This window comes from Ruegeria sp. HKCCA5839 (assembly GCF_013035585.1).
Classification (GTDB): Bacteria; Pseudomonadota; Alphaproteobacteria; order Rhodobacterales; family Rhodobacteraceae; genus Ruegeria.
The window spans coordinates 1-57,119 of record NZ_WQIE01000013.1 but is presented as its reverse complement, the minus strand read 5'-3'; the positions used below and the strand labels follow the sequence as shown (position 1 = coordinate 57,119).

52 protein-coding genes, 1 other RNA gene and 1 riboswitch (1 of these 54 running past the window's edge) are annotated in these 57,119 nt (G+C 57.7%); of the genes, 35 read left to right on the top strand and 18 right to left on the bottom strand.

All coding sequences use genetic code 11. The features are described 5' to 3' along the window. From recR to GOV38_RS20935, 3 genes are all read right to left on the bottom strand, one after another. On the bottom strand, nt 1-335 hold the 5' portion of the coding sequence (gene recR, locus GOV38_RS20945) for a recombination mediator RecR (RefSeq protein WP_171210177.1). Its footprint begins 259 nt before the window's first position; only the first 335 of its 594 coding nucleotides appear in the window; the start codon lies at nt 333-335; its stop codon lies off the left edge, out of view. A 61-nt stretch (nt 336-396) separates the two neighbouring features. Continuing rightward, on the bottom strand, nt 397-750 hold the full coding sequence (locus GOV38_RS20940) for a YbaB/EbfC family nucleoid-associated protein (RefSeq protein ID WP_171103721.1): 354 nt from the start codon (nt 748-750) through the stop codon (nt 397-399). Nucleotides 751-970: 220 nt separating this feature from the next. After that, on the bottom strand, nt 971-2,725 hold the full coding sequence (locus tag GOV38_RS20935; RefSeq protein ID WP_171210178.1) for a DNA polymerase III subunit gamma/tau: 1,755 nt from the start codon (nt 2,723-2,725) through the stop codon (nt 971-973). A 141-nt stretch (nt 2,726-2,866) separates the two neighbouring features. Here GOV38_RS20935 and GOV38_RS20930 point away from each other — a divergent pair, with 141 nt between their 5' ends. Then, the gene (locus GOV38_RS20930) at nt 2,867-3,355 is read left to right on the top strand and encodes a protein-tyrosine phosphatase family protein (RefSeq protein ID WP_171210179.1); all 489 of its coding nucleotides are present in this window, start codon (nt 2,867-2,869) and stop codon (nt 3,353-3,355) included. Nucleotide 3,356: 1 nt separating this feature from the next. Here GOV38_RS20930 and GOV38_RS20925 read toward each other — a convergent pair whose 3' ends face one another. Further along, nucleotides 3,357-3,764: a hypothetical protein gene (locus GOV38_RS20925; RefSeq protein ID WP_171210180.1), complete on the bottom strand. Its 408-nt coding sequence runs from the start codon at nt 3,762-3,764 to the stop codon at nt 3,357-3,359. An 88-nt stretch (nt 3,765-3,852) separates the two neighbouring features. Further along, nucleotides 3,853-4,075: riboswitch (cobalamin riboswitch) on the bottom strand. Between the two features lie 119 nt (nt 4,076-4,194). On the opposite strand from GOV38_RS20925, the gene GOV38_RS20920 reads away from it, so the two are divergent. Next, complete coding sequence (locus tag GOV38_RS20920; RefSeq protein ID WP_171210181.1) at nt 4,195-5,064, top strand: alpha/beta fold hydrolase; 870 nt, start codon at nt 4,195-4,197, stop codon at nt 5,062-5,064. 15 nt (nt 5,065-5,079) lie between these two features. Here GOV38_RS20920 and ffs read toward each other — a convergent pair. Beyond that, an RNA gene (gene ffs / locus GOV38_RS20915) (signal recognition particle sRNA small type) lies at nt 5,080-5,178 on the bottom strand. Between the two features lie 39 nt (nt 5,179-5,217). Continuing rightward, entirely contained in the window at nt 5,218-7,092 is a 1,875-nt protein-coding gene (locus tag GOV38_RS20910; protein WP_171210182.1) for a bifunctional 2',3'-cyclic-nucleotide 2'-phosphodiesterase/3'-nucleotidase, read from the bottom strand. A gap of 173 nt (nt 7,093-7,265) precedes the next feature. Between GOV38_RS20910 and nudC the strand changes: the two genes are divergently transcribed. After that, a complete protein-coding gene (nudC, locus tag GOV38_RS20905) occupies nt 7,266-8,249 on the top strand; it encodes an NAD(+) diphosphatase (protein WP_171210183.1) in 984 nt (327 codons plus the stop codon). Nucleotides 8,250-8,292: 43 nt separating this feature from the next. Continuing rightward, entirely contained in the window at nt 8,293-8,760 is a 468-nt protein-coding gene (locus GOV38_RS20900) for an SRPBCC family protein (RefSeq protein WP_171133716.1), read from the top strand. 295 nt (nt 8,761-9,055) lie between these two features. Here GOV38_RS20900 and GOV38_RS20895 read toward each other — a convergent pair whose 3' ends face one another. Beyond that, nucleotides 9,056-9,697 (bottom strand): MSMEG_1061 family FMN-dependent PPOX-type flavoprotein, encoded by a 642-nt coding sequence (locus GOV38_RS20895; RefSeq protein ID WP_171210184.1) that lies wholly within the window; start codon nt 9,695-9,697, stop codon nt 9,056-9,058. A gap of 286 nt (nt 9,698-9,983) precedes the next feature. Then, nucleotides 9,984-10,439 carry a hypothetical protein gene (locus GOV38_RS20890; protein ID WP_171210185.1) on the bottom strand — a complete coding sequence of 152 codons (456 nt, stop codon included), beginning with the start codon at nt 10,437-10,439 and terminating at the stop codon, nt 9,984-9,986. 154 nt (nt 10,440-10,593) lie between these two features. Between GOV38_RS20890 and GOV38_RS20885 the strand changes: the two genes are divergently transcribed. Continuing rightward, complete coding sequence (locus tag GOV38_RS20885; RefSeq protein ID WP_254430668.1) at nt 10,594-11,235, top strand: chloramphenicol phosphotransferase CPT family protein; 642 nt, start codon at nt 10,594-10,596, stop codon at nt 11,233-11,235. A gap of 18 nt (nt 11,236-11,253) precedes the next feature. On the opposite strand, the gene GOV38_RS20880 is transcribed toward GOV38_RS20885, so the two are convergent. Continuing rightward, nucleotides 11,254-12,087 carry a prephenate dehydratase gene (locus GOV38_RS20880; RefSeq protein WP_171103702.1) on the bottom strand — a complete coding sequence of 278 codons (834 nt, stop codon included), beginning with the start codon at nt 12,085-12,087 and terminating at the stop codon, nt 11,254-11,256. A gap of 119 nt (nt 12,088-12,206) precedes the next feature. On the opposite strand from GOV38_RS20880, the gene GOV38_RS20875 reads away from it, so the two are divergent. The 5 genes from GOV38_RS20875 to GOV38_RS20855 all read left to right on the top strand — a co-directional run bounded on the left by GOV38_RS20875 (nt 12,207) and on the right by GOV38_RS20855 (nt 18,578). Next, nucleotides 12,207-12,716, top strand: a complete 510-nt coding sequence (locus GOV38_RS20875) for a cytochrome c family protein (protein ID WP_171103743.1) — start codon at nt 12,207-12,209, stop codon at nt 12,714-12,716. Nucleotides 12,717-12,890: 174 nt separating this feature from the next. Beyond that, the gene (locus GOV38_RS20870) at nt 12,891-14,795 is read left to right on the top strand and encodes an extracellular solute-binding protein (RefSeq protein ID WP_171210186.1); all 1,905 of its coding nucleotides are present in this window, start codon (nt 12,891-12,893) and stop codon (nt 14,793-14,795) included. A 1-nt stretch (nt 14,796) separates the two neighbouring features. Then, a complete protein-coding gene (locus GOV38_RS20865) occupies nt 14,797-15,897 on the top strand; it encodes a microcin C ABC transporter permease YejB (RefSeq protein ID WP_171210187.1) in 1,101 nt (366 codons plus the stop codon). After that, nucleotides 15,898-17,004, top strand: a complete 1,107-nt coding sequence (locus tag GOV38_RS20860; protein ID WP_171210188.1) for an ABC transporter permease — start codon at nt 15,898-15,900, stop codon at nt 17,002-17,004. Further along, the gene (locus GOV38_RS20855; RefSeq protein ID WP_171210189.1) at nt 17,001-18,578 is read left to right on the top strand and encodes an ABC transporter ATP-binding protein; all 1,578 of its coding nucleotides are present in this window, start codon (nt 17,001-17,003) and stop codon (nt 18,576-18,578) included. Before GOV38_RS20860 ends, GOV38_RS20855 begins: the two co-directional genes overlap by 4 nt. 18 nt (nt 18,579-18,596) lie before the next feature. Here GOV38_RS20855 and GOV38_RS20850 read toward each other — a convergent pair whose 3' ends face one another. Together GOV38_RS20850 and hemN are read right to left on the bottom strand one after the other, a co-directional pair. Further along, nucleotides 18,597-20,522, bottom strand: coding sequence for an elongation factor G (locus GOV38_RS20850; protein ID WP_171210190.1), 1,926 nt, complete (start codon nt 20,520-20,522; stop codon nt 18,597-18,599). Between the two features lie 180 nt (nt 20,523-20,702). After that, nucleotides 20,703-22,058, bottom strand: a complete 1,356-nt coding sequence (hemN, locus tag GOV38_RS20845) for an oxygen-independent coproporphyrinogen III oxidase (protein ID WP_171210191.1) — start codon at nt 22,056-22,058, stop codon at nt 20,703-20,705. Nucleotides 22,059-22,119: 61 nt separating this feature from the next. Here hemN and fnrL point away from each other — a divergent pair, with 61 nt between their 5' ends. Together fnrL and GOV38_RS20835 are read left to right on the top strand one after the other, a co-directional pair. After that, a complete protein-coding gene (gene fnrL, locus GOV38_RS20840; RefSeq protein WP_171213035.1) occupies nt 22,120-22,863 on the top strand; it encodes a transcriptional regulator FnrL in 744 nt (247 codons plus the stop codon). Nucleotides 22,864-22,880: 17 nt separating this feature from the next. After that, nucleotides 22,881-23,135, top strand: a complete 255-nt coding sequence (locus GOV38_RS20835; protein ID WP_171103685.1) for a GlsB/YeaQ/YmgE family stress response membrane protein — start codon at nt 22,881-22,883, stop codon at nt 23,133-23,135. A 55-nt stretch (nt 23,136-23,190) separates the two neighbouring features. On the opposite strand, the gene GOV38_RS20830 is transcribed toward GOV38_RS20835, so the two are convergent. After that, complete coding sequence (locus GOV38_RS20830) at nt 23,191-24,030, bottom strand: universal stress protein (RefSeq protein WP_171133704.1); 840 nt, start codon at nt 24,028-24,030, stop codon at nt 23,191-23,193. A 207-nt stretch (nt 24,031-24,237) separates the two neighbouring features. Between GOV38_RS20830 and ccoN the strand changes: the two genes are divergently transcribed. From ccoN to nusG, 11 genes are all read left to right on the top strand, one after another. Next, nucleotides 24,238-25,845 (top strand): cytochrome-c oxidase, cbb3-type subunit I, encoded by a 1,608-nt coding sequence (gene ccoN, locus GOV38_RS20825; protein WP_171210192.1) that lies wholly within the window; start codon nt 24,238-24,240, stop codon nt 25,843-25,845. 14 nt (nt 25,846-25,859) lie between these two features. Continuing rightward, on the top strand, nt 25,860-26,588 hold the full coding sequence (gene ccoO, locus GOV38_RS20820) for a cytochrome-c oxidase, cbb3-type subunit II (protein WP_171210193.1): 729 nt from the start codon (nt 25,860-25,862) through the stop codon (nt 26,586-26,588). Between the two features lie 11 nt (nt 26,589-26,599). Next, nucleotides 26,600-26,806, top strand: a complete 207-nt coding sequence (locus GOV38_RS20815; RefSeq protein ID WP_171133702.1) for a cbb3-type cytochrome c oxidase subunit 3 — start codon at nt 26,600-26,602, stop codon at nt 26,804-26,806. Further along, nucleotides 26,803-27,666, top strand: coding sequence for a cytochrome-c oxidase, cbb3-type subunit III (ccoP, locus tag GOV38_RS20810; RefSeq protein WP_171210194.1), 864 nt, complete (start codon nt 26,803-26,805; stop codon nt 27,664-27,666). The genes GOV38_RS20815 and ccoP overlap by 4 nt, the downstream gene beginning before the upstream one ends. A 407-nt stretch (nt 27,667-28,073) precedes the next feature. After that, nucleotides 28,074-28,952 carry a LysR family transcriptional regulator gene (locus GOV38_RS20805; protein ID WP_171210195.1) on the top strand — a complete coding sequence of 293 codons (879 nt, stop codon included), beginning with the start codon at nt 28,074-28,076 and terminating at the stop codon, nt 28,950-28,952. 111 nt (nt 28,953-29,063) lie between these two features. After that, nucleotides 29,064-30,491, top strand: coding sequence for a cytochrome c oxidase accessory protein CcoG (gene ccoG, locus GOV38_RS20800; protein WP_171210196.1), 1,428 nt, complete (start codon nt 29,064-29,066; stop codon nt 30,489-30,491). A 2-nt stretch (nt 30,492-30,493) separates the two neighbouring features. Continuing rightward, nucleotides 30,494-30,952 carry a FixH family protein gene (locus GOV38_RS20795; protein WP_171210197.1) on the top strand — a complete coding sequence of 153 codons (459 nt, stop codon included), beginning with the start codon at nt 30,494-30,496 and terminating at the stop codon, nt 30,950-30,952. A 16-nt stretch (nt 30,953-30,968) separates the two neighbouring features. Next, entirely contained in the window at nt 30,969-33,134 is a 2,166-nt protein-coding gene (locus GOV38_RS20790; protein WP_171210198.1) for a heavy metal translocating P-type ATPase, read from the top strand. Nucleotides 33,135-33,138: 4 nt separating this feature from the next. Continuing rightward, nucleotides 33,139-33,297: a cbb3-type cytochrome oxidase assembly protein CcoS gene (gene ccoS / locus GOV38_RS20785; protein ID WP_171103665.1), complete on the top strand. Its 159-nt coding sequence runs from the start codon at nt 33,139-33,141 to the stop codon at nt 33,295-33,297. An 81-nt stretch (nt 33,298-33,378) separates the two neighbouring features. Beyond that, the gene (gene secE / locus GOV38_RS20780; RefSeq protein ID WP_170460241.1) at nt 33,379-33,576 is read left to right on the top strand and encodes a preprotein translocase subunit SecE; all 198 of its coding nucleotides are present in this window, start codon (nt 33,379-33,381) and stop codon (nt 33,574-33,576) included. Nucleotides 33,577-33,765: 189 nt separating this feature from the next. Next, nucleotides 33,766-34,299: a transcription termination/antitermination protein NusG gene (nusG, locus tag GOV38_RS20775; protein ID WP_170533167.1), complete on the top strand. Its 534-nt coding sequence runs from the start codon at nt 33,766-33,768 to the stop codon at nt 34,297-34,299. Between the two features lie 41 nt (nt 34,300-34,340). Here nusG and GOV38_RS20770 read toward each other — a convergent pair whose 3' ends face one another. Then, complete coding sequence (locus GOV38_RS20770; protein ID WP_171210199.1) at nt 34,341-35,534, bottom strand: adenylate/guanylate cyclase domain-containing protein; 1,194 nt, start codon at nt 35,532-35,534, stop codon at nt 34,341-34,343. Between the two features lie 208 nt (nt 35,535-35,742). Then, entirely contained in the window at nt 35,743-36,975 is a 1,233-nt protein-coding gene (locus tag GOV38_RS20765; protein ID WP_171103661.1) for a peptidoglycan-binding domain-containing protein, read from the bottom strand. Between the two features lie 379 nt (nt 36,976-37,354). Here GOV38_RS20765 and rplK point away from each other — a divergent pair, with 379 nt between their 5' ends. Together rplK and rplA are read left to right on the top strand one after the other, a co-directional pair. Further along, entirely contained in the window at nt 37,355-37,804 is a 450-nt protein-coding gene (rplK, locus tag GOV38_RS20760) for a 50S ribosomal protein L11 (RefSeq protein ID WP_010440985.1), read from the top strand. Between the two features lies 1 nt (nt 37,805). Continuing rightward, nucleotides 37,806-38,504, top strand: coding sequence for a 50S ribosomal protein L1 (gene rplA / locus GOV38_RS20755; RefSeq protein WP_170590383.1), 699 nt, complete (start codon nt 37,806-37,808; stop codon nt 38,502-38,504). Between the two features lie 67 nt (nt 38,505-38,571). On the opposite strand, the gene GOV38_RS20750 is transcribed toward rplA, so the two are convergent. After that, nucleotides 38,572-38,955: a pentapeptide repeat-containing protein gene (locus GOV38_RS20750; RefSeq protein WP_171210200.1), complete on the bottom strand. Its 384-nt coding sequence runs from the start codon at nt 38,953-38,955 to the stop codon at nt 38,572-38,574. 77 nt (nt 38,956-39,032) lie between these two features. On the opposite strand from GOV38_RS20750, the gene GOV38_RS20745 reads away from it, so the two are divergent. After that, the gene (locus GOV38_RS20745; RefSeq protein WP_171210201.1) at nt 39,033-39,872 is read left to right on the top strand and encodes a hypothetical protein; all 840 of its coding nucleotides are present in this window, start codon (nt 39,033-39,035) and stop codon (nt 39,870-39,872) included. 43 nt (nt 39,873-39,915) lie between these two features. Here the strand turns inward: GOV38_RS20745 and GOV38_RS20740 are convergent, their stop codons facing one another. Continuing rightward, the gene (locus tag GOV38_RS20740; protein WP_171210202.1) at nt 39,916-40,686 is read right to left on the bottom strand and encodes a class II glutamine amidotransferase; all 771 of its coding nucleotides are present in this window, start codon (nt 40,684-40,686) and stop codon (nt 39,916-39,918) included. A gap of 439 nt (nt 40,687-41,125) precedes the next feature. On the opposite strand from GOV38_RS20740, the gene rplJ reads away from it, so the two are divergent. The 4 genes from rplJ to rpoC all read left to right on the top strand — a co-directional run bounded on the left by rplJ (nt 41,126) and on the right by rpoC (nt 50,777). After that, nucleotides 41,126-41,644 carry a 50S ribosomal protein L10 gene (rplJ, locus tag GOV38_RS20735; protein ID WP_171103652.1) on the top strand — a complete coding sequence of 173 codons (519 nt, stop codon included), beginning with the start codon at nt 41,126-41,128 and terminating at the stop codon, nt 41,642-41,644. Nucleotides 41,645-41,723: 79 nt separating this feature from the next. Continuing rightward, nucleotides 41,724-42,098, top strand: a complete 375-nt coding sequence (gene rplL, locus GOV38_RS20730) for a 50S ribosomal protein L7/L12 (RefSeq protein WP_170385945.1) — start codon at nt 41,724-41,726, stop codon at nt 42,096-42,098. Nucleotides 42,099-42,348: 250 nt separating this feature from the next. Next, entirely contained in the window at nt 42,349-46,485 is a 4,137-nt protein-coding gene (gene rpoB / locus GOV38_RS20725) for a DNA-directed RNA polymerase subunit beta (RefSeq protein ID WP_171210203.1), read from the top strand. 50 nt (nt 46,486-46,535) lie between these two features. Continuing rightward, entirely contained in the window at nt 46,536-50,777 is a 4,242-nt protein-coding gene (rpoC, locus tag GOV38_RS20720) for a DNA-directed RNA polymerase subunit beta' (RefSeq protein WP_171210204.1), read from the top strand. Nucleotides 50,778-50,885: 108 nt separating this feature from the next. Here the strand turns inward: rpoC and GOV38_RS20715 are convergent, their stop codons facing one another. Beyond that, a complete protein-coding gene (locus GOV38_RS20715; protein ID WP_171103646.1) occupies nt 50,886-51,392 on the bottom strand; it encodes a DinB family protein in 507 nt (168 codons plus the stop codon). A gap of 343 nt (nt 51,393-51,735) precedes the next feature. Between GOV38_RS20715 and GOV38_RS20710 the strand changes: the two genes are divergently transcribed. Both GOV38_RS20710 and GOV38_RS20705 read left to right on the top strand, forming a co-directional pair. After that, complete coding sequence (locus tag GOV38_RS20710) at nt 51,736-51,876, top strand: hypothetical protein (RefSeq protein WP_171210205.1); 141 nt, start codon at nt 51,736-51,738, stop codon at nt 51,874-51,876. A gap of 109 nt (nt 51,877-51,985) precedes the next feature. Continuing rightward, entirely contained in the window at nt 51,986-52,855 is an 870-nt protein-coding gene (locus GOV38_RS20705; protein ID WP_171210206.1) for a DMT family transporter, read from the top strand. On the opposite strand, the gene GOV38_RS20700 is transcribed toward GOV38_RS20705, so the two are convergent. After that, nucleotides 52,852-53,646 (bottom strand): putative rhamnosyl transferase, encoded by a 795-nt coding sequence (locus GOV38_RS20700; protein WP_171210207.1) that lies wholly within the window; start codon nt 53,644-53,646, stop codon nt 52,852-52,854. The two genes, GOV38_RS20705 and GOV38_RS20700, sit on opposite strands and share 4 nt — an antisense overlap. Nucleotides 53,647-54,010: 364 nt before the next feature. On the opposite strand from GOV38_RS20700, the gene rpsL reads away from it, so the two are divergent. From rpsL to fusA, 3 genes are read left to right on the top strand one after another with little or no spacing between them, the layout of a single operon-like run. Continuing rightward, nucleotides 54,011-54,382 carry a 30S ribosomal protein S12 gene (gene rpsL / locus GOV38_RS20695; protein WP_005621086.1) on the top strand — a complete coding sequence of 124 codons (372 nt, stop codon included), beginning with the start codon at nt 54,011-54,013 and terminating at the stop codon, nt 54,380-54,382. Nucleotides 54,383-54,397: 15 nt separating this feature from the next. Next, nucleotides 54,398-54,868 carry a 30S ribosomal protein S7 gene (gene rpsG / locus GOV38_RS20690; RefSeq protein ID WP_010441203.1) on the top strand — a complete coding sequence of 157 codons (471 nt, stop codon included), beginning with the start codon at nt 54,398-54,400 and terminating at the stop codon, nt 54,866-54,868. A gap of 18 nt (nt 54,869-54,886) precedes the next feature. Continuing rightward, nucleotides 54,887-57,004, top strand: a complete 2,118-nt coding sequence (fusA, locus tag GOV38_RS20685) for an elongation factor G (protein WP_171103641.1) — start codon at nt 54,887-54,889, stop codon at nt 57,002-57,004. The last annotated feature ends 115 nt before the right edge of the window (nt 57,005-57,119 follow it).

Genomic DNA, 57,119 nt, shown 5'->3' with positions numbered 1-57,119 from the left:
GACAACGTGCCACCCAGTACATGGTAGCGGCCTTTGAAAACGCCCGCGCGTTCCATCGCCCAAAGATCGGCCACGTCCTCGACCACGCATAGCTCTCCGGTTGCGCGGGCCTCATCGTCGCAGATATCGCAGATGTCGGACGTTCCAACATTGCCGCAGTTCAGACACTCGCGGGCGGTAACGGCAACCTGCTGCATTGCGTCCGAGAGCGGTGTCAGCAGCAGGGCGCGTTTGCGGATCAGGTGCAGGACAGCGCGGCGGGCGGAACGGGGGCCAAGGCCCGGCAGTTTCGCCATCAGGTCGATCAGGTTATCAATGTCGCTGTTAGAGCTCACGGCCTGTCCTGTCTGACGCCGGAGGGAGCCTCTGGCGGGAGTATATTTGAAAAGATGAAGATCAGAAGGGCAGTTTGATATCCGCCGGCAGCCCCATGCTTTCGGTCAGTTTGGCCATTTCTGATTGCGCGCGTTCGGCGGCTTTGGTCTGGGCGTCCTTGATGGCGGCCAGGATCAGATCTTCGACCACTTCCTTGTCGTCGCCATTGAATATCGACGGATCAATGTCGAGCCCCTTGAGCTCTCCCTTGGCAGTGGCAGTGGCCTTGACCAGACCGGCCCCGGATTCGCCAACAACCATCAAAGTGTTCAGCTCTTCCTGCATTTCCGTCATCTTGGTCTGCAAGTCCTGCGCGGATTTCATCATCTTGGCCATATCGCCCAGGCCGCCAAGCCCTCCGAGTCCTTTGAGCATCGGTAATCTCCTTTAACTGGTTTGACGCTTAAATACGAAGGGCGTCGGTGTGGCACAAGGGGCAGGAATGCTCCCGCCGGTCGTCGAGGTCTTTGGCAAGACCTTTCCTCCCGTTGGGCCCGGCAGCGCGGGCTTTGCCCGCGCTGCCGGGCCCAAGTCCGCTCTGGGGTATCGGCGTCAGCCGATGGCCCGTGGCGGGCGCGGGAGTTTTGCCTTTATCTTAGTCCTCCTCGAACGGGTCCCATTCGTCCTCGACCTCGGGCAGGGCTTCGGTTTCGATCTGGGCTGCGCGTTGCTCGGGGGTTTCGATTTTGGTGATCCGTGCTTTTGGGAACTGTTCCAAGACAGCCTGAACCAGCGGGTGCGCCTTTGCCTTGGCTTTCAGAGCCAGATCGGCGGCGTCGCGGGTTTCTCCGATCGTGGGGGCTTCGCCGTCCGAGACAATCGAGACGGCCCAGCGGTTCCCGGTCCAGCGCTGCAGCGCAGATCCCAGCCGCGCGGCCAGGTCTGACGGCGCTTGTTCGGCGGGTGTAAACTCGATCCGGCCGGGCTGGTAGGACACCAGACGCACGCCGTTTTCCACTTCGACCAACAGTTTTACGTCCCGGTTGCTGCGGATCAGTTCGACGACGTGGTTGAAGGTTGGATAGCGTGCCAGGGCGGTGGCGGGGTCCTGGGCCAGCGCAGCGGAAGGCCCCCCGGCGGGGCCGCGCGCGGCCATGGCAGGTTGCGCAATGGCCTGTGTCGGAGCAGCGTCAGGCGCTCGGGTTGGCACGCCGCCACCCGGTCCGCCATTCGGTGGCGGGGCAGGCATGTCCTGCAACCGTTTCACCAGCTCTTCCGGGCTGGGCAGGTCGGCCACATGGGTCAGACGGATCACCGCCATTTCCGCGGCCATCATGGCGTTGGGTGCAGCCGAAACCTCTTCAAGCGCTTTCAGCAACATCTGCCACATCCGGGTCAGCACCCGCATCGGTAGCGCCTGGGCCATTTGCTGACCCCGGGCGCGTTCGTCGGGGGATACTGTTGGGTCTTCGGCAGCGTCGGGGGTGATTTTCACGACCGAGACCCAGTGGGTAATTTCCGCCAGATCGCGCAGAACTGCCAGCGGATCTGCCCCTTCGGCATATTGGCTGCCCAGCTCGGTCAGCGCCCCTGCCGCGTCGCCGCGCAGGATCATATCCATCAGATCCAGCACCCGGCCCCGGTCGGCCAGACCCAACATAGCGCGCACCTGGTCGGCGCTGGTTTCCCCCGCGCCGTGGCTGATCGCCTGGTCCAGCAATGACGTGGCATCGCGGGCTGAACCTTCGGCAGCGCGGGTGATCAGCGCCAGCGCGTCGTCGGCGATCTGGGCGCCTTCGGCATCCGCGATCCGGCGCAGCAGCGCGATCATGTCCTCGGGTTCGATCCGTCGCAGGTCAAAGCGCTGGCATCGCGACAGAACGGTCACCGGGACTTTGCGGATCTCGGTGGTGGCAAAGATGAACTTCACATGTTCGGGCGGTTCTTCGAGCGTCTTGAGCAGCGCGTTGAACGCGCTGGTCGACAGCATGTGAACCTCGTCGATGATATAGATCTTGTACCGCGCGCTGGCGGCGCGATAGCGGACACTGTCGATGATCTCGCGAATATCATTCACACCGGTGCGACTTGCGGCATCCATCTCAATCACATCGACATGGCGGCCTTCCATGATGGCCTGACAGTGTTCGCATTGACCGCAGGGTTCCGTTGTAGGTCCACCCGTGCCGTCAGGACCGATGCAATTCATACCCTTGGCGATGATCCGGGCCGTTGTGGTTTTCCCCGTTCCCCGAATGCCGGTCATGACAAAGGCCTGGGCAATCCGGTCTGCCTCGAACGCGTTTTTCAGCGTGCGGACCATGGCGTCTTGCCCAACCAGATCGGCAAAGGTTTCCGGGCGATATTTGCGGGCGAGAACCTGATAGGCAGGGCTTGGCGTGTCGGTCATGTTGTCTCTGACGGATTCGAGTTCCGATGCAGCGTAGAGCGACCTGCTCGTCGCGTCCACCACGAGGGCGCGAATTTCGTTTTGGATTTGGCTTGGCTTGGTTACACCGCTGAGGCACAGAGGCGCCGAAGGACACGAGACATGAGTGGATTTCAGATTTACAGTCTGACTGTGGGCGATGGGCAGTTGGCATTGTGCCCATTGCCGGGGCGCGATGGCAATTACGAAGCTGATCTATGTGCGATTGCGGCTTGGGCGCCGGATCTGGTGATCACTTTGACGACTGCCGAAGAATTGGCCCAGCTGGGGGCCTCGGCGTTGGGGCGCGACGTTGAGAATATCGGTGCGAAGTGGGTCCATTTCCCGATTGCCGATTTCGGCACGCCCGAGGATGACGCACAGTCGACGTGGGAAGATGTCAGAGCTCTGGGCCTGTGCCAGCTGTCTGGCGGCGGCCGGGTTCTGGTGCATTGTCGTGGCGGCTGCGGGCGGTCTGGGATGGTGGTGCTGCGGTTGATGATTGATAGCGGCGAAGCGCCGGTAGAGGCGTTGGCACGGCTCAGAAAAACCCGCGTTTGCGCTGTGGAAACTCAAGGACAGATGGACTGGGCGATGGGCCGTCAAGGCTGAGCTAGATCGAGGCCTGCTCGGCAGCCTGCGCCGCCATTGGCGCGGCGTTGGTGGTGACCTGCAACATGGCGCATGGCGCCTTGACCAAGGCGTCTGCGGGCATCGAAGTTACTTTGCACGAGAACATCAAGTCAGCGAACTGTTCCAGAGTCTCGTTTTCTGTCCGGGGATCAGCGTCACAAAAAATTCGAACCTGCTTTGGTCGGGCCAGATATCGTGCGGTGCACCCTTCGGCGCAATGGGTCAGCTGTGCGTGGCCGTCAACTTCGAACCCATCTGTTGTAACAGGTTGGGCCGTTGACATCGCCTGGGTTATCGCGCGCGCCAATTGCGCCAGCGCCGGGCAGGGTTTGCCAGTGCGCTGGCAAAGAGTGGCCGAAAATTGGTGAGTTTTTGTGTTCCAGATCATACCGCGCCCTCCGCGCAATGAGCAGGGGCGACGATCAGGAACACTTGGCTTCCGACAAGCAGGCCCGCCCGGACACCCCGCCCGAGTTTCGGTTTCAATTCTTGATGGCAGGTCTCCTGACTTGCGGGTTATCGCTTTGCCGACCTTCCCAGCCTTGCGGCCAGTGGCTTTTCGACATTGCTCTCCGCCTACAGTTGCGGGGGCAGTCTCGGATTTGGGCTGTTCCGATCGGATCGGATTGGCCCGCACCGCGTTCCCTTTTCATCCCGACCCCAAACCGGGGTGCGAGAACCATCACACAACCGCTAGCGTTCGGGGTGGGGCGCTGTCAAGCGGACGTTTGGTCATGCGCGCTGCGGCTTGACAGTGATGGTCGAGCTGGGCGCATATTAATTCTGAACTGATTGGTTCAGTGTGGGCGGGTGACACTATGCGAGATGACCAGCATATTATCGAAACCGAGGATTTTTGGATTCCGTCACAGGGCGGAAACCTGTCGGCGCGGCTGTACAAACCAGTCATCGAGCCGGAAATTGTGGTGACTCTGAACAGTGCAACCGGAGTTCCGCGCGACTACTACCAGCATTTCGCACTCTGGCTGGCGCTTGAGCATGGTATGGCTTGTCTGACCTATGATTATAGCGGCTTTGGGCAGTCGCTGACCGGGCGCATTCAGGATGCAACTGTTACCATGGCCGATTGGGCCTTGGTGGATATACCGGCAGCGCGTGCAGAACTGCGCCGTCGCTATCCGCAGGCCCAGCATTGGACCATAGGGCATTCCATCGGTGGAATGTTAGGCCCGGTTCAGCCGGATGTGGCGCAGATCGACCGGCTGATTTGCGTGAACTCGGGGCTTGTGACCTTTACCGACCATCCCTGGCCCTACCGTGCCTTGGCTGGGTTGTTCTGGTACGGGCATGCACCACTGCTTGCGCGTATGTTGGGGTATCTGCCCGGCAGGGCGGTTGGGTTTGGCCCGGACCTGCCGGCGGCGGTTTATTGGCAATGGCGCCGATGGTGCACGGCTCCGCGCAATTATGCGCCTGAAATCGGTGCGTCCTTGCCCGATGTCACCTGGGATTCGACCTCAGGCACAGTCGACCTGGTGACTTTCACGGACGATCAGATGGTCCCACCGCAAGCCGTTTGGCGGCTGGCCGAGCTGTTCGGACCTGACGCGCAACGCCATCTGATCGACCCGAAGGACCATGGCTTGCAATCAGTGGGCCATATCGGGGCTTTCGCGCGGCGCAACGCAGCCATCTGGCCGCAGCTTATCGCACAGCAAGGTGTCTAGAAAGGTTGTGGAAGTAAGTGAGAGGTTGGACATCGACCCAAGCGGGGCTCGTTGTGGCTGCTTCCTTCCGGACCTGACCAGGTTGGCGAGGCGCTCGCCCGCGCCAACCTCTCGACCCTGGATATAAGCAAGCACCGTCGGATTCGCAACCCATCAGAGCGTCAATGCGATCCGCAGGAAACCCTGCGCATCGGTCCCCAGTATCTCTGGCGCGTATGGGTCAAGCTCGTCGATATGCGCCAAAGCTCTTGGTCCGGTTTCCAGGATCGCTTTGGCACCACCCAGATTGCTGAAGCCAAAGGGATTTTCGGCGTGTTCCAAAGGATCTATCTGGCTGCTTTCAGCCAAATAGTCCCGCAAAACGCTTTGGATGCTGCAGGATGGAAGGTCGAGTTTGCGTGCATCGGTCACGGCGTTGAAATTTCCACCACCATTGACGCGATAGTTGTTGGTAGCGACGACGAATTCCGCTGCATCGTCAACAGGTCGCGCTTGCCAGCGCAAATTTCGGACCCGGCGGGCCTCTGGATCTGAAAGATGCCCATCCGCCCGATAACGCGCCGGTTGGCTGAGGTCGATTTCATAGGTCAGTCCATGAATGACATCAAAGTTGTGACCCGCGCGATCGGGGTCTGTCAGAACTCTTGCCGAGTCTGGATTCAGCTGCCTGAAAATCCCTGCCGACATTTCGAGCCATTCGCGTAGCTGTACCCCGGTGACACGCACAGCACGCAGTTCATTTGGGAACAGGTGAATATCTGCGACATGCCGCATCGAGATATCCCCAGCGGGGATGTCAGTATAGAAATCTGGGCCCGAGCGTCCTCCGAACTTGGCGGGGGCGACCGCCGAGAGCACAGGCAATTCCGACGTAGGATCATCATTCAACAAGGCGCGTAACGCGGCCGCCTGCGCCGCAGCCAAAAGCGCCAGGGCCCGATCTGGCGCGCAATAGGCGAAATAGCTGTGTATCGACGTTTCAAGACGCCCCACAGGCTCTGCCGCAAGGGTCCGCGTTTCGGCGTGCCCCCGAGCGAACAGGGCTATCATTTCGGGATCTTCCAGAACATCTGTATTTTTTGGACAAATCGAACGCAGTTCGGTTTCAAAATCACATATGGTCCAGGCGCCGGACATCTTATTGTCCAAAGTTATGTCTATGACACCCAGATAAGACCCTGCCGACCCGGCCATGACGACCGGTTTGCCATGAACCCTCCCTCGTCGAGCATCCACAAAAGGCAAATGGTCATGCGCAGGTCCCGGAAGGGTCAGGTGGGTATGTCCGGCTATGATAACGTCGATGCCGTCGATTGCTGCCAGTTGTATTACCGCGTTTTCCAGGCCGGGCCCCGCGCTTTCGGCTTGCAGACCGGAATGGGCCAGAACAATAATCAGATCGCAGCCAAGGTTGCGCAGCGTGCTGACCGTTTCTTCGGCGCTTCGCAAAATGTCGTGCGAAGCCACCTGACCGTCCAGCTTGTGCCGCTCCCACATAGTGGTTTGTGGGGGTATTACGGACATGACGCCGATCTTGATGGTGGCTGTTCCAGCATCATGCGTTATGTTGCGGTTTAAAACGGTGTAGGGTCGCCAGCCCGCGCCTGTGGGCTCACGGTCCAGATTGCTGCAAAGCACGGGGCAGTTCAATTGTGACGCAAAGCTGTCGATCAGACCCAGCCCGAAGCTGAAATCGTGATTGCCCAGCCCAACGGCATCGTACCCAAGCCGATTGAACGCTTGAGGCAAGGGGTGAGTGTCCGCACAGTGCGCGGCAGCCCAATCGCCAAAGGGTGTGCCCTGCAAGGCATCACCATTGTCGAACAGCAAACTCAATACCCCTTCGGAATGCGCCTCATCCTGCGCAGCACGGATCAAGCTTGCGGTTCTGGTAAATCCGATCCTTGGGTCCTTGCGATCCGAATAATAGTCAAATCCGGTCAAATTCATATGAAGGTCGGTCGTCGCTAGGATCTGGATACGCGCCGGCGATGATGATACTTCGGCGGTCTTGTCTTTTGTATTCAAGTGTAAAACTTCTGCATGTTGTTGTGCATTTGAATAATCCTATAGGTTGAATAAGCGCAATAAAAACGACAAGTTCGCGGACAATCTGCCGCATTCTAACGATAGCATATTTGAAAGGTCATTGCGTCAACGATCAAGACGTGGCAGCCCTGTCGCCAAAATGAGGGCGGTGCATGAAACGAGCAGAGGAGGTGACCTTTGGGGGGTCCGGCCTGAACAGGGCGGCTGAGCGGCGCAGTGACGCTGCCTTGCTGGCTCAGGATTTGGCGGATCCGTCGGCGCGCTGCCTTTTGCTCTGGCGCGGAAAGGTTTTGGTGCAGGGCGAGAATTTGGACCAACTGGCGCTCGTTCCGCTCAGCCACACCCTGTTGACCGACGGTCCCGGTGGTATCGTTGACGCACCGGTTTTTCTCGGCCTTACCAAAGAGAGAGCGCCTTTGTTCGCAACCGATATTTCCGGCTGGGCCGCCGAAGGGTTGGATCTGGCTGGCGTAGGTGCGTTTGTCGATCAGACCGAGCAGCAGCATCCAGATTTGCCCACCGGTCAGGTCTTTGCCGAGCTGCGCAGGATCATGACCCGTCTATCGGCGCGCGATGCCGAACTGGCCGCAACAGCCAAGGCCGTCATCGGCTGGCACGAAACCCATCGGTTTTGCGCCCGCTGCGGCGCTCCCAGCGAGATGGCGCAAGCGGGATGGCAGCGCAGTTGCCCCGATTGCGGTGCCCAGCATTTCCCAAGAACCGACCCCGTGGTGATCATGCTGATCACACATGGCAACGCGGTTCTGGTCGGGCGCTCACCTGGGTGGCCCGAGGGGATGTATTCGCTGCTGGCCGGTTTTGTCGAACCGGGCGAAACGCTCGAAGCTGCGGTGCGCCGCGAGGTGATGGAGGAAGCCAACGTGCCTGTGGGCGCTGTGCACTACCTCTCAAGCCAGCCCTGGCCCTTCCCGGCCTCGTTGATGTTCGGCTGCGCGGGCGAGGCTTTGTCACGTGATATCAAGATCGACCCGGTTGAAATCGAAGAGGCGATATGGGTGAGCAAGACCGAGATGATGCAGGCGTTCGCCGGGGATCATCCGAAACTGAAACCCGCCAGAAAGGGTTCGATTGCTCATTTTATCCTGCAACATTGGCTGGCGGATACGCTGGATTAACCCTTAGAACGATAAGCAGGGAAAAGGCTGAGCGGAAAAACAGATGCAGTTCAAAGCGCAGGAGGACATAACCGCCCCGATTGATGCCGTGTTTTCCATGGTGTCCGATGTCGACCGCTTTGAACGCATGGCCATGCGACGCGGGGTCGAGGTGCGTCGTGTTGTTTCGAAAACACCGCTGCAGGCGGGGGCCGAATGGCATACGAGGTTCAGCTTTCGGGGCAAACCGCGCGACATATCGGTTCTGATGACAGAGTGTGAGCGGCCATCGCTGATGCAGTTCACCTCAAGCAGCCGCGGCATGATCGGTCAGACAGTGATCGAGCTGTTGGCCCTGTCTCCGCGCCATACGCGGCTTAGCATCCAGCTGTCTCTTGCCGCCAAGACCCTTCCGGCGCGACTACTGTTGCAATCCATGAAGCTGGGCCAGGCCCGGTTTCGCAGACAATTTCAGGCGCGACTCAGCGATTTCGCACAAGAGCTCGAACAGCGTCACAACCACGGGGTTTGAAAAGTCGAGGTTCGGCAAAAGGCACCTCGGATGGCTCTGATTGTTTTCCAGAATGGTGAGCCTACACTCAAATACTGGCCCGGTCGGGTAAGTGGCGAAACTTGGTTTTCGAGGTTTAGAATTTACACCGCTCGTCGCTATAACACATGTTCCGAAGCTGTCTTCGAAGTGTGTCGATTTGGTTGCGACTGAAACCCAGTTTTCGCTGTTGAATCAACGTAGATCTCAAACGCGGACTTTTCCGACCTAAGTCAGCGGGCCAACAGAAGCTTTGTCGAGAATGGCTGTATGACTATCAGTACAGGTTTTCTTCGGCATCTTCTTTGCAGCCGTCCGCGATCTCAGTGACGGTTTCAGGCATCGCGCCGTGAACCTTCAACATCTCTGCAAGAGTGGGGACATCGGAGGTGTCCGGCCAATCCTGTGATTGCCAGACCTTTCCGCGTATGAACGCTTTTGGGCAATGGCATAAAACCCTTTCGACATGTACGAGCAGGATCAGATCCGAGGGCCGTCCGTTGACCGAAAGCTGTTGCCCCAGTTTGGTGTCCCTAACGACCGCTCCTTTGCCACTGACGCGCAGTGTGTCTCGATGCCCAGGAATTATGAAAAATATGCCGACATTCGGGTTCGCCAGAATATTCTCGAACGTATCCATCCGATTGTTCCCGGGGCGATCGGGAATTGCGATGAGTTTTTTGTCAATGACCTTTACGAAACCTGCGGGGTCGCCGCGAGGGGTGATGTCCAATATTCCGTCATGACGCGTCGTAGACAAGATCGCCAATGAGGACGTTGCGATAAACCGCCCGGCAAGTTCATCAATGTGGTCAATTACTTTGTTGTCGACCCAATGATCGAACGGTTTTTCCCCTCCTCGCAGTTCGATTGGTAGCTTCAAATGATGGTCAACGCTGCATCCAAAAACACGATCCATAGGTCAATCTCCGTTCAACTACGGCGACGTTACCATACGCAGCTTGGCCCGAAAAAGGGCGCGGAAACCTATGTCGGCTCTTGGGCACGCGGCAGACATTCTTTGCATCCTAAACAAAGGGCAGGTTCTGGTATTGAAAATGTCCGGTGACGATGTGGGTTCCGGCAGCTCGGCGAACAAAGCTGCCGTTCGCTTTGGCGGTGCAATCAGCTGCTTTGATTTGAGGGATCTGGCGCGCAGAGTCGGCTGTTTACATCCACAAACACACAACTCGTGCAGGTATTCCTTAAGGATCTACGAGCCTCTGATCTCTCATTTTCTTCATCCGCAATCTGCATTCATTGTCTGTGCGCGTATTCTTGTAGGTGGCGAAAACGTAACCTCCCGCCAACCGGGTCGAACCTGATACCTCGATGAAATAGCCTTCGCTAACTTGCTCAAAGAACTCGAAACGTGTCGCGGCAAAGCTGCCGTTTACCAAGAACCCCGTTATGTCTTTGACGCCAAAGCTGACCCCTCGTGACTTGCCTGACAGTCTGCCGTTGGGCGTTTGCTCAAAATAGTAGATATAGCGGCCAGACCCCACACTGCATTGTAGTGTCGCGTACCATTTGCCGGACAGATCAGGTTCATGGGGCTTGTCGTCATTCGGAAAGGCACGCGACTGTATTCTTTCTGCTTCCGTGACAAGATGGTAGTGCCCGGCTTCACAAAAGGTGCAGATCGAAAAGACGAAACTCAAGATTGATCCTGCCAACACCTTTCTTGCTCCAAAACTCTTGTCTATCCGTCGTCATATCATATTCGTAGCGCAGAGTAACGATTGTGGCCGTACTCCATGCAATGCAGTGTGCAACCTAGACGATGAAGTGAAGTATCTCGACTAGCGGATGCTTATGCGTTTTGCTGACAATTCCGGGCGCGGCTCGGCGATTTCGCATAACCGGCGCGACAGAGCCACGATCACGGGATTTGACCAATCGGGTTTGCGAAAAACGGGGTCTCAAATGGCGCAGATCATCTTCCTGCATGGCGCGTCGAGCGGTGGAAAATCGACGATCGCACGCGCATTGCAAAGGCAGATCGAGCGCCCCTTCTGGCACATTTCGATTGATCATCTGCGAGACAGTGGTGTCATACCAATGGCGCGATTCAGGGCAGGGGATTTTGAATGGTCCAAGGAACGCGCCCGGGTATTTGAGGGATTTCACGCCTCGATCGGTGCCTATGCGGATGCTGGTAATGATCTGATCCTTGAGCACATTCTGGACACCGACGGATGGGACAAAACACTGCAGCAGGTTTTTGCCCCGCATGACGTTCTGTTCGTGGCGATCCACTGCGCGCTGATGGAACTTGCCCGCCGGGAAACCGGGCGCGCTGACCGCGCCGAAGGCAGTGCGGTTCAGGATCAAAAGACGATCCACAAAGGCAGGCGTTATGATCTGGAGCTGCGGTCCGAAGACGGGATCGAAGCAAATGTCGACGCCATTCTCAATGCGTGGCGCAGCGGGGTGCGCTGTTCGGATTTCTCGTAGCCCCGATAAAAGCCCGGCCTAGCCCCGCGGTCGAGCGGCCGGATAGACGCCAAGGACCTCTACATTGGTCGTGAAATGCTCCAGCTCATCCAGCGCCAGTTGAACGTTTCTGTCCGCAGGATGTCCGACGATATCTGCATAAAACTGCGTGGCGGTGAATGAGCCGTCGACCATGTAGCTTTCCAGTTTGGTCATGTTGATCCCGTTGGTGGCGAACCCGCCCATCGCCTTGTAAAGCGCTGCTGGGATATTGCGGACCTGAAATACAAAGCTGGTGATCATGCCGTGATCCCCCCGCCGCGATTCGTCTGCCTCGCGCGACATGATCAGGAACCGTGTCGTATTGTTATCCTTGTCTTCGATATGACGCGCCAAAACGTTCAGCCCATAGATTTCGCCCGCAAGCTCGCTGGCCAGTGCGGCTGAGTGTTTTTCTCCGGCTTCGGCCACTTCGCGCGCCGCCCTTGCGTTGTCCGGGCTTACGCGGCCGCGGATATTGTGGTGTTGGAGAAACCCCGCGCATTGAGGCAGCAACACCAGATGCGAATGCGCCTCGGTGATGTCGTCCAGACTGGCGCCGGGAACGCCCAGCAGGTTGATATGCACGCGGACAAACGCCTCATCGACAATGTGAAGCCCGCTATCGGGCAGCAATCGGTGAATGTCGGCCACCCGCCCGTAAGTGGTGTTCTCGACCGGCAGCATCGCCAGATCCGCCTCACCAGACCTGACCGATTCGATTACATCCTCGAAAGTGCGGCAAGGAAGAGCATCCATATCGGGCCGCGCGTCGCGGCAGGCCTCGTGGCTATAGGCGCCGGGTTCCCCCTGAAAAGCAATGCGGTTGGTCATTTGGTCGATTCCGTGCAACAAGTTTTCGAATTGGGCGTTTCGTCGCGGTGTCTATACCTTGCCTCTTGCAAGGGGAAGCCTTAGACACCCGGCAGACAGCTGAAATGGACACGCGATCAATGTTCGACACGATGACAGTTACCAAGGCCGCCGCAGGCCTGTTTGGCACCTTCCTGGTGTTGCTTCTGGCAAAATGGGCCGGGGACATCCTCTACAGTTCCGATAGCCATCATGCCGAGGCTTCCTACATTATCGAAACCGACAGCGCGGGCGAAAGCGCCGACGGCGAAGAGGTCGTATTCGCAGATCTGCTGGCCGCCGCTGATCCCGAGAAAGGCGCGCGCGTGTTCCGCAAATGCACCGCCTGCCACAAGCTGGAAGATGGTGCCAATGGCACCGGACCTTATCTTTATGGTGTCGTGGATCGTCCGCTTGGTACCGCCAAGGGTTTTGGCGGTTATTCGGCCGCGATGCTGGCCCATGGCGGCAACTGGACACCCGAAGCGCTTGATGCGTTTCTTGAACGTCCCAGCGGCTATATCGCAGGCACAAGCATGAGCTTTGCAGGTTTGAAAAAGGCGCAAGAGCGTGCAGATGTGATTGCCTACCTGCAAACCATCGGTAACTGATCCTGAGCCTGGATCGGAGTTTTAAAGGCCGTTGCCCCGCGCAGCGGCCTTAATTTTTGTGTGAACAAATCTTCACAAAGCGCTCACGCAGTCTAAACTTGCATCTAACTAAGCTGGTCTTTTAGCTAGCGCGCACGAAAATGAGCATGTGAACGAACCCAGAGGATGTACCTGATGAAATCCCATTTGACGTCGATGCGTGTCACAAGAATGAAGCCTTTGACCTTTGTCATCGGTCTGACCACAGCAATGGCGTTAGGGACGTCCCTTTCGGCAACTGAAGACAAGATTATCGAAAGTCACGGGTATTCCTATTTTGGCAATCTCGACTATCCCGCTGATTACGAGCACCTGAACTACGTCAATCCGGATGCACCAAAAGGGGGAGAGCTGTCTTTGGCTGCGTCGGGAACGTTCGATTCTTTGAACCCTTATTCACGCAAGGGCCGGTCGGGTGCTTTGACGACACTTCAATACGACCGTTTGATCGAAAGCTCGGATGATAGCGTGGGTCAGTATTACGGTGTTCTTGCAGAAAGCCTCGAATATGATGCGGATCGAAACTATGTGATTTTTCACCTGCGCCCCGAAGCCACGTTCTGGGATGGTACACCGGTAACCGCCGAAGATGCAGTTTATAGCCATCGTCTGTTCATTGAGCAGGGCCTGCCATCTTATGCCCAGGCCGTTGGTCGCATGGTCACAGGCGCCGAGGCTTTGGATGATCACACGGTCAAGTTCACCTTCAACCCCGAAGTCACGCGCCGCAGCCTGATCGAAACGGTTGGTGCGACGCCGGTCTTCTCGAAAGCGTGGTTCGAAGCGGATGAGTCGCGTCGACTTGACGAGCCTCGTTTGGAAGTTGCAGTCGGATCAGGGCCCTACAAGCTGGACAGCTATGACATCAACCGTCGCATCGTCTACAAGCGTCGGGATGATTACTGGGGTGAAGACCTGCCGTTCAATCGCGGACGCAACAATTTCGATACAATCCGTGTCGAGTATTTTGCGGACCAGACCGCTGCATTCGAAGGGTTCAAAGCCGGGGAATACACGTTCCGCATCGAAAGCGACCCCAAGCTGTGGGCAACGGGCTATGATTTCCCAAAGCTGAATGAGGGCGTAGTGGTCCGCGACGAAATCCCAGATGGCAGCCCGCCGACCCCGTCGGGTTTCGTGTTCAACTTGGGCAAGCCGCAGTTTGCAGACAAGAATGTGCGCAAAGCGCTTGCTTTGGCGTTCAACTTTGAATGGGTCAATGAATCACTGCTCTTTGGTCTCAACTCGCCCAGGAGCTCTTTCACCCAAGGAACCAAGCTGGAAGCAACTGGCGTTCCAGAAGGGGCCGAGCTTGCCTTTATTGAAACCCTTGGTGATGTCGTCCCTGCAGATTTCCTGACCGAACCGGCCGTCACGGTGCACGAATCCAATTCGGCCCGTTTGAATGATCGGCGCAATTTGCGGCAGGCGTCCAAAGCGCTGGATGAGGCCGGGTGGCCTGTCGGCGACGGGAATGTGCGGCGAAACGCGGAAGGGGAAACGCTGAAGGTGAACATCCCATACCCGTCCAACCTGCCGACCTCGACAGCCACGATGATTGAGACCTATGTGCAGAACCTCCAGTCGCTTGGTGTCGACGCATCTGCCGAGAAAATTGACCCGGCACAATACACGCTGCGCAGCCGTGAACGCGACTATGACATGGTTTATTCCACGCGGTATGGGTCTTTCCTGTCCACCGGTGGCGGATTGAGCCAGATGTACGGATCCGAAGAGGCCGCGTTCAGCCTGTTCAATCCTGCTGGTCTGGCAAGCCCTCTGGTGGACGCGATCATCGAGGCGTCGTTCGAGACGGATAATCAAGCCGATCAGGATACCGCTTTGGTCGCACTTGACCGGGCCTTGCGGTATGAGTTCTTCGTGGTCCCAGTGGGATACATCGCAGACTATTGGACAGCCTATTACGACATGTATGAATACCCTGAAAACCTGCCTCCTTTCTCGCTGGGTCATTTGGACCTGTGGTGGATCAACCCCGAGAAAGAGGCCGAACTGAAGGCCACCGGCGCGCTGCGGTAACATGGGCGCGTATATTCTAAGACGCCTGTTGTTGGTCATTCCGACCCTTCTGGGCATTATGATCGTGAACTTCACCCTGGTGCAGTTTGTGCCAGGGGGACCGGTCGAACAGATTATCGCGCAGATCGAAGGTCAGGGTGATGTCTTTGCCGGCTTTGCGGGCGGAGGCGGAGATGCTGGCGCAGGTGCCGAACCCGCAGGCGGCGGTGGGTTTGATGACAAATATGTCGGCGCGCGCGGTCTGCCGCCTGAGTTCATCGCTGAATTGGAAAAAGAGTTCGGCTTTGACAAGCCGCCCCTTGAACGTTTCCTGAGCATGATGGGCAACTATCTGACGCTGGATTTTGGCGAGAGCTATTTCCGGTCAATCAGCGTGATCGATCTGGTGCTAGAAAAGATGCCCGTTTCTATCTCACTGGGTCTGTGGTCCACTCTGATCGCCTATCTGGTCTCGATCCCGTTGGGTATCCGCAAGGCGATCAAGGACGGGTCGACCTTTGACACCTGGACCAGCGGGGCCATCATCGTGGCCTATGCCATCCCGGGCTTCCTGTTTGCGATCCTGCTGCTGGTGCTGTTTGCAGGTGGCTCTTACTGGCAGATTTTCCCACTGCGGGGGCTGACTTCGGACAATTGGGAAAGCCTCAGCCTGATGGGCAAGATCGCGGACTATTTCTGGCACATCACACTTCCGATTATCGCCCTGACGATTTCGGCTTTTGCAACGCTGACGCTGCTGACCAAGAACTCGTTTCTGGATGAGATCAAAAAGCAATATGTCATGACCGCCCGCGCAAAGGGGCTGAGCGAACGCAAGGTGCTTTACGGTCATGTGTTCCGCAACGCGATGCTGATCGTGATCGCAGGGTTCCCGGCGGTGTTCATCGGTGTGTTCTTTGGGGGCTCAATCATTATCGAGACGATCTTCTCGCTTGATGGGTTGGGTCGTCTGGGCTTTGAGGCTGCGGTGGCGCGCGATTACCCGGTGATTTTCGGCACGCTGTTCATCTTTGGTCTGATGGGCCTAGTCGTCGGGATCATCAGTGACCTGATGTATGTGCTGGTCGATCCCCGCATCGATTTTGAAAAGCGGGAGGGTTAGATGGCGCTTTCCCCTCTTAACCAGCGCCGCTGGCGTAATTTCCGACGCAATGGCCGGGCATTCTGGTCGCTGATTATCTTCTCTGTCTTGTTTGGCCTGTCTCTGTTCGCCGAGTTCATTGCCAATGACAAACCGATCCTGGTCAGCTATCGGGGTGAACTTTATACGCCGATCTTCAAGTTCTATGCCGAGACCGAGTTCGGCGGCGATTTCCAGACCGAAGCGATTTATCGCGACCCCGAAGTGATGTGCCTGATCGACAGCGGCGGTCTGGATCAGTGTTTTGACGATCCAGAAGGCATCATCGAACAGATCAAGGCCGGAACGTTCGAGGCTGAAGGGTTTGAAAAAGGCTGGGCCATATGGCCGCCCATCCCCTATTCCTACAACACAAGCGTTGATCGCCCGGGGGCCGCGCCTTTGCCGCCCAATGGTCAGAACCTTCTGGGCACCGATGACACCAAGCGCGATGTTCTGGCGCGGGTGATCTATGGTTTTCGCCTGTCGATCCTGTTCACCCTGTTGGTCACTGGTGTGGCCAGTATGATCGGGATTTTCGCCGGGGCCATTCAGGGCTTTTTCGGTGGCTGGTTGGACCTGATCTTCCAAAGGGTCATCGAAATCTGGTCCGCGACCCCATCGCTTTACGTGATCATCATCATGTTCGCGATCCTTGGGCGAAGTTTCTGGCTGTTGGCCATATTGATGATCCTGTTCAGTTGGACCGGCCTTGTGGGTGTCGTGCGGGCAGAATTCCTGCGGGCCCGAAACCTGGAATATGTCCGCGCCGCGCGGGCACTGGGCGTCGGCAACATGACCATCATGTTCCGCCACATGCTGCCCAACGCGATGGTCGCCACGCTGACCTTTATGCCCTTCATCGTCACAGGCACCATCGGCGGGTTGGCGTCGCTTGACTTCCTAGGCTTTGGCTTGCCGTCATCTGCGCCCTCATTGGGCGAAATGACCTTGCAGGCGAAACAGAACCTGCAGGCCCCGTGGCTGGCCTTCACCGCCTTTTTCACCTTTGCCATCATGCTGTCGCTCTTGGTCTTCATCTTCGAGGGCGTGCGCGACGCGTTTGATCCCAGAAAGACTTTCTCATGAGCCTGCTGGATGTGAACAACCTCAAGGTCTCGTTCCGGCAGGACGGGCAGGTGAGCGCCGCGGTCAAAGGTGTGTCCTTCACCGTGGATCGGGGTGAGACCGTTGCGCTGGTGGGCGAATCCGGGTCGGGCAAATCGGTGACGGCGTTGTCCACAGTGGCCCTGCTGGGGGACAGTGCTATCGTCGAGGGCTCGGTGACCTATGAAGGCCAGGAAATGGTTGGCGCATCCGAAGATCACCTAATGAAGGTGCGCGGCAACGACATCAGCTTTATTTTCCAAGAGCCGATGACCTCGCTGAATCCGCTGCACACGATTTACAAGCAGATGGCCGAGTCGCTTGCGCTGCATCAGGGGGTAACCGGCGACGCGGCGCGGGGCAGGATTGTGGAACTGCTGACAAAGGTTGGTATTCGCGACCCCGAGGAGCGTCTTGACAGCTATCCGCACCAATTGTCGGGTGGACAGCGCCAGAGGGTCATGATTGCCATGGCTCTGGCCAACAAGCCTGACATTCTGATTGCGGATGAACCCACCACGGCGCTGGACGTGACCATTCAGGCACAGATCCTGGAATTGCTGGCCGAGTTGCAGAAATCCGAGAATATGGGGATGTTGTTCATCACCCATGATCTGGGCATCGTGCGGCGCATTGCCGACCGGGTCTGCGTGATGAAGGATGGCGAGATTGTCGAGGCCGGTGTGACCGCCGACATCTTTGACAATCCACAGCACCCCTATACGCGCAAGCTGCTTGAGGCGGAGCCTTCGGGCCAGCCCGATCCGGTGGCAGCAGATGCCGAAGAGGTTGCGCGCACCGATCATCTAAAGGTCTGGTTTCCGATCCAGCGGGGGTTTCTGAAGCGGACCGTTGGATATGTGAAGGCTGTCAATGACGCCACGCTCAGCGTGCGGGCCGGGGAAACGCTTGGCATCGTGGGTGAAAGCGGCTCGGGCAAGACGACGCTGGCTTTGGCGATCATGCGGCTGATCGCGTCTGAGGGCGCGATCACTTTCCGTGATCAGGACGTCCGCCGGTGGTCCACGCGTGAGCTGCGGCGGCTGCGCAAGGATATGCAGATCGTGTTTCAGGATCCGTTCGGCAGTCTGAGCCCCCGAATGACCTGCATGCAGATCATCGCCGAAGGTCTGGAGATCCACAATGTCGACCCCCACCGCGCCCCGCGTGAGCTGGTGGCTGAGGTCATGACCGAGGTTGGTTTGGACCCGGACTCGATGGACCGCTACCCGCATGAGTTCTCGGGCGGGCAGAGACAACGGATTGCGATTGCGCGGGCCATGGTGTTGCGGCCGAAGCTTTTGGTTCTGGACGAGCCGACCAGTGCCCTGGACATGACGGTTCAGGTTCAGATCGTCGATCTGTTGCGTGACCTGCAACGGAAATACGGGCTGGCCTATCTGTTCATCAGCCATGACCTGAAGGTTGTGCGCGCGATGTCCCACAATGTCATCGTGATGCGCAATGGCGACGTGGTCGAGATGGGCGCGGCTGAGGATCTCTTTGAGAACGCCCAGACAGATTACACCCGTGAACTGATTGCGGCGGCGGGCTGACGCCCGCCTGCCATTGGCTCAGGCCAGTTCTTTACTTTTGGCCGCTGCCGGAACCGGGCCACGCAGCTCTTCGTAATGGTCGAATTGCAGTTTGACCCAACCTGTCCCGCGGGTGGCGCTGGCCAGGATCCGATGCAACTCGTCCTCGGCCACGGCAGGCAGCTGTGCGTTGAAGATTTCCCAGCCCGAAGCGTTCGGATTGCCTTCGAACCCCAGTACCTGTCCTTGCAAAGAACTGATGGTCGGAACCAGATCGCCCACAAAGCTGGACGGCAGATGGATCTCGGCGTTCAGAATGGGCTGCAAAACCACAGGCTTGGCGGCGGGCAGGGCCTCGCGTACGGCGTTCTTGCCAGCGGTGCGGAAGGCATAGTCGGAACTGTCGACATTGTGGTGCTTGCCATCGCTAAGCGTGACCTTGACGTCCACCACCGGAAATCCTTCGGGGCCCTGGGCCAAGGCGTCTTTCGCTCCGTGTTCGACCGAAGGGATATAGTTCTTGGGAACAGCACCGCCTTTTACCACCTCTTCGAACTGAAATCCCGACCCGCGTGGCAAAGGTGCGACCGAGATCACCACATCGGCAAACTGACCAGCTCCGCCGGATTGCTTTCTATGCCGGTGGCGATGTTCAATCGGCGCGCGAATGGTTTCGCGGTAAGCGGTTTCGGCAGGCTCTGTCAGAATTTCGATCCCGAAATCTTCGGCCAGCTTGGCCGCAACCCGACGCATATGCTGAGGCCCTTGCGAACCAAGGATTGCGTGCCCGCTCAGTTCGTCATGCTCGAGATGCAGGCCCGGATCAATCTCCACCAGCCGCGACAGAGCGTTTGACAGGCGCACATCGTCCCGCTCATGCGCGGGCGAGACGACCTGACGATAGGCCACAGGGTGCGACTCGGCCCATTCCGGCAACGGTGTTGACCCGTTGCTGTCGTAGATATTGCCGGGGTTGAGGTGATCGGATTTTACCGCCAACCCGATCTGCCCGGCCTCCAGCGTGTCGATCTGGGTTTTACCGTCCAGCGCTGTCAGGGTGCCGACTGTTTCACCCCCAAGCGGCGCATGGGCTTTGACGCCGTCCCCCAACCCGCGCAAAACGGTAATTTTTCCGATGTGTTTTTTGACATCCGAGAAACCGGCAATCGCGCGTGCGTTGTCTTCGGCCTCATCCCGGTCTGCTGCGATGTTGAATTCGGGAGCTTCATGGCGCAGGGCTTTCATCAGGCGCGTCAGGCCGTTGCCATGGCTGGCAGCGCCAAGGCAGGCCGGGATCAGCTGATGGCTTTGCAGAACCTGAGCCGCCAGATCATAGACCTCGGCGCTGGGTGGCTGCTTGTCTTCGATAAGCTGTTCCAACAGGTGGTCATCGAAATCCGACAGGGTTTCCAGTAGTTCGGTGCGGGCCTCCTGTTCGCGTTCTTCAACCGATTGCGGCAGCTCGATCAACGCCGACGGCTGACCTTCCTGATACTTCCACGCCCGCTCCGAAATCAGATCAACGGCGCCGATGATCGTGTCACCCTCGCGGATGGGCACCTGGCGCAGTGTGATGTGATGGGTGCAGTAGGTCTGCAAGGCGGCGATGATGTCGCGGATGCGGCCGTTGGGGTTGTCCATGCGGTTGATGAACAGAAAACAGGGGATGCCCGCCTCTTCGACCAACCGCAGGTAGGGGGCACACAAAACAGCCGCGTCAGGATCAGGTGGTGCGACAACAACCGCCGCGTCCGAGATCGCCATGGCGGGCCCGACATAGGCCAGCGCATCGCCGCCCCCATTGACGTCGATGGCGCACCAAGGTTCGTCTAAATAAGAAAAACCGTGCAAATGCACGGTTTCGGACAGGTCGAAGGTGGTGGGCCGCCCGTCGAGGCGGCTGATGGCCTCGACCAGGGTGGATTTGCCCGATTGGCTGGGGCCGAGGACGGTAAAGACGCGCATGGGTGTTGTCCCTCTTTCAGGTTGCAGATGACTGCACGAAAAGGGCTGTCGAGCGAGAACGCATCGGCGAAACTTGACTGCGGATTTGCCTGCCTCGGGGCACAGAGCGCTGCAGCTCTCTGTTCTGTCAGTTTGGAGAAAACCGGGCCCCTGCGTCAAGGCCTGCCGATGCGGTCGGCCTCAGATTGCTGAACTGTGCCCGGCTTTGCTGAGGTCGTATTGGTCGAAATTGCGCGCGATCATCCGGGTCAGGGCGCGTGCCTCGGGTGGGATGGACAACCCGGTGTCATCCACACGCAAAAGCCCGTCAAAGGCCGCATTTGCACTGGCATACATCTGTTGCAACGCGCCCGCGGTCACATCGAAATCCCGAAGGATTTCCGCTGAATCGATCCGAAAATCGCACATCAGCGCCTCTATCATGCGCGCCCGCAGCACGTCCTGTCCTTTGAAAACATGCCCGCGCGCTGTCGAGAACCGTCCGTCCCGGATCGCCTTGGTATGGGCTGAAGTGGCCGATGCGTTCTGGGCATAGCCCTGTGGGAACTGGGAAATCGAACTTGCACCCAAACCGATCAGAACCGGAGATTGGTCGTCGGTATAGCCCTGGAAATTCCGTTTCAAACGACCTGCGCGCTGGGCAATGTTCAGCCCGTCATCTTTTGTAGCGAAATGGTCGATCCCGATCTCGGCATAATTGTCCCACAGGAAAAGCCGTCGCGCGGTTTCGAACAGGTCCAACCGTTTTTCTGGTGTCGGCAGAGCATCTGAAGGGATCATCTGCTGGCGTTTTGCCATCCATGGCACATGTGCATAGCCATAAAGCGCAACCCGGTCTGGTGACAGCGACAAAAGCTTTTGCACGCTTTCGGTCATCCGTGCGCGGGTCTGATGCGGCAGACCATAAAGGATATCGGCATTCAGGCTGGCAATCCCGCGCGCGCGGATCATGTCGATGGCATTACGCGTGGTGTCATAGCCTTGAATACGACCGATGGTCTTTTGGATTTCGTCATCGAAATCCTGTACCCCGATCGAGGCCCGGTTCATCCCCGAAAGCGCCAGTGCATCGAGACGTTCCTCTTCAATCTCATTGGGGTCGATTTCTACCGAGAACTCGGCATCGTCACCCATTGGCACGGTGGCAAAGATCCGATCCGCCAGATCGCGCATCAGCTCGGGGCTCAGCAAGGTGGGCGTGCCGCCGCCCCAATGCAAGCGCGACAGGGTCACGTCTTGGGGCAGGTGTGCCGCCAACAGATCCAGCTCGGCCTTGAGCATATCCACATAGGCGATCACGGGGTGATCTGTTTGCGTGCCTTGGGTTCGGCAGGCACAGAACCAGCACAATCGGCGGCAGAACGGCACGTGGATATACAGCGAAATTGCACTGCCTGGGGTAATCTGGGAAATCCAGTTGCCAAACAAATCAGCCCCCACTTCATCGCTGAAATGGGGGGCGGTGGGATAGCTGGTATAACGCGGTACTTTCGCGTCAAAAAGTCCAAGCCGAGCCAATTGAGGTTTCAAAGTCATACCACTAGGGCTATACCTAGGAACGCTCAGTTGCTTTGACCGAGATCAAGTGGAAACGCGAATGACACTGAAAGCCTCATATGAGCATGTCGGCTGTGACGATTGCCCGATTCGACATCGGGCCGTTTGCGCGCATTGCGAAAAAGATGAGCTCGAAGAGCTTGAGGCCATTAAATATTACCGAAGCTTTGAGGCCGGTCAGACCATAATCTGGTCTGGTGATCCGATGAGCTTTGTGGGCTCGGTTGTTTCGGGTATCGCATCGCTGACCCAGACGATGGAAGACGGGCGCACCCAGATGGTGGGTTTGTTGCTGCCCAGCGATTTCGTTGGTCGCCCGGGGCGCGAGGCCGCACCTTATGATGTGGTTGCAACCACCGATCTGGTGATGTGCTGTTTCCGCAGGGCGCCGTTTGAAGAGATGATGGCCACAACGCCTCATATCGCCCAGAGGCTGTTGGAAATGACGCTGGATGAGCTGGACGCTGCCCGCGAATGGATGCTTGTTCTGGGCCGGAAAACGGCACGCGAGAAGATCGCCAGCCTGCTGTCGATCATCGCGCGCCGGGATGCCTCGGTAAACCGCAAGGGGCTATTGGGACCGATCGCCTTTGACCTGCCGCTGACACGTGAGGCGATGGCCGATTATCTGGGTTTGACGCTGGAAACAGTCAGCCGTCAGATTTCAGCACTGAAGAAGGACCAGGTCATTCAGCTGGAAGGCAAGCGCCACGTGATCATTCCCGATATGAGAAGTCTGCTGGATGAAGCCGGAGATGATTCGGATGGCGGGTTTCTGGTCTGACGCGGAAAGGAAACGAGATGGTATTCAGCAGCCTTTTGGCGATGATCTTTATCGGTGCGATTGCCGGGTGGCTTTCGGGTAAGATCATGGAAGGCCGTGGCTTTGGCCTGATCGGCAACATCATTGTCGGTGTTGTCGGCGCATTTCTAGCGGGAACGATCTTTCCGGCATTGGGCTTTAGCGTTGGTGGCGGCCTGATCTCGTCGATTATCTTTTCGACAATAGGCGCGGTGATCCTTCTTTTCGTTATCGGGCTGATCCGCAAAGCCTGAATACTGACAAGCTGCCGACACGGGGCAGCTTGCCTGTCCGAGCTTTTCCGCCTTGCTAATGTGCCAGGAAGACCGGAACAGTTGATTGTTCCAGCATGTTGCGGGTGGCCCCGCCAAGGATGGCTTCGCGAAAACGCGAATGCCCATAGGCACCCATGACGATCATATCGGCTTCGGTATCCGTGGCGTGGCGGCTAAGGATGTCAGATACCCGCGTCATGGTTTTGCTGAGGACATCGATCTCACATCTCACGCCATGCCGCGCCAGCATCTGAGACAGCATTCCACCGGGATCGGATCGATCGGGGCCATGGCGGGGCGGGTCGATGACCACGATCCGCGCCATTTCGGCCTGCTGCAAAAAGGGCAGGGCCCGGCGGATGGCCCGCATGGCTTCGGGACTTTCATTCCAACCGATCAGAACGGTCTTGGGCTTCACGAAGGGTGTCGCGTCATCGGGGACCAGCAGCACCGGTGCATGCCCTTCGAACATGGCCGCTTCGACAATCGGTTCCGCCTCGGCGTCACGCCCGTCGCCATAGGGCCTTGGCAAGATGACAAGGTCTGAAAATCGGGCGCGTCGTGCAACGTGCCGTGAAATATCTGCGATTTGGACCACTCCGCTTTCGGCGGCCCAACGTATGCCGGATTTGCCCAGATAGTCTTTGGCAAAGGCCAGAACCTCATCCGCTTCGGCATTGGCACGGCTCAAGGTTTCTTGCAGGATCAAAGCGTTCGCACCCGCATAGTAATACCCGGTCTGGCTGCGATCCACACCAAGGCAAAGCGCGTCCGCATGGGCATCGGTCGCATCTGCCAATGCGACCATCTGGGCCAAAGCCCCCTGCGCCAGCACGGTATCCGTCATGACTGTCAGCAGTGATTTATACGCCATTGTGCTCTCATCTTTCGCTGTTCTGGTAACCGACGCGTTCCAATCCCCTTCAGGGGACCCTGTTCAAAAGGACATGACCACAGAATTCGGCGAAACGTCTTGATGCAGATCAAGGCAAGTTGCGGCCCCTGGCGGCATTACCAACCCCAGTCAAACAGGTTTCGCGCGGCAAAAAGAATCGCGTGAGGCATGGCAAAGGGACGCAATATGTCAAATTACATCAAGCTGATTGTGCTAGGGCTGGTCGTGGTGTTCGCCGCAATCGGGACCAATTATGCACGCGATTTGGCGTATCAGGTGCATGCGATACTGGTGATGCTGATCGCCGGTGGGCTTTTCATCTGGACGCTTCGAAACACAGACGAGCCTGTTCTGCTGACGGACCGCTCGGGCGAATATATGGATGACGTGATCCGCTATGGCGTGATCGCGACCGCATTCTGGGGCGTGGTCGGGTTTCTCGCCGGAACCTTTATCGCGTTCCAACTGGCCTTTCCCGCGCTGAATTTTGAATGGGCGCACGGATATTTGAACTTTGGACGCCTGCGGCCCTTGCACACCTCGGCGGTGATTTTTGCGTTTGGGGGCAATGCCTTGATCGCAACTTCGTTCTATGTCGTTCAGCGCACCAGCGCGGCGCGGCTGTGGGGTGGAAACCTGGCGTGGTTTGTGTTCTGGGGCTATCAGCTGTTCATCGTCCTGGCCGCGACCGGATATATTCTGGGTGGCACGCAGTCCAAGGAATATGCCGAGCCTGAATGGTATGTCGATCTGTGGCTGACAATCGTCTGGGTCGCCTATCTGGCTGTTTACCTTGGCACGATCATCAAGCGGAAAGAACCACACATCTATGTGGCCAACTGGTTCTATCTCGCCTTTATCGTCACCGTCGCCATGCTGCACCTGGTCAACAATATGACCATCCCGGTCAGCATCTGGGGCTCGAAATCGGTCATCGTCTGGTCAGGTGTTCAGGACGCCATGATCCAGTGGTGGTACGGTCACAATGCTGTGGGCTTCTTCCTGACCGCGGGTTTCCTGGGCATGATGTACTACTTCATCCCGAAACAGGCCGAGCGTCCGGTCTTTAGCTATAAGCTTTCGATCATCCATTTCTGGGCGCTGATCTTCCTGTATATCTGGGCTGGTCCGCACCACCTGCACTATACCGCGCTGCCTGACTGGGCATCGACACTGGGCATGGTGTTCTCGGTCGTACTTTGGATGCCGTCCTGGGGTGGTATGATCAACGGTCTGATGACCCTCTCGGGTGCATGGGACAAGCTGCGCACCGATCCGATCATTCGCATGATGGTCATCTCGGTCGGCTTTTACGGTATGTCCACGTTCGAAGGTCCGATGATGTCGATCCGCGCTGTGAACTCTCTCAGCCACTACACCGACTGGACCATTGGTCACGTACACTCGGGCGCGCTGGGCTGGAACGGTATGATCACCTTTGGTGCACTGTACTTCCTGGTGCCTGTCTTGTGGAAACGCGAGCGGCTCTACTCGCTGCAAATGGTCAGCTGGCACTTCTGGCTCGCCACCATCGGCATCGTGCTTTATGCCGCTTCGATGTGGGTCACCGGTATCATGGAAGGCCTGATGTGGCGCGAAGTGGATGCCAACGGCTTCCTGGTCAACTCGTTCGCCGACACCGTGGCGGCCAAGTTCCCGATGTATGTGGTGCGTGCTTTGGGTGGCGTGATGTTCGTCGCTGGCTCGCTGATCATGTGCTACAACCTGTGGATGACTGTGCGTAAAGCGCCGGCCAAAGAGGCCAGCCTGACCGTCGCGGTCCCGGCTGAATAAGGAGGGCCGGAGCAATGGCAATTCTCGACAAACACAAGATCCTCGAGACCAACGCGACCCTCCTGCTGATCTTCAGCTTTCTGGTCGTGACAATCGGTGGCATCGTGCAGATCACCCCGCTGTTCTATCTTGAGAACACCATCGAAAAGGTCGAAGGGATGCGCCCCTATACGCCCTTAGAAATGGCCGGGCGTGAAATCTATCTGCGTGAAGGCTGCTATGTCTGCCACAGCCAGATGATCCGCCCGATGCGGGACGAGGTTGAACGCTATGGCCACTACTCTCTGGCGGCGGAGTCGATGTATGACCACCCGTTCCAGTGGGGATCCAAGCGTACCGGCCCTGATCTGGCCCGCGTCGGTGGGCGTTACTCGGATGAGTGGCACGTGCGCCACCTGCGCGACGCGCAATCTGTGGTGCCCGAGTCGGTTATGCCGAAATACGGTTTCCTGGAGAACCGCAAGCTCAACGGTGAGTATATCGGCGACATCATGGCGGCTAACGCGCTGCTGGGTACGCCCTATACCGAAGAGATGATCGAGAACGCGGTGGCCGATTTCCGGGCGCAGGCTGATCCCGACAGCGATTTTGACGGGCTGCTTGAACGCTATGGAGACAAGGTCAACGTGCGCAATTTCGACGGCCAGTCTGACCTGACCGAAGCGGACGCGCTGATCGCATATCTGCAAATGCTGGGCACGCTGGTCGATTTCTCGACCTTCACCCCGGATCCGAACCGTTAAGGGGGCTTGAGATGGAACTTTACACTCTCCTCAGACAGTTCGCGGACAGTTGGATGTTGCTGCTCTTGTTCACGTTCTTCGTTGGCATCGTGATCTGGGTTTTCCGCCCTGGCGCCAGCAAGGAATACAAGGACACGGCCAACATCCCGTTCCGCCACGTTGATGCACCTGCACCACAGCAAAACAAACCCGCCACATCCAAGGAGGCGCGGCCATGAGCAAGACACCTGAAAAACAGCCGGGTGATCCGAATACAACCGGTCACAGCTGGGACGGGATCGAAGAGTTCGACAACCCGATGCCTCGGTGGTGGCTGTGGACCTTCTACGCCACCATCTTCTGGGGATTGATCTATACGATCATGTACCCGGCATGGCCTTTGGTGCAGTCGGCAACTGCGGGTGTCATGGGTTGGTCTTCGCGCGGTGAGGTTCAGCAGGAACTGGTAGCGTTCCAAGAGGCCAACGCGCCCCTGAACGCGCAACTGGTTGAAACACCGCTCGATGACATCGCCCAGAATGCCGAGCTGCAGCAATATGCAGTAAACGCGGGCAGTGCGGTGTTTCGAACCTGGTGTGCGCAATGCCACGGCTCTGGCGCGCAGGGGGCTCCGGGCTTTCCGAACCTGCTGGATGATGCCTGGCTCTGGGGTGGCACCATGGAGGACATCCACTACACCGTCAGCTATGGCATTCGGAACGAGGAAAGCGACGACGCGCGCTATTCTCAGATGCCGGCCTTTGGTGAGATCCTTGAGGAAGACGAGATCACGCAAGTGGTTCAATACGTGATGTCCTTGACCAATGCCCAAACCGATGATGCCACAGCGCAAGCGGGCGCGGTGGTTTACGCGGACAATTGTTCAGTTTGCCACGGCGATGACGGCAAAGGCGATATCACGCAAGGCGCTCCAAACCTGACCGACGCCATCTGGTTGTTCGGTGGCAGCCAGGAAGAACTGACCGAGACCGTGCTCTATAGCCGGTTCGGCGTGATGCCGAACTGGGACACCCGCCTGACCGAAGCACAGATCCGCGCTGTCACTGCGTATGTGCATCAGCTTGGTGGTGGTCAGTAAGAGCTAGAGAATACCTCCGGGCGGTCTTTCGCCCGAAGGCTGCGACACCGGCTGTTCCCTCTGTTCGCGCGTTTCCAGGACGGCCGGTGTCGATTTTTCAGCACGAGTTTTGGCATTGTCCAAATCTTGAAATGTCGTGCAGGCGGGTTCAAAGGTTGTTCATATCCCTGGCGCGCGGATGTTCTCTCCACCAGTGATGGTCAGGCAGCCACCGGGTTTTTCGGCTCTTTGGTCTTGGTACATCCCGTACGTGGGGTGCGTTGATCTGGGTTTCGGTGACAAAGTACCGGGTAAAAACAGTCAGCATCGCGTTTCTCCTGTGCCGCAGCGTCTCTGCAAGACAGATTGACGTTGCAAATCTAAAATGCGACTCAATTGCTATTCTCTTATGTAAGCTGGAATTACATATGGATTGGCTGAGCCTGCCTCCTCTTGCGACCCTCAGGGCCTTTGCGGCCTTTGCCGAGAAACGCAACGTCGTCGATGCGGGAGTGGCCTTGAATGTCAGTCACGCTGCCATAAGCCAACAATTGCGCGCGCTCGAAAAGCATATTGGCGTTGCCTTGCTGGACCGCTCGGGCAAGGCGCTGACCCTGACGGGTGAGGGCGAACACCTCGCGCGGGCCCTGCAACTGGGTTTTGGTGCGATCGCTGCAGCTGTAAGCGACCTTGCCCGTTCCGGCCAGGACCGCCCCGTTCATGTCTCGCTGACATCGTCCTTTGCCGCATCGTGGCTTATGCCACGGTTGCCCAGTTTTCGCGCGGCCCATCCAGAGGTTAACCTGATCCTCGATCCGACCTATGAAGTTGTCGAACTGCGCCCGGGTGGCGTGGATGTCGCCATTCGGTACGGCGCGGGTGGCTGGCCCGGTGTTGAATGCGAGATGTTACTGCAAACACCGATGGTGATTGTCGCCGCGCCCAAGCTGTTGGGTGGTAGAAAAGATTGGTCGCCTGCCGAATTGGCTCAGCTACCATGGCTCGAGGAAATCGGCACCACGGAGGCAAGCAAATGGTTGTCAGAGCGCGGTGTTGGCCCGAAACGCGGTGCCGGGCGTACGCAATTGCCGGGCAACCTGCTATTGGATGGCCTCAGATCGGGACAGGGTGTCACAGTCACGGTGCGACACTTTATCGAGGCTGACATTCGGGAGGGCCGTATCATCGAGCTTTTTGTCGAGCCCGACACACGCGGATACCATATTGTGACGCCAAAATCGCCCCTTAGACCAACCGTAAAGACCTTTACCAACTGGCTAATGCGTGAGGTGCGTAGCGCAAAATAGCACCGCATCAAAAAGATGCCTTTACGATGCGCGTTTTGACCCATGTCAAAGTCTCTGGTCCTGTGATCTGGAAGAAAGCACACTCAGAAATGCCAGTTGCGGAGCCTGTCTGTGAGCGATTCCAATCCAGCCCCAAGTCTCTACGCCCCAAGGGAGCCCATTTTTCCCAGACGCGTCTCCGGCCCGTTCCGCAATCTGAAATGGATCATCATGGCGGTGACGTTGGGCATCTATTACGTCACCCCTTGGATCAGATGGGACCGTGGCCCAAGCCTTCCTGATCAGGCAGTGTTGCTGGATCTGGCCAACCGCCGGTTTTATTTCTTCTGGATCGAGATCTGGCCGCATGAGTTCTATTTTGTCGCCGGTCTGCTGATCATGGCGGGGCTTGGCCTGTTTCTGTTCACATCCGCCTTGGGTCGTGTCTGGTGCGGATATGCCTGCCCGCAAACCGTATGGACAGATCTATACATTCTGGTGGAGCGCTGGATCGAAGGAGACCGCAACGCAAGGCTCAGGCTGCATCACCAGAAAAAGCTGGATGCGCGCAAAATCCGGTTGCGGCTGACGAAATGGACCGTGTGGTTCCTGATTGGTCTGGCTACCGGCGGGGCCTGGGTGTTTTACTTTGCCGATGCACCAACCTTGGCGCGTGATCTGGTGACCGGCAATGCGCATCCGGTGGCCTATACCACCATGCTGATCCTGACAGGGACTACGTTTTTCTTCGGTGGCTTCGCGCGCGAGCAGATTTGTATCTATGCCTGCCCCTGGCCACGTATTCAGGCCGCGATGATGGACGAAGACACTTTGGTCGTTGGCTACCGCGAATGGCGGGGTGAGCCGCGCGGCAAGGGCAAGCGGACCAATGATACCGATTTGGGCGACTGCATCGATTGCATGGCCTGTGTGAACGTCTGCCCGGTGGGTATCGATATTCGCGACGGTCAGCAGCTGGAATGCATCACCTGTGCGCTTTGCATTGACGCCTGCGACGACGTGATGGCCAAGATCGGAAAGCCGCGCGGCTTGATAGACTACATGGCACTGAGCGATGAGGCACGCGAACGCGGTGGCCAGCCTCCTAAAAGCGTCTGGAAGCATATCCTGCGCCCGCGTACGATCATGTACACAGCACTTTGGTCTTTGGTGGGCTTTGCGTTGCTGTTTGCGCTTTTCATTCGGTCCGAGATCGATCTGACGGTGGCACCGGTGCGCAACCCGACCTTTGTCACGATGTCTGACGGTTCGATCCGCAACACCTATGACGTGCGCCTGCGCAACAAACACGGTGAAGAGCGGCCGTTCCGATTGACTTTGGCAGGCGATCCGTCGCTGCAATTGCAGATCGAAGGCATCGAAGGTGATACCGTCGATGTTGCAGCAGATACCGCTCAACTGACTCGTGTCTACATCGTAGCCGCTCAGGATACCGGTCCGGCTGCGGCTGATGTGACATCGCTGCGTATCTGGGTCGAGGATCTGGAGAGCGGTGCGCGCGCCTACAAAGACACAACCTTCAACGGTCGGGGGAACTGATCATGGCGGAACGCGAATTCAAAGGGAAACACGCCTTGGCGATCTTTGTGGCCGCATTTGGTGTGATCATCACAGTGAACCTTGTGCTGGCCTATAACGCGGTCAAGACCTTCCCTGGGCTTGAGGTCAAGAATTCATATGTTGCCAGTCAGGAGTTCAACGAACGGCTGCAAGAACAACAGGCCCTAGGGTGGACGGTTGGTGCCGAGCTGACCGGTGGGTTGCTGGTGCTGCGCATCACCGATCAGACGGGTGCACCGGTCGAAGTGGCCGAACTGCAAGCCGTTGTTGGGCGCGCGACTCATGTTCGCGATGACTTTACGCCTGAGTTCAGTTTTGACGGGATCGCCTATGCTGCCCCTGCGGCGCTGGGTGCTGGCAATTGGAACATTCGTCTGGTGGCCAAGGATCTGAACGGGTCCGAATTTGCGCAGCGCGTTCCGCTGTATGTGAAGGGCTAAGGCGTTGGGCGCGCAGATGACCACTGGCACGGCGGTGTGCCCCGGTTGCGTCGCCACCCCTGTGGACGCGGCGCGCCCGATCCCTGAGGACGTGCAGATCGCGCTGTCTCTGCCGGGCATTCATTGCTCGGCCTGTATCGCGGCAGTCGAGCGCGCCTTGAACGCCCATTCCGGGGTCGAGGATGCGCGTGTAAACCTGACCCTGAAACGCGCGATGATCAAAGCGGCCCCTGACATCCGGGCGGCAGATCTGATCCCGGTTCTGGAACAGGCCGGGTATGAGGCGCATGAGCTGGACCCTGGTGCGCTGTCAGCCACGCAATCCGACAAAGCGGGCCGTGATCTGCTGATGCGGCTTGCGGTGGCCGGGTTTGCCTCGATGAACGTGATGCTGCTGTCGGTGTCGGTCTGGTCTGGCGCAAGCGACGCAACGCGCGACATGTTTCACTGGATCTCGGCTGCCATCGCCTTGCCCGCGATTGCGTTTTCGGCGCAGCCCTTCTTTGCCAACGCCTGGAGCGCGTTGCGTGTCAGACGTCTGAACATGGACGTCCCGATTGTGCTGGCGATCCTTCTGGCCCTGGTCACGTCGCTGTGGGAAACCGCGCTCAGCGGTGAACACGCCTATTTCGACGCCGCCCTGACCCTGACCTTCTTTCTGCTGGCCGGGCGGTATCTTGACTACCGCACGCGCGCCGTCGCCCGTTCTGCCGCAGAGGAGCTGACGGCGCTGGAAGTGCCCCGCGCGATCCGCGTCGTGGATGGTGTCGAGAAAGAGGTCGCGGTATCCGAGCTGAAAGCAGGTGATCTGATCCTTGTGCGGCCCGGCGGTCGGATGCCCGTGGATGGTGACATCGTGTCGGGCCAGTCCGAGCTTGACCGATCGTTGCTGACCGGTGAAACACTGCCCGTTTTTGCCCAGCAAGGGTTAGCCGTCAGCGCCGGCGAGGTCAATCTGACCGGACCGTTGACCATTCGGGCAACGGCTGTGGGCGAAGATACCTCGCTGCACCGGATGGCCGATTTGGTTGCCATCGCTGAATCCGGTCGGTCCCGCTATACCTCTTTGGCGGACAAGGCGGCCAAGCTTTACGCGCCGGGGGTTCACATCCTGTCGGCGCTCAGCTTTCTCGGATGGTATCTCTATTCAGGCGATCTACGCACCGCGCTGAACATCGCGGCCGCAGTGTTGATCATCACCTGCCCCTGTGCGCTGGGGCTGGCAGTGCCTGCGGTGACCACGGCGGCCTCGGGGCGATTGTTCCGCTCAGGGATGCTGATCAAAGACGCCACCGCGCTGGAACGTCTGGCCGAGGTCGATACGGTTGTTTTCGACAAGACCGGCACCCTGACATCGGGCACACCCGAGTTGACCAATCTGGGTGAGCATACCCGGGCGGATCTTGCGGTCGCGCTGGCCTTGGCCGAGGCCTCTTCGCATCCACTGTCTGTGGCTTTGGCGCAAGCGGCTCGTGAGGCGGGGATTAAACCGGCTTCTCTGCGGGATGTGGCCGAAGTGCCGGGATACGGCACTGAAGCCATCTACCATGATCAACCTGTCCGGTTGGGACGCGCGGCATGGGTGGGTGGCGCTGACGGCGACCAGACCGCAGCCTGGTTAGCCATCGGATCACAGGCGCCAACGCGTTTTACCTTCACCGACAGTCTGCGCCCCGGTGCGGTAGAGGCGGTTGCGGGATTCCGCGCCGCTGGCAAAGAGGTGATCCTGATTTCCGGTGATACCGAGGGGGCCGCCCGTGCTTTGGCCGAAAGGCTGGGCATCGAAAACTGGACCGCTCAGGCCCTGCCGCAAGACAAAGCTGCCCGAGTGCAGGCGCTTGGCGCGCGGGGGTGCAAGGTTCTGATGGTTGGTGATGGCTTGAACGACACGGCGGCGCTGACGGCTGCGCATGTGTCGATCTCTCCTGCTTCGGCTCTGGACGCGGCCCGGGTGGCCTCGGACATCGTGCTGTTGGGCAATGACCTGTCGCCCATCGCCGAAGCCTGCGACACTGCTGTGAAAGCCACAAAACGAATTCGTGAGAATTTCCGTATTGCCACGGTCTATAACGTGATCGCCGTGCCTTTGGCCGTGGCCGGGCTGGCAACGCCGCTTATCGCCGCCTTGGCCATGTCGACTTCATCCATCACTGTATCGCTGAACGCATTGCGGTTAAGGTAAGTTCATGGAAGTTCTGGCCTATCTCATCCCGATTTCTCTGCTCTTGGGTGGTGTTGGTTTGGTTGCGTTCATTTATACGGTTCGGTCGAACCAATATGATGACCCCGACGGCGACGCACAGCGTATCCTGAGCGACGAATGGGACGACAAACCCAAGCCTTGACCGACAAGTCCAAGCGCCCTTGAAATTGCCGCAATGCCCGTTTATGTCCCAAACACCCGCTAGCAGAGAGATGTAAGCCTCATGGCCACCACAAACCCGATCCAGTTCATCCAGCAAGTCCGTGCCGAAGTCTCGAAAGTCGTCTGGCCGACCCGTCGCGAGGTGCTGTTGACCACGGTGATGGTGTTCATCATGGCCGCGCTGACCGCTGTGTTCTTTGCGCTGGTTGATCTGGGCATTCGCGGTGGCTTGCAACTGGTGCTGGGCGCGTTCAGTTAAGCCGGGCGGGGCAGGCGCAAACGCCACTGCCCCCTTGCACAGAACACGATGTCAGAGTAGGTGACATGATTATTCGGAATGGGCGTGCGGCGAATCAGGTTGCGCGCCGCTTTTTATTCCGGGTGACGCAATAGGAATTAACGAGGGGTGCCCACAGCCACCCCGACGAGAAACAAGGACGACAGGTTCATGGCGAAACGGTGGTACTCGGTCAGCGTTCTTTCGAATTTCGAAAAGAAGATCGCAGAGCAGATCCGCACGTCGGTGGCCGAGCAGGGCCTTGAAGATGACATTGACGAAGTTCTGGTGCCCACCGAAGAGGTGATCGAAGTGCGCCGGGGCAAGAAGGTCACCACTGAACGCCGCTTTATGCCCGGCTACGTGCTAGTGCATATGGAGATGTCTGATCAGGGCTATCACCTGATCAACTCGATCAACCGCGTAACCGGCTTCCTGGGCCCGCAGGGCCGCCCGATGCCGATGCGCGACGCCGAGGTGAACCAGATCCTCAACCGCGTTCAGGAAGGTGAAGAAGCGCCCAAGCTGATGATCACCTTCGAGGTGGGCGAGAAGGTCAAGGTCAACGACGGCCCGTTCGAAGATTTCGACGGCATGGTCGAAGGCGTCGACGATGAGGCGCAGAAGCTGAAAGTGTCGGTTTCGATCTTCGGTCGGGAGACACCGGTCGAGTTGGACTTTACGCAAGTGACCAAGCAGAGCTGATTGGTTTTCAAACCGCTCCAAGAGTTGCTTTAGCGGCGCCTCTATGGCGTTTGGAGCGCGGGCATTTCCCAGACAGTTTGGTCTTGACCAAACCCCTTGAGTGGCACGACCCCGACGGGTTTGCAGAGTTTCGGCAGAAACGCGGCAGCGGTTTCGGACAGGACGTGATCGCAATCCAGCTCGGTGGCAGCCGAAACCAGTCTGGCCGTCAAATTGACATCGGGACCAATGGCTGTGAAATCCAGACGGTGACCACCTCCGATATTCCCGTAATGGAAACGACCGTGATGGATTGCGGTCCGAACACCCAGCTTATGCTCGAAGTCCGCTTCATCCAGTAAACTCAATCCTTCATTTACGGCCTTAATGGCTGCCAGGATTTGGGTTCTTGGCGGAAGGTTCTCATGGGTCGGGAAGATCGAGAAAAAACCGTCACCCATGAATTTCAGAATTTCTCCTCCTTGATCCATGACCGAAGGAACAAGGCAATCAAAAGTGTCATTTAGAAGTTTGACCAAGGCGTCGCCGGATATTGAGTTCGAAAGGCGGGTAAACCCTTTGAGGTCTGCAAACAGGATGACGGCTTCGATATTGCTGCCATCCCCGCGATGAACCTTTCCGTCGAGAATTTGTGCTCCACTGTTGCGACCTACATAGGTTGATAACAGATAGGTAGCGTCGAGCCGCAGCATGTAGGTTTCGGTCAATCGCGCAAGCGGTCCGCGAACTCGATTCAAGATCGCCAGATCCCGTTCCGAAAACCCACCTGGTGAAGCACTGGACCAAGTGCAGACATGGGTATCGCCGTTGATGTAAATCAGTGGCTGCGCCAGGTAATCAGTGAATCCTTGTTCGCGTAGTTCGCCCACGATGATGTAATCCTCGGGGCAATTGGGGTCTTCCAGATGACGGCGGATGGATTGTTGCCGCTCAATTACATGAGGAAGGGGGTTTTGAGTGTAGATTGCTTCGGTAAACAGTTGTGACGGCGCGTCAAACCTGTCGACACCGGCACCTGCTTTCCAAAGGAATCGGCGCCCTGTCAGATTGGGGTGCAACGTCCAAATGAACAAGCCAAACCGGTCAATTGCCACTCCGGCATCGAGAAGACGGGTGCAGATACCCTCGATTATTTCGACCGCATTCGCCGCCGGGCGGGCCCCGTCAACCATCCATTCGATCAGAGCGTCGACCTTGTTCTCTATTGGATCCGGTTCATGTGATGGTGGCAACATAGCATTTTCACGAGCAGCGTCGGGACAATTGAAGAGTCGGCGGTATCAGACCGGCTGCAAAAAGTTCGGACAGTTGAAAGTTGCGTGAACTGAGTTGACGAAGCGGGACAGCAAGGCCTTTTCACTAGAATTGAAACGCCGCGATGCATCAGGCACCGCGGCGTCGGGGTTCGACCGTTCTGACGTCAACGCAGATCGGTGCGCTGCGCTATTGGATCTGCGTCACCGCGGCGCGCAGGAGCTGTGGCCGATCGGACTGGGACGGCAAGAACACCGCTTGTGATCCGGTGTCGAGTGCCGCCAGGCTGGCATCATACCACTGCACCGCCAAATCGCGCCGCTCTTGTACGCCAAAGCCTTCTCTCAGGTGATGGCCCACCAACTCTCCATAAGCGGGCTCGCCGATGGCCGCCAGCATCAGAGCAGAGCCAACCGCCGCGTCCATATTGTCCTGCCGGTAGCCCATCGCCAGGCATACTTTGCTGGTTGCCGCCAGGTTGTCGGGGCTCAGGCCGGAGTCCAGCGCGAACTGACGCATCTGCGCCTCGGCGTCTGCCTTCGAGCTGAGGGACAGCGCAGCGACCTGCGGGGCGAGGGATTCGCCAAACGCGGCGCACTGGGCGCTGATCTGATCCGGCGTCAGTCCCTGAATGTCCTGAATCAGGTCCTCACCACCCGCCATGGCGTAGCTGCGGGCCAGACAGAACTGTTCACTAAGCGCGAAATCAGGATCGGACATATTGGCCAGTGTTGTGTAGCCACCGTTGGACGATGTTTGCAGCATGACCGCGCTGCAGCTATTGGCCAGAGACGGACGTGCCGTTCCGCCAGAAAACAGGCTGGGCAGGGTGCTTGATGCTGTTTCCGTCGATTCAGCCGCCGGAGCCGCTTCGGGTTGGGGCGTTGTAACAACAGGTGTTACGGGTGCCGGAGCAACTGGGGCCGGTGCAACCGGGGCGGCCGCCAGCGCAGTTGCCGCTTGGACCTGCCGGCGATACTCCAGCAATAGCGGTTGGCCGGTAAGTTGAGTCGCCGCCTGTCCACCGCTTGTCGCCCAATAGTAGGCCTGCTGCAGGAGGTCATATTGGTAAGGCGGAAAGTCGTAGCCATTGATAGGATAGCCCATTGACGCCTGATAGCGTTCGATTGCGGCGCGGGTTCCGCGTCCGATCTGACCATCGACTCGTCCGGCGTTATAGCCAAAATAATTGAGTGCGGTCTGCGTTTGAGCGCCCTGCGTGGTCGAAGGAATGCCAGAGCGATAGGTCCGCGTTGTCTGTGCCTGCTTTTTCCGTTGCTGATCTTTGCCAATGGCATAGCCAATGACCCCGCCAACAACCGCGCCTCCCAGAATTTCGCCGGCGTCGGCCCGGGCGATCTGCGGCGCGGTAACGGCAAGCGATAGCGCGACACCTAGAGTTGTTATTAAACGAATGAGCATAGTTAACCTCCACTGAAATACCAATTTTCCCGAAGTATAACACAAGCATACATAATTCGGTGATGCATGGGCTGTTTCCTTCGCGGTCAGGGTTTTCTGCGGGTTAACTTATCTTTATTAATCACTTAGCGGACTTCACGGTTATGTCATAAGCGACCCATTGCCTTCATCCGGTAAGAATCCGCTGAAGTTCGATTCGATCTGTTCGGATGTCGCAGGGCAGGCGACTTGCCAACCTCACCAATCCTCTGTAAACGCACCCTCTATCGTCTTCGGGCGAGATTCTCTTGTGGGAGGTTGCCGGGATCGCGATCCTGGGCCGGACCACGCAACATAATCTGGGCGAAACGCGTTTCGTCCGAGTTGAAAGGAAAACCAAATGGCTAAGAAGCTTGCTGGTACAATGAAGCTGCAGGTTCCTGCAGGTCAGGCGAACCCGTCGCCGCCAGTTGGTCCGGCGCTGGGTCAGCGCGGCATCAACATCATGGAATTCTGCAAGGCGTTCAACGCCAAGACCGCAGACATGGAGCCCGGCGCTCCGTGCCCGACCGTAATCACCTATTATCAGGACAAGTCCTTCACCATGGACATCAAGACGCCGCCCGCGTCTTATTACCTGAAAAAAGCGGCTGGTCTGAAGCCGGTTGGCAAGCGGAACCGTCCGCGTGGCGCGGAGAACCCCGGTCGTGAGACCGTGGCCACCGTGACCAGCAAACAGGTTCGCGAAATCGCCGAAGCCAAAATGAAAGATCTGAACGCCAACGACGTCGAAGGCGCAATGCAGATCATCCTGGGCTCGGCCCGCTCTATGGGCATCGAGGTGAAGTAAGATGGCAAAACTTGGTAAACGTACCCGCGCTGCGCGCGAAGCTGTCGCCGGCAAGGAAAACCTGTCGGTCGAAGAAGCTGTTTCCCTGGTCAAAGGCAACGCCACTTCGAAGTTCGACGAGACCATCGAGATCGCTCTGAACCTGGGCGTCGACACCCGTCACGCAGACCAGATGGTACGTGGCGTTGTCGGCCTGCCGAACGGCACCGGTAAAGCGATGCGCGTTGCTGTTTTTGCTCGCGGCCCCAAAGCTGACGAAGCAAAAGAAGCGGGCGCAGATATCGTTGGCGCAGAGGACCTGATGGAAACCATTCAGGGCGGCACCATCGAATTCGACCGCTGCATCGCCACCCCGGACATGATGCCCATCGTCGGTCGTCTGGGTAAAGTTCTGGGCCCCCGCAACCTGATGCCGAACCCCAAAGTCGGCACCGTGACCATGGACGTGAAAGCGGCCGTGGAAGCAGCCAAGGGCGGTGAGGTTCAGTTCAAGGCGGAAAAAGGCGGCGTTGTGCACGCCGGTGTTGGCAAAGCGTCGTTCGACGAAGCCAAACTCGTCGAAAACGTCCGTGCTTTCATCTCGGCCGTTGCCAAAGCCAAGCCTTCGGGCGCCAAAGGCACCTACATGAAGAAAATCGCGCTGAGCTCGACCATGGGCCCCGGCGTGACATTGGACGTAGCGGCTGCATCGGGCGAATAAGCCCAGGCGACACGCTATGAAGTTAGATCCCGGGTGGTGCGAACTGCCTGGGATTTTTTTGTTTTAGTCAATCTTCCCGTTTCACCATCCCAAACGAGACCGGGTCGAAACCTGCTGGAAACAGGGTCCGCGCATCATATTCAGAGCCATCAAGCTGCGTGCCGTCCAGTTTGGCCGCAGTCAGGTTGGCACCTTGAAGTTTTGATCTTCCACCAAGGTTATCTCGTCCCAAATTGGCGTCTCGGAAATTGGTTCCTACACATGAGGCATTTGAAAGGTCTGCCCCCTGCATATCGGCGTTAACGAAGTTGGTCCCATCCAAGTGTGCTGTGCTGAAATTGACCCAGTAGACATCTGCAAGGCTAAAATTTGCCCCGCCCAGTTGAGCGCCATATAGAAATGCCCCCTCCCAATGGACTTGTTCAAAGCCGATTATTCCGAGACTTGCCATATCTTTGTCCCAAAGTCAGCCTAGCGTCGCGCGCGAGCGGGGTAGTGCCCTCTGCCTGGGTCATCGGAGGCTGTTCAATGCGAGTCACGACAAATGGGGCCATCGGAATTGTTTCGGTCAGCATGATGGCCGTCATGGTCGCGGCCATCGCTTATCAGGAGTTTTCTTGGTGGGTCATCCCATTCGCAGTGTTGTTTCTTACGATATTTGCGGTGATCCTTTTTCTTTGCCTGATGGACCGCACCGAATTTCGATTTCGCAGCGCATCCAAGACCGAATTTCCGAACAAACCCTGGATGCGCGACAAGCGTTGGCGGTCGGACGAGATGACGTCTCGCAGCAGGTCAGAGTTCTGGGGAAGCGTGGCGCTTATGCTGATCCTGGGGATGTTCGCTCTGGTTGGAAGTGTGTCCCTGCGTTCCGGGGTGGCAGAGGGAAACTACTGGGTATTGCTCAATATCGTTCCCATTGCCGCAGCGGTCTATTGGGCCCGCAAAACCTCACTTGCCTGGAAGGTGTGGCGTTTGGAACGCTTTGTCACTCTGACGTCTGAAACGCGCCCGGCTTGGATCGGGGCGCAGTTTTCGGTGATGATGGAGATTGCGCAAGGTCTGAGTGCCGAAGGGGTCGAGGTCTGGTTGGAGCACCTGAAGACCGTGCGCGTCGAAGAAAGTGATGGCGTGTCCTATGAAAAGGTGACGGACCTAAAGTTGAGCGGTCAGGCAGAGGCGTTGGATAGCGGTCAGATCAGGCTTAGGGTCGACATCCCCCAGAACAGCCCCGCCGCGTCTTGGGATGATGCGCAAGGGTCCTGGTGGGATTTTGTTGTCGCGGTTGGTTTGCCCGCGGGCAAAATCACATTGCGCTACGAAATACCCGTCGCTGACCCCGCCGCGCATCTGCATTTCAAAGCTTGATGCGGTCCGCCCTTGGCGCAGGCGTGTGGGTTGGGCGTTCTTTCTATTCAATGGTCAAAGTGTCGTGTTGCGCCACATTTTCCGATAGCGAGAAAAAGCTGCTTTCAGCTATCGGTGTCCAGGTGCCGGTTCCTTTGTCCAGAGGTTCAGAAGCAATCACCTTGCCGCCATGGTCCAAGCCTTCACCGAAATACAAACTTGGGCTGCGCCGATCTGTGGAATAGCGAAACGCATAAAGGGTTGAGCCATCAGATATGGCCACTGCCATCCTGTCCGGCTCTGTTCGATCATGTCCAAATGTCAGGATTTGCTGCAATGTTGTTTGTATTGCTTCGGTGGCCGACGTTTCCAAACCATTGGAAAGCAGCAATAGAAAAAGCAATTCAGAGTCCGTGGATCCCCGCCGCGCGGCGTAAAGCTCATCGGTCAAGGTGGTTTCCAACTGTCGTCTCAGGCGACCAAATTCGCCGATCTGGCCGTTATGCACAAAGGACCACTTTCCAAAGGTAAACGGATGGCAATTTGAGCGTGAGACTTCGCCGAAAGTTGAAGCTCTGACATGGGCCAGAAACAAGGGTGATTTGATCATCCGGCACAGATCGTTCAGATTGCCGTCGGACCATGCCGGCAGGACATCGCGGTACAGGCCGGGCCTGTCCTGATCCGCGTACCAAGCCATGCCAAATCCGTCACCGTTCACAGCCAGCTTGGCCTCATTGGCGTGCTGACTTTGTTCCAAAAGCGAGTGACGGGGTTTGATGATGATGTTTTCCAGCGGTATGCTTGGCCCTGAATAGGCGGCAATTCGGCACATTCCTTGGTCCTCAAAATGGGCGGCGCATTTGCGCTGCAAGACTCGGCCAAAAAACAAAAGAAGTCATCTGACAATTTTGCACAATCGTGTATGCTGGATTGCAAGAAGCCGCATCCGGGAAGTTGGAATGGTGTGAGCGCCTGGTATTTTGAGGTTTCGAAGTGATTTACCCCTTGGAAACCACTGCCATCTGCCCTAAGTAGACCTGCGGAATAAAGCGTGCGATTCGTCGTGCGCTTTCTTTCGTTTCGTCCAAGACGGTGGGTGGTGTCCTCGGACCCCTTAATTTCCTGCCTGAGACGGGTAAGACCAAAGAATTCTGAGGGCTTCGATCCTCGGGCGCATTTTGGCCAATCCCGTAACAACGGACCTGAACGCCGGGGTTTACCTTCGGCAAATATGAGCCGGGATGTCTGACATCCCTAACTTGGAGAGAACTGTGGATAGAGCCCAGAAAGAGAAAGTGGTCGAGGAACTCGGCCAAATCTTCGAAAGCTCTGGCGTCGTAGTGGTTTCGCACTACGCCGGTCTGACAGTTGCCGAGATGCAGGATCTGCGCGCGCGTGCACGCGAAGCGGGTGGGTCTGTGCGTGTTGCCAAGAACAGGCTTGCCAAAATCGCCCTCGACGGAAAGCCATGCGAGAGCATCGCTGACCTGCTGACGGGTATGACCGTTCTGACCTATTCCGAAGACCCTGTGGCAGCTGCCAAAGTGGCCGAGGACTATGCCAAGGAGAACCAAAAGTTCGAAATCCTTGGCGGTGCAATGGGTGAGAACGCTCTGGACCGGGCTGGTGTAACAGCCGTGTCGAAAATGCCGTCGCGTGAAGAGCTTATTGCTTCGATCGTGGGCTGCATCGGCGCGCCTGCTTCGAACATCGCCGGTGCAATTGGCGCACCTGCAAGCAACATCGCAAGCATCCTTTCCACCATCGAAGAGAAGGCGGAAGCTGCGTAAGCGGTTGGCACTGAATGATCTGCGTGGGGCAAACGCCCTGACGTTGGAACACACACTGTAAACGGAAAGAGCTGATAAAATGGCTGATCTGAAAGCACTCGCAGAAAGCATCGTGGGTCTGACCCTGCTGGAAGCACAAGAACTGAAAACCATCCTCAAAGACGAATACGGCATCGAGCCCGCAGCTGGTGGCGCCGTAATGGTTGCAGCTGGTGGCGACGCCGGTGGCGCAGCTGAGGAAGAGAAAACCGAATTCGACGTCGTTCTGAAGAACGCCGGCGCTTCGAAAATCAACGTCATCAAAGAAGTTCGCGGCATCACAGGCCTGGGCCTGAAAGAAGCCAAAGAGCTGGTTGAAGCTGGTGGCAAGATCAAAGAAGGCGTCGACAAAGCCGAAGCCGAAGAGATCAAAGGCAAGCTGGAAGCAGCTGGCGCCGAGGTCGAACTGGCCTAAGCCCGTCGACGGGTACATCGCTGATGTGCCTAAAAATTTGGCTGGGTCCGGAGAAATCCGGGTCCAGCCGAACCTGTCTTAGAAAGGGTCTCATCGGTTGGGGCGTTTTCTAAGACACGGTTTTCGGATCGGGAGGCCGCCTTCGGGACGGTGGCCATGAATTGATCCGGACGTGTTGTCTCGATTGTGCAAGATGCCGGGGCCCGACGGTGTCTTTGCCCGCTGAGAACATCGAAAGGTGACATCTGACATGGCTCAAACGTTCCTTGGCCAGAAACGTCTTCGTAAATACTACGGCAAAATCCGCGAAGTGCTGGAAATGCCGAACCTTATTGAGGTCCAGAAATCTTCTTATGATCTTTTCCTGCGCTCCGGCGATGCAGAGCAGCCGACAGACGGCGAAGGCATCATGGGCGTGTTCCAATCGGTTTTCCCGATCAAGGATTTCAACGAAACTTCCGTTTTGGAGTTCGTGAAATACGATCTGGAAAAGCCGAAATATGACGTCGAAGAGTGCATGCAGCGCGACATGACCTACAGCGCGCCGCTCAAGGTCACTCTGCGTCTGATCGTTTTTGATGTCGATGAAGATACCGGCGCCAAGTCGGTTAAAGATATCAAAGAACAAGACGTGTTCATGGGCGACATGCCCCTGATGACGCCCAACGGCACTTTTGTCGTCAACGGCACCGAGCGCGTTATCGTCAGCCAGATGCACCGTTCGCCCGGTGTGTTCTTTGACCACGACAAGGGCAAGACCCATTCCTCGGGCAAGCTGCTGTTTGCCTGCCGCATCATCCCGTATCGCGGCAGCTGGCTGGACTTTGAGTTCGACGCCAAAGACATCGTGTTCGCCCGGATCGACCGTCGCCGCAAACTGCCGGTGACCACGCTGCTTTATGCGCTGGGTCTGGATCAAGAAGCGATCATGGACGCGTATTACAACACTGTGTCCTACAAGCTGGATAAGAAGAAGGGTTGGGTCACACCGTTCTTCCCCGAGCGTGTGCGCGGCACCCGCCCGACGTATGATCTGGTGGATGCCAAATCAGGTGAAGTGATTGCCGAAGCTGGCAAGAAGGTCACTCCGCGCGCAGTCAAGAAGCTGATTGACGAAGGCAGCGTGACCGACCTGCTGGTCCCCTTCGACAACATCGTCGGTAAGTTTGTTGCCAAGGACATCATCAACGAAGAAAACGGCGCGATCTATGTCGAAGCCGGTGATGAACTGACCCTGGAATATGACAAGGACGGCGACCTGATCGGTGGCAGCGTCAAGGAACTGATGGATGCGGGCATCACCGACATTCCGGTTCTGGACATCGATAACGTCAATGTTGGCCCCTACATGCGCAACACCATGGCGCAAGACAAGAACATGAACCGCGAAAGCGCGCTCATGGACATCTATCGCGTCATGCGCCCAGGCGAGCCGCCCACCGTCGAAGCGGCCTCGGCCCTGTTCGACACGCTGTTCTTCGACAGCGAGCGCTATGACCTGTCTGCTGTTGGCCGGGTCAAGATGAACATGCGTCTGGCTCTGGACGCGCCCGACACCCTGCGCACCCTGCGCCGCGAAGACATCGTGGCTTGCATCAAAGCGCTGGTGGAACTACGTGACGGCAAAGGCGACGTGGACGATATCGACCACCTTGGCAACCGTCGTGTGCGTTCGGTTGGCGAGCTGATGGAAAACCAGTACCGCGTTGGCCTGCTGCGCATGGAGCGTGCGATCAAGGAACGTATGTCCTCGGTCGAGATCGACACCGTGATGCCGCAGGATCTGATCAACGCGAAACCGGCGGCTGCGGCTGTCCGTGAATTCTTTGGCTCATCGCAGCTGTCGCAGTTCATGGACCAGACCAACCCGCTGTCCGAGGTCACGCACAAACGCCGCCTCTCGGCGCTTGGGCCCGGTGGTCTGACGCGCGAACGTGCGGGCTTTGAGGTGCGCGACGTTCACCCGACCCACTATGGCCGGATGTGCCCGATTGAAACGCCGGAAGGTCCGAACATCGGTCTGATCAACTCGCTGGCCACCTTTGCCCGCGTGAACAAGTATGGCTTTATCGAAACGCCCTATCGCGTGGTGAACGAAGGTCAGGTAACCGACGAAGTTCACTACATGTCGGCGACCGAAGAAATGCGTCATACCGTGGCGCAGGCCAACGCGACGCTGGATGCCGACGGCAAGTTCAAAAACGAGATGGTCAACACCCGTCAGGCTGGGGATTACACCCTTGCGCCGGTCGAAAGCGTTGATCTGATTGACGTGAGCCCGAAGCAGCTGGTCTCTGTCGCCGCTTCGCTGATCCCGTTCCTTGAAAATGACGACGCCAACCGTGCTCTGATGGGCTCGAACATGCAACGTCAGGCGGTTCCGCTGTTGCGGGCCGAGGCGCCGCTGGTCGGCACCGGGATCGAGGAAAAGGTTGCCATTGACTCGGGCGCTGCGATCCAGGCGAAACGCGCCGGTATCATCGACCAGGTCGATGCTCAGCGTATCGTGATCCGCGCCACCGAGGATCTGGAGCTGGGCGATGCGGGCGTTGATATCTATCGTCTACGCAAGTTCCAGCGTTCGAACCAGAATACCTGCATCAACCAGCGTCCGTTGATCAAGGTGGGTGACACCGTCCAGAAGGGCGAGGTCATTGCCGATGGTCCGTCGACCGATATGGGTGAACTGGCCCTTGGTAAGAACGTGGTCGTCGCGTTCATGCCGTGGAACGGCTACAACTACGAAGACTCGATCCTGATTTCGGAACGTATCGCGCGTGATGACGTCTTTACCTCGGTTCATATCGAGGAATTCGAAGTTGCCGCCCGTGACACCAAGCTGGGCCCGGAAGAGATCACCCGCGACATCCCGAACGTCGGTGAAGAAGCGCTGCGCAACCTCGACGAGGCGGGCATCGTTTACATCGGTGCGGATGTAGAGCCGGGCGATATTCTGGTCGGCAAGATCACTCCGAAGGGCGAAAGCCCGATGACCCCGGAAGAAAAGCTGCTGCGCGCCATCTTTGGTGAGAAAGCATCTGACGTGCGCGACACCTCGCTGCGCGTGAAGCCGGGTGACTACGGTACGGTTGTCGAGGTTCGCGTCTTCAACCGTCACGGTGTCGAGAAAGACGAGCGTGCGCTGCAGATCGAGCGTGAGGAAGTCGAACGTCTTGCCCGTGACCGGGATGACGAGCTGGCGATCCTTGACCGCAACATCTATGCGCGTCTGCAAGGCCTGATCCTGGGCAAAACCGCTGTCAAAGGCCCGAAAGGCGTCAAGGCAGGCTCGGTGATCACCGAGGAGCTGCTGGACATGCTGACTCGCGGTCAGTGGTGGCAGTTGGCGCTGGAGGACGAAAAAGACGCACAGATCGTCGAAGCTCTGAACGAGCAGTACGAAGTGCAAAAGCGTGCTCTGGACGCGCGGTTCGAGGATAAGGTCGAGAAAGTCCGCCGTGGCGACGACCTGCCGCCGGGTGTGATGAAGATGGTCAAAGTCTTCATCGCCGTGAAGCGCAAGCTGCAGCCGGGCGACAAGATGGCCGGTCGTCACGGGAACAAAGGTGTGATCTCCAAGGTTGTTCCGATGGAAGACATGCCGTTCCTGGCCGATGGTACTCCGGTTGACTTCTGTCTGAACCCGCTGGGTGTGCCTTCGCGTATGAACGTGGGTCAGATCCTTGAAACCCATATGGGTTGGGCCGCGCGCGGTCTGGGCCTGAACATCGACGAAGCTCTGGGTGAATATCGCCGGTCCGGCGACCTGACCCCGGTGCGCGAAGCGATGAAGCTGGCCTATGGCGAAGATGTCTACGAAGAAGGCATCACCGGCATGGACGAGGATGGCCTGATCGAAGCTGCGGGCAACGTGACCCGCGGTGTTCCGATCGCAACCCCGGTCTTTGACGGTGCCAAAGAGGCTGACGTCAACGACGCGCTGGTGCGTGCGGGCTTCTCGGAAAGCGGTCAGTCGGTTCTGTTCGACGGTCGTACGGGTGAGCAATTTGCACGCCCCGTGACTGTGGGCATCAAGTACCTGCTGAAACTGCACCACCTTGTGGACGACAAGATCCACGCGCGTTCGACCGGGCCGTACAGCCTGGTGACCCAGCAGCCGCTGGGTGGTAAGGCGCAGTTCGGTGGTCAGCGCTTTGGTGAGATGGAAGTCTGGGCTCTGGAAGCCTACGGCGCCGCCTACACCCTGCAGGAGATGCTCACCGTGAAATCGGATGACGTCGCCGGCCGGACAAAGGTCTATGAGTCGATCGTCAAGGGCGAGGATAACTTTGAAGCGGGCGTACCGGAATCGTTCAACGTTCTGGTGAAAGAAGTCCGTGGCCTCGGCCTGAATATGGAACTCCTGGATGCGGAGGTTGAGGAGTAAGGGCGCTGCCCTTTCTCCCGTCCCCCCTTCCGCAAGATTTGAGGTAACAAATGAACCAGGAAATCACCAACAACCCGTTCAACCCGCTGACGCCCCCGAAGGTCTTTGACGAGATCAAGGTCTCGCTGGCGAGCCCTGAGCGGATCCTGTCTTGGTCCTATGGCGAGATCAAGAAGCCCGAAACCATCAACTACCGGACGTTCAAGCCTGAACGTGACGGTCTGTTCTGTGCACGTATCTTTGGCCCGATCAAAGATTACGAATGTCTGTGCGGCAAATATAAGCGGATGAAGTATCGCGGCGTTGTCTGCGAGAAATGCGGCGTGGAAGTCACCCTGCAAAAAGTCCGTCGCGAGCGTATGGGCCATATCGAACTGGCCGCACCCGTCGCACACATCTGGTTCCTGAAATCGCTGCCGTCCCGCATCGGTCTGATGCTGGACATGACGCTGCGCGATCTGGAACGTGTTCTGTACTTCGAAAACTATGTCGTCATCGAGCCCGGTCTGACTGACCTGACCTATGGCCAGATGCTGACCGAAGAAGAGTACATGGACGCGCAGGATGCCTATGGCATGGACGCGTTCACTGCCAATATCGGTGCTGAAGCCATTCGTGAGATGCTGGCCCAGATCGATCTGGAAGCCGAAGCCGAGCAGCTGCGCGCTGATCTGGCCGAAGCAACTGGCGAGTTGAAGCCCAAAAAGATCATCAAGCGTCTGAAGGTTGTTGAATCCTTCCTCGAGTCCGGCAACCGGCCCGAGTGGATGGTGATGACCGTGATCCCGGTCATTCCGCCGGAACTGCGTCCGCTGGTTCCGCTGGATGGTGGCCGTTTCGCGACCTCGGATCTGAATGATCTGTATCGCCGTGTCATCAACCGGAACAACCGTTTGAAGCGTCTGATCGAACTGCGCGCGCCTGACATCATTGTCCGCAACGAAAAGCGGATGCTGCAGGAATCCGTGGATGCTCTGTTTGACAATGGCCGTCGTGGCCGCGTGATCACTGGCGCCAACAAGCGTCCTCTGAAATCGCTGTCGGACATGCTGAAGGGTAAGCAGGGTCGCTTCCGTCAGAACCTTCTGGGGAAACGCGTCGACTTCTCGGGTCGTTCGGTCATCGTGACCGGCCCAGAGCTGAAGTTGCACCAATGTGGTCTTCCCAAGAAGATGGCGCTGGAGCTGTTCAAGCCGTTCATCTACTCGCGCCTTGAAGCCAAGGGTCTGTCTTCGACCGTGAAACAGGCGAAGAAACTGGTCGAGAAAGAGCGTCCTGAAGTGTGGGATATCCTCGACGAGGTGATCCGCGAACACCCTGTCATGCTGAACCGTGCGCCGACGCTGCACCGTTTGGGCATTCAGGCGTTCGAACCGGTTCTGATCGAAGGCAAAGCGATCCAGCTGCACCCGCTGGTCTGCTCGGCCTTTAACGCCGACTTCGACGGGGACCAAATGGCCGTTCACGTGCCGCTGAGCCTTGAGGCCCAGCTGGAAGCCCGTGTTCTGATGATGTCAACGAACAACGTTCTGTCGCCTGCAAACGGTGCACCGATCATTGTTCCGTCGCAGGATATGATCCTGGGTCTCTACTATGTAACCCTGGAACGCGAAGGCATGCCGGGCGAAGGCAAGGTCTTTGGGTCTGCGGAGGAGGTTCAGCACGCTCTGGACGCGGGTGAGGTGCATCTGCACAGCAAAATCACCGCGCGGATCACTCAGATCGACGACGAAGGCAACGAAGTTCAGAAGCGGTTTGAAACCACGCCGGGCCGTCTGCGCCTGGGTGCGTTGCTGCCGATGAACAACAAGGCGCCGTTTGAACTGGTCAACCGTCTGCTGCGCAAGAAAGAAGTGCAGCAGGTGATCGACACCGTTTATCGCTACTGCGGTCAGAAAGAGTCGGTTATTTTCTGTGACCAGATCATGTCGATGGGCTTCAAAGAAGCGTTCAAGGCGGGCATCTCGTTCGGCAAGGACGACATGGTTATCCCGGATGATAAATGGGGCATCGTCGATGACACCCGCAACCAGGTAAAAGACTTTGAACAGCAGTACATGGACGGCCTGATCACTCAGGGCGAAAAGTACAACAAGGTTGTTGATGCCTGGTCGAAGTGTAACGACCGCGTCACCGAGGCGATGATGAGCACGATCTCATCCTCGGAACGGGCTGAGGACGGTTCGGAACAGGAACCGAACTCGGTTTACATGATGGCCCACTCCGGTGCGCGTGGCTCGGTTACTCAGATGAAACAGCTGGGCGGTATGCGCGGCCTGATGGCCAAGCCGAACGGTGACATCATCGAGACGCCGATCATCTCGAACTTCAAAGAAGGTCTGACCGTTCTCGAGTACTTCAACTCGACCCACGGTGCCCGAAAAGGTCTGTCGGATACCGCTTTGAAGACTGCGAACTCGGGTTACCTGACCCGTCGTCTGGTGGATGTCGCGCAGGACTGCATCGTGCGTGAGATCGACTGTGGCACCGACCGCGCGATCACGGCCGAAGCCGCTGTGAACGATGGTGAGGTTGTTGCATCGCTGGCCGAACGCGTGCTGGGCCGTGTCGCGGCTGACGACGTTCTGCGTCCGGGCACCGATGAGGTGATCGTGGCAGCCGGTCAGTTGATCGACGAGCGTATGGCCGACACAATCGACGAGGCCGGTGTTCAGTCGATGCGCATCCGCTCGCCTCTGACCTGTGAGTCCGAGGAAGGCGTCTGTGCCACCTGCTACGGTCGTGACTTGGCGCGCGGCACCATGGTGAACACCGGCGAAGCTGTCGGCATCATCGCCGCACAGTCGATCGGTGAACCCGGCACGCAGCTGACCATGCGGACCTTCCACATCGGTGGTGTTGCGCAGGGTGGTCAACAGTCGTTCCAGGAAGCCAACCAGGATGGCGTTGTTGCCTTCGAGAACCCGCAGATCCTGGTCAATGCAGCAGGTGAAAGTCTGGTCATGGGCCGGAACATGAAGCTGATCATCAACGACGAACACGGTGAAGAGCGCGCCAGCTTCAAGCTGGGCTATGGCTCCAAGCTGTTCGTCAAGGATGGTGCGCAGATCTCGCGTGGCGACAAGCTGTTCGAATGGGATCCCTACACCCTGCCGATCATCGCCGAGAAAGCCGGTACAGCGAAATATGTCGACCTTGTTTCGGGCCTTGCCGTCCGGGATGAGACCGACGAAGCAACCGGCATGACCCAGAAGATCGTGGTTGACTGGCGCGCCGCCCCCAAAGGCAGCGACCTGAAGCCCGAGATCATTCTTGTTGGTGAAGATGGTGAGCCGGTCCGCAACGATGCGGGCAACCCGGTTCACTATCCGATGTCGGTGGACGCGATCCTGTCGGTCGAAGACGGCCAGACCGTCGAAGCCGGTGACGTTGTCGCGCGTATCCCGCGTGAAGGTGCCAAGACCAAGGACATCACCGGTGGTCTGCCGCGTGTGGCCGAACTGTTCGAAGCGCGTCGTCCCAAGGATCACGCGATCATCGCAGAAGCCGATGGTTACGTGCGCTTTGGCCGCGACTACAAGAACAAGCGTCGCATCAGCATCGAACCGGCGGACGAGTCGATGGAAACGATCGAGTACATGGTGCCCAAGGGCAAGCACATCCCGGTGCAGGAAGGCGACTTCGTGCAGAAGGGTGACTATATCATGGACGGTAACCCGGCTCCGCATGACATCTTGTCCATCATGGGTGTCGAAGCGCTGGCGGATTACATGATCGACGAGGTGCAGGATGTTTATCGTCTGCAAGGCGTGAAGATCAACGACAAGCATATCGAGGTCATCGTGCGCCAGATGCTGCAGAAGTGGGAGATCCTGGATTCAGGTGACAGCACCCTGCTGAAAGGCGAGCACGTCGACAAGCAGGAGTTCGACGCGGCGAATGAAAAGACCATCGCCCGCGGCGGTCGCCCGGCTCAGGGTGAGCCGATCCTACTGGGGATCACCAAAGCCTCGCTGCAGACACGTTCGTTCATCTCGGCTGCGTCCTTCCAGGAAACCACCCGCGTGCTGACCGAAGCTTCGGTTCAGGGCAAGAAGGACAAGCTGGTTGGCCTGAAAGAAAACGTCATCGTTGGTCGTCTGATCCCAGCCGGGACTGGTGGCGCAACCCAGGCCGTGCGCCAGGTTGCCCAGTCGCGCGACAATGTCGTGATCGAAGCCCGCCGGGAAGAGGCCGAAGCCGCCGCTGCACTGGCCGCCCCGACCTTTGACGACGATATGGTCGGCGATGAGCTGGACGTTCTGGTGGAAACCCCGGAAAGCCGCGAGTAAGCGACCGTGTCGAAAGACGTGAAAGGCCCTGCGCAGCGCGCGGGGCCTTTTTTGGGGTACACAGTTCTCATGAGTCGAAAAGCGAGCTACGTGCCTTGCGCCACATTGTCAGCCCTCTGGGGGCATCGCCAAAATATCGGTCGGCTCTGGTGTCACCCCCAAAGCTGTCAGCATGGCATGAACCTGTCCTCGGTGATGCGTTTGGTGGTTGAAGAACTGCACGATGCAAAGCCCTTTAGGCATCTGAACCCGATCTGATCCGTTCAACGGAAGCCAGGACACACTGCCGTTCAACGCCTCACGTGTCAGCCCGGTTGCCCATTTTACAATTTCCCTATCCTGTTGCTTACGCATTCGCTTGAACTCGGTCCATTGCGAAGGATTGCTCAGGGAATGGGTGATCCTGCCCTGCGGTCGTTCCTCCCCTCTGATGCGGGCCAGTTGCAAAGCATCCGCCCAATAGAGGTGGTTCAGGGTGGCAGAAATCGACTTGAAAAACGCACCCTGATCGGCCCAACGTTCGGTGTCTGTCAAACCGTCGGCGGCGGTTATCAAAGAGTTGTTTTGCCAGGCGTTATAGCGCGCAAAAAGGCGGCAATAATGAACTGAAATCATCTGATTGAACTCATGAATTGGATAGTTTCGGGGGAGGGTTGTGATTGACGCTTGAGCTAAGCTTCGGTCACACAGAAGACGGAAAGCCTAATCACAATCCGCGCTGCCAGAGTATTCGCTTTCCTCGCTCAGGCGAAAGAAAATCTTTGCACGATATGCAGGTTCAGTCTGGGTGGACGTTTTGAGACAGACCACGGGCCTTGCGATGGTATGTCACTGCGGTGCTACCTGCGCGCACGAATACAGACGCAGACGACCCGACGATCTATTTCTACGCGCAGACCGATGCTTATGCAGAGTTCTAGAACTTTGCGCCATTTAAGGGAGTTTCGACGCAATTGCGGTGACCTTTCCAGTTACACGGATCGTCTATCCTTTGAGCGGTGCCGGACTGGCCCGCGGGGACGGGGCTGAGATCGCACCGCGCATTGAGGCGGCATTGGATGGGCTTGATCACACGCGGGTCGAATATTCGGGCTCGTGAGCCGCCGCCAACTAAACACTGGCGTTTCACAGGCAGATCGGGTTTCAATGTCGGCGATATTCAGACCACAGAGATTTTCGTGACAGTACAGAATTAGGACGGTTAAACTTTGACCCCGAACGTAAAAGGCGCCTTGCTGATGATGGGCAGCATGGCCGCCTTTACCGTAAATGACACGTTGGTAAAGCTTGCAGGCCAAGACCTGCCCCTGTTTCAGTTGATTGCGCTGCGGGGGCTTTTGGCCACGGCGCTGGTCTTTGGTCTGACGCATCGTTTGGGGGCGCTGCATCTGAGGTTCAACCGGCATGATCGATGGCTGGTTGTGCTGCGATGCCTGGCCGAGCTGTTCGGGGCGTTTCTGTTTCTGTCAGCTTTGATCCATATCCCTCTGGCGAATGTTTCCGCTGTTTTGCAGGCCCTGCCGTTGACGGTGACCCTTGGTGCGGTCGTGTTCTTTGGGGAAACCGTTGGCTGGCGACGAAAACTGGCGATCGCGTTCGGTTTTCTGGGGATGCTGCTTATTGTCAGGCCGGGGCCCGATGGGCTGAGCCTGTATCTGATCTATGCTTTGCTGGCCGTCCTGTGCTTTACCGCGCGCGATCTGCTGACACGGCGCATGTCGCCTGAGGTTCCGTCGATGCTGGTCACGCTTGCGACCTCGGTATCCATCACGATCGCAGCGGGCATCGCCTCGGTGTTTCAGGGCTGGGCGCCGGTGACGTCTGATGCTGGGGTTCTGGTGGCAGCCTCAGCAGTGTTTGTACTGATGGGCTATCTCTTCAGTGTCATGGTCATGCGGGTCGGGGATGTGGGGTTCATCTCGCCGTTCCGGTATTCCAGCCTGATTTGGGCGCTTGTGCTGGGCTGGGTGGTGTTTGGCGACTGGCCCGATGCGGTGACGCTGATTGGAGCCGCCATTGTGGTGGGCTCGGGCCTGTTTACCTTGCTGCGCGCCCGCGCGGTTCATGCGGCAGATTAGGTTGGGCAGACTTTGTCCAGTTCAACTGCAAACCGTTCTGTGAACACGTCGCGCAATGCTCGATCAAAAGGGGCAAGTTTCAAGTTACCCTTGCGCGCTTTCGGCGAGTCGTTAAATCCGTTCAGGCTGCGCACCCACATCGGCGCGTCAGGATAACTGATCACGGGCATGAACCGGGCCATTCTTTGATGGGCAAAGTTCATGACAGACAGGTTACACCCGCCTGACACATACATGCCCAACCCGGCCGAGATCAAAGGCCGGTAGACCTGTGCCGCGCCAAAATCCGTTTTCCGCGTTTCCAGCATATAGCCGTTGTTGAAATCGATAGCGGCGGTTTGAGTTGCTTTAAACGCAGTGCTGCAATCCTGCGCAGCGCGGCGCAGGCGGGTGACAAAATCAACCGCGATGGCGTCGTCATCGTCCAGACGAAACTGCAGGCACGGTTGATCCGCTGCGTTTCGCGCTTCGTTCAAGATCTGGTGCATGAGCTTGCGATGCTCATGCGGCGCGTGGGCTACAATCCGGGCCTGCGGCAGGTCCGCAATCAGCTGTTGTAAACGATCCAAAGAATCTTTCGGCAGGCAGTCCCCGATCACAATGACAAAGTCGAATTCCGGGTCCGTCTGCGCGCGCAAGGCGGGCAGGGTAAGGGTTTCGAACAGGTGAAACCGCTCATTCAGGCGATCAGGGTTGTAAAGGTAATGCCGCTGCGCTTCGAGCGTTTCATGTTCAACTTGAAAGCCGCCAAGAGCGGGATAGGAAAAACGGCACAGGCCAATAACTTGCATCTGGGGTTCCGGGTAGCGTATGCGCGTCAACTATGCCCACAGGGCAGCAGTGCTGCAACCACCCGACAGCGCCAGACAGGCAGCATCTTCAGGCTGGGCGGCTCGGCTGTTGACACTTGCGCCGACTCCCCTTAATACGCGCGCATCTCGGTACCGGGGGCCGCCCCAAAACCGATTTCAGTAATGAACTGGTCAAGACCCGGACAATTTTGCAGTTCGCGTCCTCTGATAACCAACCGCGACGTTCACCTCGGAATGGGAGCGCTCGCGGGTTTTGCGCTTGTGGACGCATAAGTGCAGTGAATTTAGCCGCACGCAGCGCGCGTGCATGTCATGTGTGTTGCAAAACGGGGAAGAAACCGGAATGCCAACTATTCAACAGCTGATCCGCAAGCCGCGGCAGCCGAAAGTAAAACGCTCAAAGTCCATGCACCTGGAGCAGTGCCCGCAGAAACGCGGCGTCTGCACACGTGTATATACCACCACACCGAAGAAGCCGAACTCGGCGATGCGTAAGGTTGCCAAGGTGCGCCTGACCAACGGGTTCGAAGTGATCTCGTACATCCCCGGTGAAAGCCACAACCTGCAGGAACACTCGGTTGTTCTGATCCGTGGCGGCCGTGTAAAAGACCTTCCCGGTGTGCGTTACCACATCCTGCGTGGTGTTCTGGATACCCAGGGCGTCAAAGACCGTAAGCAACGCCGTTCGAAATACGGCGCGAAGCGTCCCAAGTAAGAAGGAGAGGCTGAGATGTCACGTCGTCACGCCGCTGAAAAACGCGAAGTCCTGCCTGACGCCAAATTTGGCGACAAGGTTCTGACCAAATTCATGAACAACCTGATGATCGACGGTAAGAAGTCGGTTGCAGAGCGCATCGTTTACAACGCCTTTGATCGCGTTGAGAACAAAGTAAAGCGCGCCCCTGTTGAAGTGTTCCACGAAGCGCTCGACAACATCAAACCGTCGGTCGAGGTTCGCTCGCGCCGAGTTGGTGGTGCGACCTATCAGGTTCCGGTCGAAGTGCGCCCCGAGCGCCGCGAAGCACTGGCCATCCGCTGGCTGATCACCGCTGCGCGCGGCCGCAACGAAAACACCATGGAAGAACGCCTCGCCGGTGAGCTGTTGGACGCTGTACAGTCCCGCGGTACTGCCGTGAAGAAGCGCGAAGACACCCACAAGATGGCCGAGGCGAACAAAGCCTTCAGCCACTACCGTTGGTAATTCAGAGGCTTATCAAAAATGGCACGCGAATATCCGCTCGAACTGTACCGTAACTTCGGTATCATGGCGCACATCGATGCAGGGAAAACCACCTGCTCGGAGCGTATCCTGTATTACACTGGGAAATCCCACAACATTGGTGAGGTGCACGACGGTGCCGCCACCATGGACTGGATGGAGCAGGAGCAGGAACGCGGCATCACCATCACCTCGGCTGCAACCACCACCTTCTGGGAACGCACCGAAGACGGTAAAACCGCCGATACCCCCAAGCACCGCCTGAACATCATCGACACTCCCGGCCACGTTGACTTCACCATCGAAGTCGAACGCTCGCTGGCGGTTCTCGATGGTGCCGTTTGCGTTCTGGACGCAAACGCCGGTGTTGAGCCCCAAACCGAAACCGTGTGGCGTCAGGCTGACCGCTACAAGGTTCCGCGTATGGTTTTCGTCAACAAGATGGACAAGATCGGCGCTGACTTCTTCAACTGCGTTCGCATGATCGAAGACCGCACCGGCGCACGCGCTGTTCCGGTTGGTATTCCGATCGGTGCCGAGACCGAGCTGGAAGGCCTGATCGATCTGGTCACCATGGAAGAATGGCTGTGGCAGGGCGAAGATCTGGGCGCAAGCTGGATCAAAGCTCCTATCCGCGACAGCTTGAAAGACATGGCTGAAGAATGGCGCGGCAAGATGATCGAAGCGGCCGTCGAAATGGACGACGACGCGATGATGGAATACCTGGAAGGCAATGAGCCCGACGTTCCGACCCTGCGCGCCCTGCTGCGCAAAGGTACTCTGGAAATCGCGTTCGTTCCGGTTCTGGGTGGTTCTGCGTTCAAGAACAAAGGTGTTCAGCCGCTGCTCAACGCTGTGATCGACTACCTGCCCAGCCCGCTGGACGTTGTCGACTACATGGGCTTTAAACCCGGCGACGAGGAAGAAGTTCGTGACATCGCACGTCGTGCCGACGACGCAATGGCGTTCTCGGGTCTGGCGTTCAAAATCATGAACGACCCCTTCGTTGGTTCGCTGACCTTTACACGGATCTACTCGGGCACCATGAACAAGGGTGACTCGATCCTGAACTCGACCAAAGGTAAAAAAGAGCGCATCGGTCGTATGATGATGATGCACTCGAACAACCGAGAAGAGATCGAAGAAGCGTTTGCAGGCGACATTATCGCGCTGGCGGGTCTGAAAGACACCACCACCGGTGACACCCTGTGTGATGCGAAGGATCCGGTTGTTCTGGAAACCATGACCTTCCCAGATCCGGTGATCGAGATCGCGGTTGAGCCCAAAACCAAGGGCGACCAAGAGAAGATGTCTCAGGGTCTGGCCCGTCTGGCCGCCGAAGACCCGTCCTTCCGTGTGGAAACCGACCTGGAATCGGGTCAGACCATCATGAAGGGCATGGGCGAACTTCACCTGGACATCCTGGTGGATCGTCTCAAGCGCGAGTTCAAGGTCGAAGCGAACATCGGTGCACCGCAGGTGGCCTATCGTGAAACCATCTCGATGCCGGTCGAGCACACCTACACCCACAAGAAACAGTCGGGTGGTTCGGGTCAGTTCGGTGAGGTTAAGCTGGAGATCACTCCAACCGAGCCGGGCGAAGGGTATTCGTTCGAAAGCCGCATCGTTGGTGGTGCCGTTCCGAAGGAATACATCCCGGGTGTCGAAAAAGGCATCCAGTCGGTTATGGATAGCGGCCCTCTGGCTGGCTTCCCCGTGATCGATTTCAAGGTGGCTCTGCTGGACGGTAAGTTCCACGATGTTGACTCGAGCGTTCTGGCGTTCGAAATCGCAGCCCGTATGTGTATGCGTGAAGGCATGCGCAAAGCTGGCGCGAAACTGTTGGAACCGATCATGAAGGTCGAAGTGATCACCCCGGAAGAATATACCGGCGGTATCATCGGCGACCTGACCTCGCGTCGTGGCCAGGTGTCTGGTCAGGAACCGCGCGGCAACGCGATCGCGATCGACGCGTTCGTGCCGCTGGCGAACATGTTCGGCTACATCAACACTCTGCGTTCGATGTCGTCGGGTCGTGCCCAGTTCACCATGCAGTTCGACCACTACGATCCGGTTCCGCAGAACATCTCGGACGAGATTCAGGCGAAATACGCATAAGCGAAGATTTGAGGGAGCGTGGGTATCGCGCTCCCTGCATTACCGAAAAAGGAGGCCATCATGGCAAAGGAAAAGTTTGAGCGTACAAAACCGCACGTCAACATTGGCACGATTG

Excerpts from the sequence above, each read along its gene's own strand:
- GOV38_RS20790 (WP_171210198.1), top strand. The coding sequence starts at position 30,969 with ATGACCACTGGCACGGCGGTGTGCCCCGGTTGCGTCGCCACCCCTGTG.
- rpsL (WP_005621086.1), top strand. The coding sequence starts at position 54,011 with ATGCCAACTATTCAACAGCTGATCCGCAAGCCGCGGCAGCCGAAAGTA.
- GOV38_RS20870 (WP_171210186.1), top strand. The coding sequence starts at position 12,891 with ATGAAATCCCATTTGACGTCGATGCGTGTCACAAGAATGAAGCCTTTG.
- GOV38_RS20815 (WP_171133702.1), top strand. The coding sequence starts at position 26,600 with ATGGAACTTTACACTCTCCTCAGACAGTTCGCGGACAGTTGGATGTTG.
- rpoB (WP_171210203.1), top strand. The coding sequence starts at position 42,349 with ATGGCTCAAACGTTCCTTGGCCAGAAACGTCTTCGTAAATACTACGGC.
- GOV38_RS20935 (WP_171210178.1), bottom strand. The coding sequence starts at position 2,725 with ATGACCGACACGCCAAGCCCTGCCTATCAGGTTCTCGCCCGCAAATAT.
- rpsG (WP_010441203.1), top strand. The coding sequence starts at position 54,398 with ATGTCACGTCGTCACGCCGCTGAAAAACGCGAAGTCCTGCCTGACGCC.
- GOV38_RS20875 (WP_171103743.1), top strand. The coding sequence starts at position 12,207 with ATGTTCGACACGATGACAGTTACCAAGGCCGCCGCAGGCCTGTTTGGC.
- hemN (WP_171210191.1), bottom strand. The coding sequence starts at position 22,058 with ATGACTTTGAAACCTCAATTGGCTCGGCTTGGACTTTTTGACGCGAAA.
- GOV38_RS20715 (WP_171103646.1), bottom strand. The coding sequence starts at position 51,392 with ATGATTTCAGTTCATTATTGCCGCCTTTTTGCGCGCTATAACGCCTGG.
- ccoO (WP_171210193.1), top strand. The coding sequence starts at position 25,860 with ATGGCAATTCTCGACAAACACAAGATCCTCGAGACCAACGCGACCCTC.
- GOV38_RS20835 (WP_171103685.1), top strand. The coding sequence starts at position 22,881 with ATGGTATTCAGCAGCCTTTTGGCGATGATCTTTATCGGTGCGATTGCC.
- GOV38_RS20880 (WP_171103702.1), bottom strand. The coding sequence starts at position 12,087 with ATGACCAACCGCATTGCTTTTCAGGGGGAACCCGGCGCCTATAGCCAC.
- ccoN (WP_171210192.1), top strand. The coding sequence starts at position 24,238 with ATGTCAAATTACATCAAGCTGATTGTGCTAGGGCTGGTCGTGGTGTTC.
- GOV38_RS20795 (WP_171210197.1), top strand. The coding sequence starts at position 30,494 with ATGGCGGAACGCGAATTCAAAGGGAAACACGCCTTGGCGATCTTTGTG.
- ccoP (WP_171210194.1), top strand. The coding sequence starts at position 26,803 with ATGAGCAAGACACCTGAAAAACAGCCGGGTGATCCGAATACAACCGGT.
- GOV38_RS20850 (WP_171210190.1), bottom strand. The coding sequence starts at position 20,522 with ATGCGCGTCTTTACCGTCCTCGGCCCCAGCCAATCGGGCAAATCCACC.
- GOV38_RS20770 (WP_171210199.1), bottom strand. The coding sequence starts at position 35,534 with ATGTTGCCACCATCACATGAACCGGATCCAATAGAGAACAAGGTCGAC.
- ccoS (WP_171103665.1), top strand. The coding sequence starts at position 33,139 with ATGGAAGTTCTGGCCTATCTCATCCCGATTTCTCTGCTCTTGGGTGGT.
- GOV38_RS20940 (WP_171103721.1), bottom strand. The coding sequence starts at position 750 with ATGCTCAAAGGACTCGGAGGGCTTGGCGGCCTGGGCGATATGGCCAAG.
- nudC (WP_171210183.1), top strand. The coding sequence starts at position 7,266 with ATGAAACGAGCAGAGGAGGTGACCTTTGGGGGGTCCGGCCTGAACAGG.
- GOV38_RS20830 (WP_171133704.1), bottom strand. The coding sequence starts at position 24,030 with ATGGCGTATAAATCACTGCTGACAGTCATGACGGATACCGTGCTGGCG.
- GOV38_RS20745 (WP_171210201.1), top strand. The coding sequence starts at position 39,033 with ATGCGAGTCACGACAAATGGGGCCATCGGAATTGTTTCGGTCAGCATG.
- GOV38_RS20765 (WP_171103661.1), bottom strand. The coding sequence starts at position 36,975 with ATGCTCATTCGTTTAATAACAACTCTAGGTGTCGCGCTATCGCTTGCC.
- fnrL (WP_171213035.1), top strand. The coding sequence starts at position 22,120 with ATGACACTGAAAGCCTCATATGAGCATGTCGGCTGTGACGATTGCCCG.
- GOV38_RS20805 (WP_171210195.1), top strand. The coding sequence starts at position 28,074 with ATGGATTGGCTGAGCCTGCCTCCTCTTGCGACCCTCAGGGCCTTTGCG.
- GOV38_RS20895 (WP_171210184.1), bottom strand. The coding sequence starts at position 9,697 with ATGGATCGTGTTTTTGGATGCAGCGTTGACCATCATTTGAAGCTACCA.
- rplK (WP_010440985.1), top strand. The coding sequence starts at position 37,355 with ATGGCTAAGAAGCTTGCTGGTACAATGAAGCTGCAGGTTCCTGCAGGT.
- GOV38_RS20860 (WP_171210188.1), top strand. The coding sequence starts at position 15,898 with ATGGCGCTTTCCCCTCTTAACCAGCGCCGCTGGCGTAATTTCCGACGC.
- secE (WP_170460241.1), top strand. The coding sequence starts at position 33,379 with ATGGCCACCACAAACCCGATCCAGTTCATCCAGCAAGTCCGTGCCGAA.
- GOV38_RS20900 (WP_171133716.1), top strand. The coding sequence starts at position 8,293 with ATGCAGTTCAAAGCGCAGGAGGACATAACCGCCCCGATTGATGCCGTG.
- nusG (WP_170533167.1), top strand. The coding sequence starts at position 33,766 with ATGGCGAAACGGTGGTACTCGGTCAGCGTTCTTTCGAATTTCGAAAAG.
- GOV38_RS20700 (WP_171210207.1), bottom strand. The coding sequence starts at position 53,646 with ATGCAAGTTATTGGCCTGTGCCGTTTTTCCTATCCCGCTCTTGGCGGC.
- GOV38_RS20920 (WP_171210181.1), top strand. The coding sequence starts at position 4,195 with ATGCGAGATGACCAGCATATTATCGAAACCGAGGATTTTTGGATTCCG.
- rplA (WP_170590383.1), top strand. The coding sequence starts at position 37,806 with ATGGCAAAACTTGGTAAACGTACCCGCGCTGCGCGCGAAGCTGTCGCC.
- GOV38_RS20925 (WP_171210180.1), bottom strand. The coding sequence starts at position 3,764 with ATGATCTGGAACACAAAAACTCACCAATTTTCGGCCACTCTTTGCCAG.
- GOV38_RS20885 (WP_254430668.1), top strand. The coding sequence starts at position 10,594 with ATGCGTTTTGCTGACAATTCCGGGCGCGGCTCGGCGATTTCGCATAAC.
- rplL (WP_170385945.1), top strand. The coding sequence starts at position 41,724 with ATGGCTGATCTGAAAGCACTCGCAGAAAGCATCGTGGGTCTGACCCTG.
- GOV38_RS20750 (WP_171210200.1), bottom strand. The coding sequence starts at position 38,955 with ATGGCAAGTCTCGGAATAATCGGCTTTGAACAAGTCCATTGGGAGGGG.
- fusA (WP_171103641.1), top strand. The coding sequence starts at position 54,887 with ATGGCACGCGAATATCCGCTCGAACTGTACCGTAACTTCGGTATCATG.
- rpoC (WP_171210204.1), top strand. The coding sequence starts at position 46,536 with ATGAACCAGGAAATCACCAACAACCCGTTCAACCCGCTGACGCCCCCG.
- GOV38_RS20740 (WP_171210202.1), bottom strand. The coding sequence starts at position 40,686 with ATGTGCCGAATTGCCGCCTATTCAGGGCCAAGCATACCGCTGGAAAAC.
- GOV38_RS20855 (WP_171210189.1), top strand. The coding sequence starts at position 17,001 with ATGAGCCTGCTGGATGTGAACAACCTCAAGGTCTCGTTCCGGCAGGAC.
- GOV38_RS20930 (WP_171210179.1), top strand. The coding sequence starts at position 2,867 with ATGAGTGGATTTCAGATTTACAGTCTGACTGTGGGCGATGGGCAGTTG.
- GOV38_RS20865 (WP_171210187.1), top strand. The coding sequence starts at position 14,797 with ATGGGCGCGTATATTCTAAGACGCCTGTTGTTGGTCATTCCGACCCTT.